Origin of the sequence: Gordonibacter faecis (assembly GCF_030077735.1) — a bacterium.
Classification (GTDB): domain Bacteria; phylum Actinomycetota; class Coriobacteriia; order Coriobacteriales; family Eggerthellaceae; genus Gordonibacter; species Gordonibacter faecis.
Genome location: NZ_JASJEU010000008.1, coordinates 115,344 through 168,462 on the forward strand (window position 1 = coordinate 115,344; position 53,119 = coordinate 168,462).

Annotated in this window: 40 protein-coding genes (1 of these 40 running past the window's edge); 29 read left to right on the forward strand and 11 right to left on the reverse strand. The window is 58.6% G+C overall.

Translation table 11 applies throughout. The features are described from left to right. The 9 genes from QNJ86_RS04820 to QNJ86_RS04860 all read left to right on the forward strand — a co-directional run. Positions 1–1,272, forward strand: partial view of a sensor histidine kinase gene (locus QNJ86_RS04820; RefSeq protein ID WP_283831460.1) — the 3' portion only. Its footprint begins 339 nt before the window's first position; 1,272 of the gene's 1,611 nt are visible here — the last part of the coding sequence; the start codon falls outside the window, past its left edge; its stop codon occupies positions 1,270–1,272. A 91-nt stretch (positions 1,273–1,363) separates the two neighbouring features. Continuing rightward, the gene (locus tag QNJ86_RS04825; protein WP_283831461.1) at positions 1,364–2,236 is read left to right on the forward strand and encodes a phosphoribosylaminoimidazolesuccinocarboxamide synthase; all 873 of its coding nucleotides are present in this window, start codon (positions 1,364–1,366) and stop codon (positions 2,234–2,236) included. A 126-nt stretch (positions 2,237–2,362) separates the two neighbouring features. After that, positions 2,363–3,118 (forward strand): EMC3/TMCO1 family protein, encoded by a 756-nt coding sequence (locus QNJ86_RS04830; RefSeq protein WP_283831462.1) that lies wholly within the window; start codon positions 2,363–2,365, stop codon positions 3,116–3,118. A gap of 26 nt (positions 3,119–3,144) precedes the next feature. After that, positions 3,145–6,963, forward strand: a complete 3,819-nt coding sequence (locus QNJ86_RS04835; protein ID WP_283831463.1) for a phosphoribosylformylglycinamidine synthase — start codon at positions 3,145–3,147, stop codon at positions 6,961–6,963. A 97-nt stretch (positions 6,964–7,060) separates the two neighbouring features. Beyond that, positions 7,061–7,306, forward strand: a complete 246-nt coding sequence (locus tag QNJ86_RS04840; protein WP_283831464.1) for an SHOCT domain-containing protein — start codon at positions 7,061–7,063, stop codon at positions 7,304–7,306. Positions 7,307–7,314: 8 nt separating this feature from the next. Beyond that, positions 7,315–7,536, forward strand: coding sequence for a zinc ribbon domain-containing protein (locus QNJ86_RS04845; protein WP_283831465.1), 222 nt, complete (start codon positions 7,315–7,317; stop codon positions 7,534–7,536). 281 nt (positions 7,537–7,817) lie between these two features. After that, complete coding sequence (locus tag QNJ86_RS04850) at positions 7,818–8,474, forward strand: DUF6323 family protein (RefSeq protein ID WP_283831466.1); 657 nt, start codon at positions 7,818–7,820, stop codon at positions 8,472–8,474. A 40-nt stretch (positions 8,475–8,514) separates the two neighbouring features. After that, on the forward strand, positions 8,515–9,354 hold the full coding sequence (locus tag QNJ86_RS04855; protein WP_283831467.1) for a DUF6179 domain-containing protein: 840 nt from the start codon (positions 8,515–8,517) through the stop codon (positions 9,352–9,354). Positions 9,355–9,655: 301 nt separating this feature from the next. After that, positions 9,656–12,010, forward strand: a complete 2,355-nt coding sequence (locus tag QNJ86_RS04860; RefSeq protein WP_283831468.1) for an S-layer homology domain-containing protein — start codon at positions 9,656–9,658, stop codon at positions 12,008–12,010. Positions 12,011–12,125: 115 nt separating this feature from the next. On the opposite strand, the gene QNJ86_RS04865 is transcribed toward QNJ86_RS04860, so the two are convergent. The 6 genes from QNJ86_RS04865 to QNJ86_RS04890 all read right to left on the reverse strand — a co-directional run bounded on the left by QNJ86_RS04865 (position 12,126) and on the right by QNJ86_RS04890 (position 16,999). Beyond that, a complete protein-coding gene (locus QNJ86_RS04865) occupies positions 12,126–13,301 on the reverse strand; it encodes an Mbeg1-like protein (RefSeq protein WP_283831469.1) in 1,176 nt (391 codons plus the stop codon). 227 nt (positions 13,302–13,528) lie between these two features. Then, the gene (locus tag QNJ86_RS04870; protein ID WP_283831470.1) at positions 13,529–14,056 is read right to left on the reverse strand and encodes an Asp23/Gls24 family envelope stress response protein; all 528 of its coding nucleotides are present in this window, start codon (positions 14,054–14,056) and stop codon (positions 13,529–13,531) included. A gap of 132 nt (positions 14,057–14,188) precedes the next feature. Further along, complete coding sequence (locus QNJ86_RS04875) at positions 14,189–14,554, reverse strand: DUF2273 domain-containing protein (protein ID WP_283831471.1); 366 nt, start codon at positions 14,552–14,554, stop codon at positions 14,189–14,191. Positions 14,555–14,567: 13 nt separating this feature from the next. Beyond that, on the reverse strand, positions 14,568–15,191 hold the full coding sequence (amaP, locus tag QNJ86_RS04880; protein ID WP_283831472.1) for an alkaline shock response membrane anchor protein AmaP: 624 nt from the start codon (positions 15,189–15,191) through the stop codon (positions 14,568–14,570). A gap of 226 nt (positions 15,192–15,417) precedes the next feature. Then, on the reverse strand, positions 15,418–16,482 hold the full coding sequence (locus tag QNJ86_RS04885; protein ID WP_283831473.1) for a hypothetical protein: 1,065 nt from the start codon (positions 16,480–16,482) through the stop codon (positions 15,418–15,420). After that, a complete protein-coding gene (locus QNJ86_RS04890) occupies positions 16,466–16,999 on the reverse strand; it encodes an RNA polymerase sigma factor (RefSeq protein ID WP_283831474.1) in 534 nt (177 codons plus the stop codon). Before QNJ86_RS04890 ends, QNJ86_RS04885 begins: the two co-directional genes overlap by 17 nt. Before the next feature lie 197 nt (positions 17,000–17,196). Between QNJ86_RS04890 and QNJ86_RS04895 the strand changes: the two genes are divergently transcribed. Continuing rightward, on the forward strand, positions 17,197–17,466 hold the full coding sequence (locus QNJ86_RS04895) for an ACT domain-containing protein (RefSeq protein WP_283831475.1): 270 nt from the start codon (positions 17,197–17,199) through the stop codon (positions 17,464–17,466). A gap of 815 nt (positions 17,467–18,281) precedes the next feature. On the opposite strand, the gene QNJ86_RS04900 is transcribed toward QNJ86_RS04895, so the two are convergent. Both QNJ86_RS04900 and QNJ86_RS04905 read right to left on the reverse strand, forming a co-directional pair. Continuing rightward, positions 18,282–18,548: a helix-turn-helix domain-containing protein gene (locus QNJ86_RS04900; protein ID WP_283831476.1), complete on the reverse strand. Its 267-nt coding sequence runs from the start codon at positions 18,546–18,548 to the stop codon at positions 18,282–18,284. Positions 18,549–18,629: 81 nt separating this feature from the next. Then, positions 18,630–20,303 (reverse strand): amidohydrolase, encoded by a 1,674-nt coding sequence (locus QNJ86_RS04905; RefSeq protein WP_283831477.1) that lies wholly within the window; start codon positions 20,301–20,303, stop codon positions 18,630–18,632. Positions 20,304–20,698: 395 nt separating this feature from the next. Between QNJ86_RS04905 and QNJ86_RS04910 the strand changes: the two genes are divergently transcribed. Next, positions 20,699–21,931, forward strand: a complete 1,233-nt coding sequence (locus tag QNJ86_RS04910; RefSeq protein ID WP_283831479.1) for a hypothetical protein — start codon at positions 20,699–20,701, stop codon at positions 21,929–21,931. 167 nt (positions 21,932–22,098) lie between these two features. On the opposite strand, the gene QNJ86_RS04915 is transcribed toward QNJ86_RS04910, so the two are convergent. Then, positions 22,099–22,590, reverse strand: coding sequence for a response regulator transcription factor (locus QNJ86_RS04915; RefSeq protein WP_283831480.1), 492 nt, complete (start codon positions 22,588–22,590; stop codon positions 22,099–22,101). Positions 22,591–22,983: 393 nt separating this feature from the next. Here QNJ86_RS04915 and QNJ86_RS04920 point away from each other — a divergent pair, with 393 nt between their 5' ends. The 4 genes from QNJ86_RS04920 to menD all read left to right on the forward strand — a co-directional run bounded on the left by QNJ86_RS04920 (position 22,984) and on the right by menD (position 27,655). Next, complete coding sequence (locus tag QNJ86_RS04920) at positions 22,984–24,252, forward strand: hypothetical protein (RefSeq protein ID WP_283831481.1); 1,269 nt, start codon at positions 22,984–22,986, stop codon at positions 24,250–24,252. A 20-nt stretch (positions 24,253–24,272) separates the two neighbouring features. Then, entirely contained in the window at positions 24,273–24,467 is a 195-nt protein-coding gene (locus QNJ86_RS04925) for a helix-turn-helix transcriptional regulator (RefSeq protein ID WP_283831482.1), read from the forward strand. A 90-nt stretch (positions 24,468–24,557) separates the two neighbouring features. Next, on the forward strand, positions 24,558–25,862 hold the full coding sequence (locus QNJ86_RS04930) for an isochorismate synthase (RefSeq protein WP_283831483.1): 1,305 nt from the start codon (positions 24,558–24,560) through the stop codon (positions 25,860–25,862). Then, the gene (gene menD / locus QNJ86_RS04935; protein ID WP_283831484.1) at positions 25,859–27,655 is read left to right on the forward strand and encodes a 2-succinyl-5-enolpyruvyl-6-hydroxy-3-cyclohexene-1-carboxylic-acid synthase; all 1,797 of its coding nucleotides are present in this window, start codon (positions 25,859–25,861) and stop codon (positions 27,653–27,655) included. Before QNJ86_RS04930 ends, menD begins: the two co-directional genes overlap by 4 nt. A 487-nt stretch (positions 27,656–28,142) precedes the next feature. Here menD and QNJ86_RS04940 read toward each other — a convergent pair whose 3' ends face one another. Further along, a complete protein-coding gene (locus tag QNJ86_RS04940) occupies positions 28,143–29,393 on the reverse strand; it encodes an Nramp family divalent metal transporter (RefSeq protein WP_283831485.1) in 1,251 nt (416 codons plus the stop codon). Positions 29,394–29,793: 400 nt separating this feature from the next. Between QNJ86_RS04940 and QNJ86_RS04945 the strand changes: the two genes are divergently transcribed. Together QNJ86_RS04945 and QNJ86_RS04950 are read left to right on the forward strand one after the other, a co-directional pair. After that, positions 29,794–31,548, forward strand: coding sequence for a DUF6020 family protein (locus QNJ86_RS04945; RefSeq protein ID WP_283831486.1), 1,755 nt, complete (start codon positions 29,794–29,796; stop codon positions 31,546–31,548). A 137-nt stretch (positions 31,549–31,685) separates the two neighbouring features. Then, positions 31,686–33,146 (forward strand): sodium-dependent transporter, encoded by a 1,461-nt coding sequence (locus QNJ86_RS04950; protein WP_420052778.1) that lies wholly within the window; start codon positions 31,686–31,688, stop codon positions 33,144–33,146. A gap of 54 nt (positions 33,147–33,200) precedes the next feature. Here the strand turns inward: QNJ86_RS04950 and QNJ86_RS04955 are convergent, their stop codons facing one another. Next, positions 33,201–33,620: a DUF302 domain-containing protein gene (locus tag QNJ86_RS04955; RefSeq protein ID WP_283831487.1), complete on the reverse strand. Its 420-nt coding sequence runs from the start codon at positions 33,618–33,620 to the stop codon at positions 33,201–33,203. Positions 33,621–33,899: 279 nt separating this feature from the next. Here QNJ86_RS04955 and rarD point away from each other — a divergent pair, with 279 nt between their 5' ends. From rarD to QNJ86_RS05015, 12 genes are all read left to right on the forward strand, one after another. Then, complete coding sequence (gene rarD / locus QNJ86_RS04960; RefSeq protein ID WP_283831488.1) at positions 33,900–34,883, forward strand: EamA family transporter RarD; 984 nt, start codon at positions 33,900–33,902, stop codon at positions 34,881–34,883. Between the two features lie 358 nt (positions 34,884–35,241). Further along, a complete protein-coding gene (locus QNJ86_RS04965; RefSeq protein WP_283831489.1) occupies positions 35,242–36,549 on the forward strand; it encodes an MFS transporter in 1,308 nt (435 codons plus the stop codon). 105 nt (positions 36,550–36,654) lie between these two features. Further along, entirely contained in the window at positions 36,655–39,264 is a 2,610-nt protein-coding gene (locus tag QNJ86_RS04970; RefSeq protein ID WP_283831490.1) for a molybdopterin-dependent oxidoreductase, read from the forward strand. Positions 39,265–39,269: 5 nt separating this feature from the next. Beyond that, the gene (locus QNJ86_RS04975) at positions 39,270–40,091 is read left to right on the forward strand and encodes a 4Fe-4S dicluster domain-containing protein (RefSeq protein ID WP_283831491.1); all 822 of its coding nucleotides are present in this window, start codon (positions 39,270–39,272) and stop codon (positions 40,089–40,091) included. Then, the gene (locus QNJ86_RS04980; protein WP_283831492.1) at positions 40,088–41,500 is read left to right on the forward strand and encodes an SLC13 family permease; all 1,413 of its coding nucleotides are present in this window, start codon (positions 40,088–40,090) and stop codon (positions 41,498–41,500) included. The genes QNJ86_RS04975 and QNJ86_RS04980 overlap by 4 nt, the downstream gene beginning before the upstream one ends. Positions 41,501–41,614: 114 nt before the next feature. Then, on the forward strand, positions 41,615–42,883 hold the full coding sequence (locus tag QNJ86_RS04985; RefSeq protein ID WP_283831493.1) for a LuxR C-terminal-related transcriptional regulator: 1,269 nt from the start codon (positions 41,615–41,617) through the stop codon (positions 42,881–42,883). Positions 42,884–42,980: 97 nt separating this feature from the next. Beyond that, positions 42,981–43,886, forward strand: coding sequence for an SGNH/GDSL hydrolase family protein (locus QNJ86_RS04990; protein ID WP_283831494.1), 906 nt, complete (start codon positions 42,981–42,983; stop codon positions 43,884–43,886). A 370-nt stretch (positions 43,887–44,256) separates the two neighbouring features. Continuing rightward, positions 44,257–44,529, forward strand: coding sequence for a type II toxin-antitoxin system RelB/DinJ family antitoxin (locus tag QNJ86_RS04995; RefSeq protein WP_283831495.1), 273 nt, complete (start codon positions 44,257–44,259; stop codon positions 44,527–44,529). Then, complete coding sequence (locus tag QNJ86_RS05000; protein WP_283831496.1) at positions 44,486–44,785, forward strand: Txe/YoeB family addiction module toxin; 300 nt, start codon at positions 44,486–44,488, stop codon at positions 44,783–44,785. The genes QNJ86_RS04995 and QNJ86_RS05000 overlap by 44 nt, the downstream gene beginning before the upstream one ends. A 184-nt stretch (positions 44,786–44,969) precedes the next feature. Beyond that, entirely contained in the window at positions 44,970–46,895 is a 1,926-nt protein-coding gene (htpG, locus tag QNJ86_RS05005) for a molecular chaperone HtpG (protein WP_283831497.1), read from the forward strand. Between the two features lie 1,325 nt (positions 46,896–48,220). Next, a complete protein-coding gene (locus QNJ86_RS05010) occupies positions 48,221–51,055 on the forward strand; it encodes a leucine-rich repeat protein (protein ID WP_283831503.1) in 2,835 nt (944 codons plus the stop codon). Positions 51,056–51,169: 114 nt separating this feature from the next. Beyond that, complete coding sequence (locus tag QNJ86_RS05015; RefSeq protein ID WP_283831498.1) at positions 51,170–52,744, forward strand: InlB B-repeat-containing protein; 1,575 nt, start codon at positions 51,170–51,172, stop codon at positions 52,742–52,744. The last annotated feature ends 375 nt before the right edge of the window (positions 52,745–53,119 follow it).

The window sequence follows — 53,119 nt, forward strand, 5'->3', positions numbered from 1 at the left end:
CTGGTGATAGACTCCACGAACCCGGAGGCTAACCCACGCGGGCTGACCGTGTTCGACTCCACGCTCATCAATGATGACGAAGGCGGCGACGGCAAGGGCACGTCCACCGGCATCAGCAAGGATTTGTCGCTTGCGCCACAGAAGATGGACATGCAAAACGCCGCGCAAGCTCCCATTATTGTGCACGATAGGGCCGTGGGCTCCGTGCGCGTGTGGGTGCTGGGTTCCGACACGCTGCTGCGCTCCACCGACGAAGAATTCCGCAGCAAGTCCTACCAGGCCATGCTGTTCGCAGCCGCCATGGCCATCTTGCTGGCCTCGTGCATCGGCTTCCTGTTCGCGCGCAACCTGGTGAGTCCCATCAACCGCATGACGAAAACGGCGAAGGCCATCAAAGAAGGCGACCTGTCGGCGCGCACCGACCTCCATGGTGACGACGAGATAGCCCGCCTCGGCGAAACGTTTGACGAGATGGCCGACTCGGTAGAGAAGGACCGCGAACTTGAGCGGCGCCTGACTACCGACGTGGCGCACGAGCTGCGTACACCGCTTATGGCCATCCAGTCCACGGTGGAGGCTATGGTCGACGGCGTGTTCGAAGCCGACTCCGAGCACCTGGAAACGGTAAACTCCGAGGTGCAGCGCTTGAGCCGCCTGGTAGATTCGCTGTTGAAACTGTCACGTCTGGAAAACCGCGCCAACCCCATGAAGGAAGAGGTCGTGGACGTGGGGCAGCTGATCAGCGGCATTATTGCCACGCATGATGCGTTCGTTACCGACTCGGGCCTTTCGCTGGAATACGTTGCCGACGAAGGCGTGCGCGTGCTGGGCGACGCGGACATGATTCGCCAGGCCACGGCGAATCTCATCTCGAACGCCGTGCGCTACACGCCCGAGGGCGGCCACATCACCGTCAGCGTGAAGCGCGGCGACATTATGGCCTCCATCGCTGTGCGCGATACGGGCATCGGCCTCACGCCCGAGGAATGCAAGATGGTGTTCTCCCGCTTCTGGCGTGCCGACGCCGGGCGCAACCGCGAAAGCGGCGGTTTGGGCATTGGCCTGGCCGTTGTGAAGGAAATCGTCGACCGTCACGGCGGCTGGGTGCAGGTGGAAGGCCGCAAGGATGAAGGCGCCTGCTTCACCATTCATCTGCCGCTGTACGACGAGGGCCGGCAGCTCAAGCCGCGCCAGCAAAAGCAGTCGAAGGTGCCCAAGGGTTCAAAGGCCAAAGAAAAGCCGCAAAAGTCCCGAGCCAAGGGCAGAAAGTAGCCAAACTGCGCGATAATAAGCGCCGTGAACGAGCGCCGCGCTCCGGGGGCGGAGGCGTAGCGAGCATCTGATGAAAGGACACGTACCAACCATGACCGGAATCGACATCAAGCCCGACGCGCAAGGCAAAGTGCGCGATCTCTACGATCTGGGCGACAAGCTGCTGTTGGTGGCCACCGACCGCATCTCGGCGTTCGACTACATTTTGGAAGACGAGATCCCGCACAAGGGCGCCGTGCTGACGCAACTGTCGTGCTTCTGGTTTGAGCTGTTGGACGGCGTGGTGGAGAATCACCTGATCAGCGCCGACGAGGCCGACCTACCCGAGCAGTTCAAGCCTTACGCCGATTACCTGCGCGGTCGCTTCATGCTGGTGAAGAAGGCCGACATGTTCCCCGCCGAGTGCATCGTGCGCGGCTACCTGGCCGGCAGTGGCCTCAAGGAGTACCAGAAGCAGGGTACGGTGTGTGGCATTCAGCTGCCCGAGGGCCTGGAGAATTCCTCGAAGTTGCCGGAGCCCATCTTCACGCCGTCCACGAAGGCCGACATTGGCGACCACGACGAGAACATCAGCTTCGAGCGCTTGGTGGAAATCATCGGCGAAGACGACGCGACGCAGCTGCGTGACCTGGCACTGAAGGTGTACACCACGGCGCGCGACCACGCGGCCGAGCGCGGCGTGATTATTGCCGACACGAAGTTCGAGTTCGGGCGCATTGATGGCAAGATTATTCTGGCCGACGAAGTGCTGACGCCCGATTCGTCGCGCTTCTGGCCGGGCGACGAGTACGCGCCGGGCAAGGATCAGCCCAGCTTCGACAAGCAGTACGTGCGCGACTGGCTCACCGCCAACTGGGATCGTCAGGGCAACCCGCCCCGCCTGCCCCAGGACGTCATCGAGCGCACCAGCGAGAAGTACATTCAGGCGTACGAGAAGATTACGGGTAGGAAGTTCGCTTACTAGTAAGTGAGAGTGCGCAGGTTGACCGTAGGGCAAGGGTTCTCCCCTTGCCGCGAAAGTGCGGTTGACCTGCGTGCTTTTTGACAGACGACGGCAAGGACGGAACCCTTGCCCTACGGAGAGATCATTATGTCGCAACGCAATCCTATGAACGACCGCTATCAGACCGACGAGCGCCGCGGGCAAACCCGCAAGAGCGCCGCGGCCATGAAGCCTAAGACGAAGGCCGCCGCCACGGTGCGCGTGGCTCCGCCGCAAAAGACGAAGCAGCAGAAGAAGGCCGAGAAAAAGGTGGCCCGCGCCAAGCAAGCTGAACTCGACCGCAAGTATTACAACCCGCCGACGCCCCAGTACAAGCGTCTGCGCAAACTATGGTGGGGCCTGCTCATTGGTGCCATCGCGCTCACGGTGCTGTCCTGGTTCGGCCGTACGTTCCTACCCGAGGCCGCCACGTACGTCACGCTGGGCTTGGCCTACGCCTGCATCATCGGCGCCCTGTACGTCGACTTCTCCAAGATTCGCAAGGTGCGCCGCGCGTACCAGGAGGAAATGGAGAACCGCAAGTCCAAGGAGCAGCGCGCGCTGGAGAAGCAGCAGAAGGCCCAGCAGAAAAGCCTCAAAGAGCAGGAGGCTGACAAGGCTGAGGAAGCTGAGGCCGAAAAGCCCAAGAAGCGCAGCCTGTTCGGCAGCGGTTTCCGCCTGTCAAAGGCCGAGGAAGCCAAGGTGGAGAAGCAGGCTTCCAAGAAGGGCCAGGCAGATGGCGAGGGCGCGAGCGCTGATGCTGACGCAGGCGCGGACGAGGGCGAGTCTGCGTTCAAGCGCGCGAAAGCAGATGTCGCCAAGGCCGAGAAGGCCGCCAAGGAGCAATCCCAGCAAGCGAAGTAGGCGCGATAAAGGAGAGAGAGGGACTCATGGTTTCCCGTGTCTATGTGGAGAAGAAGCCCGGCTTCGACGGCGAAGCGCGCGCGCTCGCGCACGAGTTGCGTGACATCCTGGGCATAGAGCACCTTGAGGGATTGCGCCTGGTGAATCGCTATGACGTGGAGGGTATCTCCGACGAGTTGTTCTCGCAGTGCGTGCCCACGGTGTTCAGCGAGCCACAGTCTGACGTGGCCACGCTGGACATGCCCGACGCGCGCGGAGCGGCGGTGTTCGCGGTGGAGTATCTGCCGGGGCAGTTCGACCAGCGTGCGGACTCTGCCAGCGAGTGCATTCAGCTGATCAGCCAGGGCGAGCGGCCCGAGGTGCGCAGCGCGAAAGTGTATCTATTGGAAGGCGCCCTCACCGACGAGGACGTGGCCGCCATCAAGCGCTACGTGATCAACCCCATTGAGGCGCGTGAAGCGTCGCTTGAGCCGCGCGACACGCTACATATGGAACAGCCCGTGCCCGGCGCGGTGGAAATCATTAGCGGGTTCCTGGACTTGGACGAGGCGGGGCTCGCGGCGTTTCTGGACGAGCGCGGCCTTGCCATGGATCTGGCCGACCTCACATTCTGCCAGCAGTATTTCGCCGAGGAAGGGCGCTGTCCCACCATCACCGAAATCAAGATGATTGACACGTACTGGTCCGACCACTGCCGCCACACTACGTTCGGCACCGTGCTGGACGACGTGGTGATTGAGGACGAGGCCGTGCAGAGAGCGTTCGAGCGCTATTTGGAAATGCGTCACGATCTGGGCCGCGACGAGAAGCCGGTGTGCCTCATGGACATGGGCACCATCGGCGCGCGCTGGCTGAAGGCGCAGGGTACGCTGACCGGGCTCGACGAGTCCGAAGAAATCAACGCCTGCACCGTGAAGGTGAAGGTTGACGTGAACGGCGAGGAGCAGGATTGGCTCTACCTGTTCAAGAACGAGACGCACAACCACCCCACCGAGATTGAGCCGTTCGGCGGCGCGGCCACCTGCGTGGGCGGCGCCATTCGCGACCCCTTGAGCGGTCGCAGCTATGTGTATCAGGCTATGCGCGTGACGGGTGCGGCTGACCCGCTGGTTCCTGTGAGTGAGACGCTGCCCGGCAAGCTGCCGCAGCGCAAGCTGGTAACCACGGCCGCAGCGGGCTACTCGTCGTACGGCAACCAGATTGGTCTGGCAACAGGCCAGGTGAACGAGCTGTATCACCCGGGCTATGCCGCTAAGCGCATGGAAATTGGCGCGGTGGTGGGTGCCACGCCAGCCGACCACGTGCGTCGCGAAACGCCGGCGCCGGGCGACGTGATTGTGCTGTTGGGCGGACGCACCGGACGCGACGGCATCGGCGGTGCGACGGGTTCGTCGAAGGCGCACAAGATGGGCTCGCTTGAGAGTTGCGGCGCGGAGGTGCAGAAGGGTAACGCGCCTGTTGAGCGCAAGATTCAGCGCCTGTTCCGCCGCGGTGACGCGTGTCGTCTCATCAAGCGCTGCAACGATTTCGGCGCGGGCGGCGTATCCGTGGCCGTGGGCGAGTTGGCCGACGGCCTGCACATCGTGTTGGACCGCGTGCCGAAAAAGTACGATGGACTGGACGGCACCGAGCTGGCTATTTCTGAGAGCCAGGAGCGCATGGCCGTGGCGCTAGCGGCCGAGGACGTGGATACGTTCATTGGCTACGCGCATGAGGAAAACCTTGAGGCCACGCCCATTGCGACGGTTACCGAAGAGCCGCGCGTGCGCATGGAGTGGAACGGCGACACCATCGTGGATGTCAGTCGCGCCTTCCTCAACAGCAACGGCGCGCCGAAGCACCAGGTGGTGCGCGTGGTGCCGGGTGGTACCTACGAGCGCACGTGGGAGGGCGACACGCTGGCCGAGCGCATGGGCGCGCTGGTGAGCGACCTCAATGTGTGCTCGAACAAGGGTCTGTCCGAGCGCTTCGACTCCACCATTGGCGCGGCTACGGCGCTCATGCCGTTTGGCGGCTCGCGCCAGCTAACGCCCGCGCTGGCCATGGTGGCGAAGTTGCCCGTGTTTGGCGAAACCACCACTGTGAGTGGCATGGCCTGGGGTTTCAACCCCTACCTCACCGAGGCCGACCCGTTTGTGGGATCGTACGTGGCCGTGGTTGAGAGCGTGGCGAAGCTGGTGGCCGCGGGCTTTGCGCGCGAGGACATGTACCTCACATTCCAGGAATACTTCGAGAAGTTGCGCGACGAGCCCGAGCGCTGGGGCAAGCCGGCCGCGGCCGTGCTGGGCGCGCTGATGGCTCAGGTGGACTTGGGCGTGGGCGCTATCGGCGGCAAGGACTCCATGTCCGGCAGCTTCGAGCAGCTGGATGTGCCACCGACGCTGGTGTCGTTCGCGACGGCCGTGGGGTCGGTGGAGCGTGTGACGTCGCCCGAGTTCAAGCAGGCCGGCAGCCGCGTGGTGCGCATTGCGCCCGCGAGCTATAACGGCGTGTTGCCCGATGCCGCAGGGCTGTTGGAAGCGAGTGCGCTGGTGGAGCGCTTGATTAGCGATGAGTTGGCACTGGCTGTATCCACCCCAGGCTACGGCGGCACCGCCGAAGCCCTGTTCAAGATGTGCGTAGGCAACGGCATCGGCGTGCGTTTGACCGATGGCATGGAAGCCGACGACCTCTTCGCGCCCGCGTACGGCAGCTTCCTGATTGAGATGCCTGCGTGCGCTGAACTTCCTGAGTCGTCGGATGCCGTGCGCATTGACGAGCTGGGCGAGACAACCGAAGCCTACGAGTTTGTAGCCTGCGACGAAACCCTCAACCTGGCCGAACTGCAAGAAACATGGGAAGCCAAGCTTGAACCCGTGTTCCCGTATCGCTCGAAAGATACTCGTTCGGAAGCGAGCGCAAGCAACACCCCCTGTCATCCTGAGCGGAGCGAAGCGGAGTCGAAGGATCCCGTGCGGCGCCAGCCGTCTTCCTCGCCAGTGGAGCCGGTCGAACTCATCTCCCATCGCGACGCCATTCCGCTTACGTACAACGGCACCATCGCGCGTCCGCGCGTGGTCATCCCCGTGTTCCCGGGCAACAACTGCGAGTACGACAGCGCCCGCGCGTTCGAACAGGCCGGTGCTGTGGTGGAAACGCTCATCGTGAACAACCTCTCGCCCGAGAAGGTGGCCGAAAGCACCGAGGCGCTGGTCAAAGCCATCAATAACAGTCAGATCATCATGATCCCCGGCGGCTTCTCCGGCGGCGACGAGCCCGACGGCTCCGCGAAGTTCATCACAGCGTTCTTCCGCGCTCCTGCTGTCACCGAGGCGGTGCGCGACCTCTTGCAGAATCGCGACGGCCTCATGCTGGGCATCTGCAACGGCTTCCAAGCGCTCGTGAAGTTGGGTCTCGTGCCGTTCGGCGACATTCGCCCGATGGATGAGGATTGCCCGACGCTCACGTTCAACGAAATCGGCCGTCACCAGAGCCGCCTCGTGCGCACGCGTGTGGCGTCGAATCTGTCCCCGTGGCTCGCCCGCTGCGAGGTGGGCGACATCCATACGGTGCCAGTGAGCCACGGCGAGGGTCGCTTCGTTGCTAGCCCCGAGGTGCTGGCCCAGCTGCAAGCGAACGGCCAAATTGCCACGCAGTACGTGGATGCCAACGGTATGCCGTCGATGGACCTTGACGTGAACCCGAACAGCTCCGTGCTTGCCATTGAGTCCGTGACCAGCCCCGACGGCCGCATCCTCGGCAAAATGGGCCACAGCGAGCGCCGCGGCAACGGCCTCTACCAAAACGTCCCCGGCAACCAATGGCAACCCCTCTTCGAAAGCGGCATCAGCTACTTCACCGACTAGGCTGCCAGCATTTCAAACCTTTCAAGGGCGGCGCATCCTATGGGTGTGCCGCCCTTGGTATACTGGGGGTATGCGGCCCGCGAGAGAGGTGGTTGGGATGAAGATCCTGGGTATGGGTGTACCTGAATTGGTATTTATCTTCTTTAGCTTTCTGCTTCCTGTTGGAGTGATACTGTTCATTGTGTGGCTTGTTTTGAAGCGCCGTAGCACCGTCGATGAAAAGCAGCGGGCGAGCGCAGCGGCATATCAGCGACTGGCGCAGCTTGATGATTTGCGCAAGCGCGGTGCCCTCACCGAAGAAGAGTTCGCCCAGAAGAAGCAGCAGATCATGAATGAGTTGTAGGAGGCGCTATGGGCTTTCTGGAATCGTTCAATCGCGGACTTTCGGGCGACGATCAGTACGAAATTGCCGGCCGCATTGTGGCGTGCTCCCACTGTGGTGGCGAGGAATTTGACGAACGCTCGGCGCAACTCAACACGGCGGGCTTATCGTTCCTTGACCTCGATTGGGCCAACCGCAGCGCCACGGTCCTTGTCTGCAAACACTGCGGCCACCTGGAGTGGTTTCTCTAAAACAAGTGTGACGCGCCTCGCGCTAACGAAGAACCTTCCACTTCTGCAGTTCTCGCTGAAGGGGAATGATGAAGCGCGCCGTGGTTCATCTTGTCTCTGGGCATGAAAAAGGGGCTTGACATTTAATTATCTTGCCCCTGATCTGGGGTTATATTATTACAAAACCACCTAAAAGTCCAGTCGTGTGTTCTTTTGGAATACGCGGTATATATACGTGCATGCTTTTCACGGGTTCGCTTTCGGCGTGAAAGTGGGCAAAACGGGCGCGAAGGGGACGGGTGATGTGGTTGGGTGGAATCAGCTTGGCAAGGGCACTGCTGGGCACGTCGGTGCGCGACGAGTTGGCGGCGTGCAACGCGGCAACGGTGGCGCATGGTCTCAGCTTGACCGAAGAGCAAGCCGCGGGCCTCACCGCGCGACGGCGCGAGGCGCTGGCGGCAACGGGGCGTGTTGAATTCGGCCGCGGTGTGTTGCGCGACATCGCGCAGGGGTTCTGCGATTCTCCCCACGTGCGGCAAGAAAACTACGAGGAAACGCTTGCGGCTGTGCAAGACACGTTCTACCGGCGCAAAGAGGAAGCCGAAGCCTGCGGCGGCATGGCAGACGACGAGCTGATAGAGGCCTTGCGAGCGGCGTTCGACGGTCAGGCAAACGGGTCGCTCGATGCGCTGGACGACATTTCGTTGCCAGCGCTACAGCAGTGGGCGAAGCAGAAGCAGGCAGGCGACTACGATGAAACTACGCAGCGCGAGGCGGAAGAGGAGCAAGACTTTGACGAATACGAACCCCTGCGCGACGAACTCGACCGCGTCTACGAAACGGGGCGCGACCAGCGTCCCAGCAACGAATTCGCGGCCAGCTACTACGATGGCTACAACGAACTCTATCGCGTTGGGTTCGACGCGAACAGTCGCATCGGGGGCTCGTCGCTCTCCTGACGAAGCGCTGGCAGCATTCCAGGAACAGCTATGGGCCCTGATGGCGAAGCAGGTAAGCCTGTTCACGTTGGGGGAAAGCACCTCGCTTCCCGAATACGACGCGCACCGCCTGCTGGCGTCTACCTGTTTTGTGCTGGGCATTGATCCGGACGACCCCGACGAAGAGGCTGTATGTGCGGTGGTAGAACAGGGTGCAGAAGCGGTGTTCGCGCGCAATCTGGCGTACCTTGAGGCCGAGACGCGACGCGCGGGCGAACTCTGGAAAGAGACGTGCTTGGCCGTGCCGCTTTTGGAAAGCATCGCGCTGAAGGACACGCTTGAGAGCCTGCGCGCTTTTCCCGCGCGCTACCAGCCGCGGTTTTTCGCACATGAGATTCCCGCAGACATCGACTATCCCTTGTCCTGCCCCGTGCCGGAAAGCACGAAGGGCGTGAACTATGTGACCGCCTATCTGGAACAACTGAAGGCCGAATGCCTCTTCATGCAGGTGTTTGACCGCGCTCGGTGCCACGCGGTGCTTCGGGCGGTGCATCCGCAGTATGGCGAACTCATCCTCAATCTCTTTGAGCCGGTGGTGGCCACCGCGGTGGGTTGTGCGCTGGCCGGGTGCTCGGTGCGAAACCTCACGCTGAGCGATGACGACCGGGCGCGCATAAAATCCCTGCTCAGAGAAGCTTCGCCGCGACACATGAAGAACTTTCTAGATGAAGCGGCCCTTACGGCTTGTGACCAACTTGGATTCCATGCAGCCCCCGCGAATAGTCCTGACGTCACCAACAACCGCATCCGAAACGCCGTCCGTCAGGTAGCCATCAACCTTATCCCTCGCCTCCGCGCAGCCCTCCACCACGACACGCTCAACGGAGTTTTCCCCAGCTGAAACAAAGACTGTCAGCGCTACCACGGGATAAAAGCGTGACGCGCTTCGCGCTGGCTATTACACCAAAAGATGTTTCCTCTTCCAATCAGTATGGCGAGGACATATTGCGAATCCTTCGAAGAGCGCCTCTTCGAAGGATTCCTGCGTGCCCAAGTGGGCTTCCGTTTGTAGCAGGGGGAGTTGCGGGTTTGAGTGTCTAGCGCGTATAGTGAGGTTCAACGATACGCTGAATCACCGGGTGGTTGAATCGGCGGGTCGTAGCGGCGGCGCGGCCGTCGATTCCTCTTGAAAGGAGCTCGTCATGAAGTTGAGACCTGCCCCGTCCCTTGTTGTCCGCTGCGTAATTGCATTGTCCCTGGTGGCGGGTCTTGCGCCTTCGCTTGCGCTGGCCGACGAAACGCCGTCGGGTGGCAATCAGCTGGTGAATAACATCGCGCAAAACACACGCGCATCCCTTGAGCGTGTGCGCGCAACGGGAAGCGCCGCCGCTTACGCCGACCCGGCTACGTACGCGTTCGTCGACGATGGCGACGTGGCCCCGCTCACCTCCTACCCAATGAACGAAAAGTTCGACTTGCGCGACCGCAACGTGGTCACGCCTGTAAAGCTCCAAAACCCGTGGGGCACGTGTTGGGGGTTCGGCGCTATTGCTGCGTCGGAGACCAGCATTCTCTCTGAGTTGGGCTGGGGTGCCGATGACCTCGATTTGTCCGAACTCCACCTGGCCTGGTTCTCGCACACGCCGCTACCGTTGGATGACGAAAGTGGCCAGGGCGGCGAGGGCTACTATACCGCCAGCAACGGTGCAAACGACCGGTTGGATACGGGTGGGTTCGGCTTCACGGCCACCTCGGTATTTTCTTCTGGCATTGGTCCTGTTCTGGAAAGCGACGTGCCGTACCGCAACAAAGAAGGCATAACGGAGAATAACTCAAGCGGCACGCCGGTCTATTACTCGCGGGAGGGTAACTGGTCGGTCGACGAAAGCCTGCGCTTCGTGCAGGCGGTGGAACTGCAAGAGAGTTCCGTCCTGCCCAGTCCGGCGGCCAAGAATGTCAACGGTGAGTATGAGTACAACGCTTCCGCGACGGCGGCCTTGAAGGGCGAGCTGTTGGACGGCCGGGCAATCAGTGTTGCGTTCTGCGCAGACACGTCGCGCCCCGGCCAGGAAACACCTGCTCAGTACATCAATTTGGACACGTACGCGCACTACACCTACGACGATGCGTACGCCAACCATGTGGTCACCATTGTGGGTTGGGATGACACATATTCTAAGAGCAACTTCCTGGAGGGCCACCAGCCGCCGGCCGACGGCGCGTGGATAGCGAAAAACAGCTGGGGCTCCAGCGACGAAGAATTCCCGAACAAGAATAAGTGGGGCATCAATGACAGCGGCTACTTCTACCTGTCCTATTACGACCGCAGTCTGGCGGATTTAGAGACGTTTGATTACGACACCACGGAACTTGCGACGGGCGATGCGGCCGAAAGCTACTACCTTAACCAGTACGATTACCTGCCTTCCGATGGTGTGACCGCGCATCACGAAGCAACGCCGGTGAGCATGGCAAACGTGTTCGAATCCAACGAGGATCAGATTGTGCGCGCGCTGTCCTGTGAAACGGCCACGCCGGGTACGGAAGTGACCTACGAGGTGTACCTGCTAAAAGACGGGTTCGCAAATCCGCGAGACGGTGAACTGCTGACGACGGTGAACATGAGGTATGCCTACGGAGGGTTCCACCGCATTGACTTGAAGGACAAATGCTACATTCCTGCCGACCAGAAGTTCTCGGTGGTGGTGACCGAGAAGGTGGGTGACCAGTACGCGTTTTTGGTTGACTCCGCCATCAACAAAAATGGCTATGACCAGTTGACCAGTCAGGGCATTGAGCTGACCCACTACAACGTAGGCGTGGTGAATCCGGGCGAGAGTTTCGTGTACACCGATGGCGAATGGATCGACTGGCACGACGCCATCACCGACATCAAAGCCGCGACGGGCAACGAGGCAGACTTCGACAACTTCCCGCTGAAGGCGTACTCGGACCCTATTGGTCTTCCGCCGTCGGGCTTTTCCGACGTACACGAGCGCGAATGGTACTCCGGCGTAGTTGATTACGTGGTGAGCAACGACATCATGCACGGCTACGCGGGCACGGACTTGTTTGGGCCGAATGACACGTTGAAACGTCAAGATTTGGCGTGCCTATTGTTCAACTACCTGGCGCCGGAGGAAGCGGCTCTGTGGCAGGGCGAGGCGTGGAAGGATGCGACGTGCGAAACGCCGTTTGTGGATGCGCAGGAACCGGCCTACTATATCCCGGCGCTGAACTGGGCCTACAAGGCGGGCGTGCTTGCGGGGTATGATGATGGCTCCGGGCGCTTCGGCGTGGGGGATACCACCAGCCGCGAGCAGCTGGCCGTGGTGCTGATGCGCGCTGCGCAGCTTAACGGCGTGGGGCTGCTGGCCGCGCTTGATGACTTCCCTGACGCGGGCGAGGTGAGCCCCTGGGCCCGTGAGTCAATAGCGTGGTGCGTGGATAACGGCCTCATCACCGGCAGTGACGGCCACCTGCTTCCCGCCAAGGAAGCCACCCGCGCCGAAACCGCAAAGATGATCAGCGTGTTCGACCAGCTGCGCAAAGGTTAAGTTCATAGGGCAAGGGCTCTGCCCTTGTCCGGTCAGCAAACACAAACTTGTCAGGTCAATTGTAGTTGACGGCAAGGGCTCTGCCCTTGCCCTATGGTCAACCTGGCAGGTGAGGCTAGGCCGAGGCTTTTGGCTTTGGCGTGAAGCGCTGCACCAACCCTTGCGTTGCTTCGCGCGCCGCCGTTTCCGCAAGGGAGCCCAGCGCGTTTACCAGCACGTCGCGGGCGCCCTCGTCCAGGTTCTTTGCCGCCTCGCCCAGCAGCGCGATGGACTTCGTGCCGCCCGAGAGCACCTCGGTGGCGTCGCGTGCGCCCGAGGCCTCGAACGCCCGGAACAGGGCGTCCACCACCACGGCCGCTTCCTCGTCCGAGAACCGCGCGAGCCACTGGGTTATCACCGCGTCGGTGAAACGCGCGCTGTCGGTGAGCCCGTGCACGTACACGAAGTCGTCGCCTTCCACGTCCCACGTGAACACGCTGTGCTGCTGCACGCCCTTGTCCGAGCTGTGCACCACCTTTAAGTCCAGGTCAGCGGGCGAATCCATAAGCATGCCCACCACGGAATCCTGCGGCACCGTCTTGTGCACGCGGTCGCGAATGGCGGCGTATTCGGCGTCGGTTACCATGCCGGCCTTGAAGCCGGGGCCGTCGTGCGTGAACACGCGCTCGATGCGGCTTTGCACCTCCGGCTTCGCGCGCAGCGCTGCGTACAGCGCAAGGTTGCCGCCCTTGGAGTGACCGCCCACGAACAGGCGCTTCGGCAGTCGCGGCGCCACGGCCTCCAGGTAGCGAACGGCCTGTTCCTGCGCGGGAACAGGCGCGTCGTACACCATGTTGAAGTTCTCGCGCCACCCGGTGAACGAGGTGTCCGTGCCGCGAAAGCCGATGTAGGCGAACTCCTTTTTGTACACGAACGTCATTGCCGCGAACTGCGTCTGGCGTTCGGTGTCGAAGAGGCTCAGGTAGTCGCGCACCGCCATGGTGCGGAAGCGCGGGCTAGCGGCCAAGGCGAACAGGTTTTGTTTCACTTGCTCGGGCGCCAGGCCAGTGAACATATCGGCGAAGAGTTCGGTGCGCAACGCGTCGACGAAATGCACCGCGCGCGAGGTGGGAGACAGCAGGTTCTCCACGATAATGCCCAGGTCAAGGAACGATTTGCGCTCGCGCAGCGCCGGCACAATGCCCTCGGCCCGCACCATGCAAAACTGCGACAGCGCCGCCGAGTCCACCGGATTAAACGGCTTCTCATCAAACGAGGCAAACTCAGTTCCCAAATACTCCAACAGGTTCATAGGCGTCCTTCCCGAGGCGGGTAGTTCCATTGTACGCCAAGGAAAAAGCGCGACGCGCTCACGAGTTGGCTATTGCATGCAAAGGGACTGACCCCGCGGAATCAGGTCAGCCCCTTGTGGCCCACTTCGGGCCGGCCCCCGCGAGGGGGGATATGTAGCCCGTGAAGTGGGCCTATGCCGCGTGCGGACGGGGCGCGCGCGGACAACACGACGCGCGGGTGCCTCGCTTACTGGTTCATCGAGGAGCCGCTCTGCCCGTCGTCGGTGTTGTTGCCATTCTTCTGGTCGTACTCGTCCTGCGTCATGACGTCCACCACGTTCACGGTCATCTCGACCACGTTCAGGCCGGTCATGTCCTTGATGTCCTTGCTCACAACGTCCTTGATCTGGTCGAACACGTCGGAGGCGGACTTGCCATACTCCAGGATGATGTCCAGGTCAACCTTGGCGTTCTGGTCGTCCACCACGTCGGCGTCCACGCCCTTGGTCTTGTCGCTGCCGCCCAGGCCTTCTTGGATGCGGGACAGCACGTTGCCGCGCATGTCAATGATGCCGTCAATCTTCTGCGCGGCCTTGGAGGACACCTTCTCCACAACGGCCTCGTCAATTACTAGCTTGTACTGCGGCTCGGCTTTCACGTCGTCGGCGCCGGACGCGCTCATGTTCTCCATCGAGTCGAAGTCCATCGACGCGTACGGATCGTAGCTGCTGGTGGAATTGGAGGTAGAGGGCTGGGTCATAGTTGCTTGGCTCATGGTAGTTCCTTTCTTTCATCGTGCGATTTACCTGCGGAAACGGAATGTGCGGAACGTGCGGCGCCGCCTCTCGACGGCGACCCCGCCACACGACAGAAGGTCGCGCGCCGGGGGCGGGGCGGCACGGAGTCGCTAGTTGAAACGGTCAAGGAGGTTTCTCATCTGCTCACGCGTTGCGCGGTCGCCGTCACGGTACCTGCCAATGACAACGCCCACAGCTGCGAACACGGCCAACAGTACGGTCGGCCAGAAACCCACAATAAGAATGAGGGCCGCCGCCACAAAACCGATGATGCCGTACACCACCGCATGGGTGTTGTTCTGCACATACGGCGAGACAGCGCGCTTGAAGCTTGCGTACACGCCGCGGTCCTTCGCCTCGGATGCCGTGTTGGCAACCACGTCGGAGGGCGTGTTCGCCGGCCGCTGTTGCTGCTGGCCGCCGCGTGAGGCGGCTTTGGCGTTCCCGCCATTCATCTTCATTGCCGATTGGGTCATTTTTGCCACCTCCTTACTTGGTCACGGCGTGCGCCGGCACCGGCTGAGTGTGGTGCTGACGATTCGTGTCCTCGGAGTACTTCGTGGCCTGCTGCGTGAAGGCCGGGGTTACCACGTCGGCGTCGCCAGCGAACGTGATGCGCACGGAGTCAACGGGGTAGCCGGTGAAGGCCTCCAGCGTTGCGGCGATCTCGTCCTGCAGCTTCGCGCCCAGTTCGCCCAGCTCAGCGTTGCGGCCGGGGTCAATCTTGGCGTGGATGGCCATGCGCGGGTCGTGCTTGTTGGTGATGTCCACCTTCACGTTCTTGGTGGCCAGGCCATGATGCGAATCCACCACGTGCTTCACCGTTGACTGGATGGCGTTCTGCGTGATAGCCACGCTGCCGTTGTCGCGCTCAAGTTCCAGCTGCGCGTTCTTGCCGGGGGCCGTGAGGGCGCGAATGAGCACCACCAGAAGGCCAACCGCCGTGATGCCCAGGAGCACCGCTTCCACCACATAGAACCACGGCATGGACATGAGCCACGCAATGGCGGGGAACAGCGGCTCCCACGCAAACCACAAGGCCGCGAGCACGCCGATGCCAAGCACTGCGGCAACGACGAACACGATCATGCAGAAGCGTTTGAACTTTCCCATATGTGCCGCCTTTCTTTCTCGTGCGCGCAACGCAGTGTGCGGCGCGCCATCGGATAGAGTGCGACCACTCTAGAAGAAAGGATTGGCAGGGGTAACTGGTTGTACGGAAGTGCGGCCGGGCTATTGCCTTCACGTTAGCCACTCGGTAAGTAGGCTATTCGGGAGGCCAGTGAGTGCGCGAATGGTCCCACTGGCGGCGGCTGGGCTGCGTGTGTTGGTGTGGCGGTTAGAGAAGTTCGGTGAGTGTGAAGAGTTGAGGCTGGGGGATGGGCTCGGGCGGGACCTCGTGGAATTCGAAGGGCTCGTTCGCACGGGCGCGTATGGCGGCGTTGAACGCGAGTTCAGCTTCTTCGAGGTTCTCAACAGGTGCTATAACGTAGGTCTTCATCTCGGTGGAGCCATCTTTATAGGTGGCGCTGAGGTGAAGGCGCGCTTGTGCCAGCATATCTGCGTATATGCGCAGAAGGCGAATGTGAAGGGTGTCTTGTAGCTCGACGTTCCGGTTGCGGGTGTAGCTGTAGAATTCGGCTCTCTCTGCGTCGTACAGTTCGGCCAGTTCACCTTCCAGCGGGAACGAAACGCGGAGGGCGCGCCAGGTGTGCACGCTGTCGAAGTGCTGGTCATCGTAGGGTACGGTAAAACTTTTAGCTCGGTCTATAATGGAAGAGGGGCCCTCCTGGTTCGAACCAAATTCAGTGCTGCGCGTGTAAAAAAGTATCCGATCGCCTTCCACCTCATACGTGAGCGAAGCAATGTTTGTACCGACGCAGGTCAGGTTGAACTCGTAGGCTACTGACAGGTAGCGTCGACCCTCGTCGGGTGCTTCGTCGGCATGATTGGGATCAATTTCCGGGTCGCTATGCCATACCTTTAATGCGCAGTGGTGACCGAAGTCATCCAAGCTGAGCGTGACGGTTTTCCCTGGCGTCCCCTCCGGGTTTTCGCTTGCGTAGGCGGCGAGGGCGAACATGTTAGCTGGCGCGGGGGCCGGGTTTGCGCTCGTGCTTGTTGCGTCGCCGTTGGGCCTCGCAAACAGGGAAAACGCTGCGGTGCCGCCAAGCGCAACGGCGCACGTTGCCACGAAGGCTCCCGCGACGAAGCGCCGACGGGAGACGGGCTGCGCGGTGCGCTGGTGGGCTCCCCGCTGGGTGCGGCGCTGCTGGGAGCGAACGCGCGCTTCCGCAGCGCGCACCTGCCGCACTTCATCTCGCACGGCTTGGTGCACCCGCTCCGGCATCTCGATATCGTCCATAAGCGTGCGGTAGTCGAGGCCACTATTCGCGTGTTTCATGAGAAGCCTCCTTCTCCAACAAGCCCTTGAGCTGCGTCCGCGCACGTCGCAGGCGCGAGCGCACCGTGCCGGGCAAACAGCGCACCATGCGCGCAATCTCTTCGGTCGCGTACCCTTCGTAGTAATACAGATGAACAATCAGCCGCGTGGAGACGGGAAGCTTGGCCAGCGCGAGCCCCACTTCACTCTCGCGGAAGGCGCGCACGCTTTCGCTTTCTTCGACCGCCTCCTCAAACTGCGTGTCCCGGAAGGTGTCCGTCAGGTTGTTGTGTCGCTTCCAGGCAGATCGGTGCAGGTCGCGACCGCAATTGATGGTGGTGCGGATGAGCCACGCCTTCAAGTGCTCGTCGTCAACAAACGCCGTCGAGTCCTTTAGCAGGCGGACGAACACCTCTTGGCAAAGGTCGTCCGCGTCGTGCGGCGATTGCGTCTGGCTGAGCGCAAGGCGCCAGACCGTGCTTCCCCATAAGCGCATGGCGCGCTCTATGAAGTCGTCCGATCTAAGGTGTGATTGCATGCGGTTTCTTAAGCCTCCTTGACACCAACACGAAACGCGCGAGCAGAATGTGCCGGGAACCAAGAATTATCTTACGCGCCCCGCCGAACCTTCCCGTTTTTCTGGGGAACGGGCCGGTCGGCCGGGGCGGCATGCTATCATGCTGTGAAGTAAAAGGTAGGCGCTGTTCGGCGAACCATGGAGGAAGGAACCACCCTATGAAGTGCGTTATTTCGGTTTTGGGCAAGGATCGCAGCGGTATCGTGGCCGCCGTGTCGACGGCGCTGGCAGAATGCGGCGCGAACATCGACGACATCAGCCAAACCATTCTGGACGACATCTTCTCCATGACCATGCTCACCACGCTGAACCCGTCCGTGGCCGATTTTAACACCGTCCAAGAACGCCTCGAAAAAGAAGGCGAATCCCTCGGCGTCCAAATAATCATCCAACGCGAAGACGTCTTCCAATATATGTACAAAATATAGAGGGCGAACGCAGGGAGGCCCCGCTAAGCGGGGATGAGGGATCCGCGCGGCGTCAGCTGTAAGTCTCTCGGTTGGCACCACCCGGGATTCTTCTTTTTCGGCGTTGACCGAAGGTGCTCAGGACGAGGGGTATGTCAATCCTGGCCTAACAGAGAGGGCGGGAGAAATTGGCACAGATCGCCCTTTATGTACATGTTGAGCGGCCAGGTACGGCTTCCAAAAAATGGCGAACAGGCGTTTCTTTATTGACGTCAAAAAGACCGCGGTTCCGAGAGGTGCAAATCCGTACATAAACGGCCGTTTGTGCCAATAAGAGGCAATGTGGATGTCGAAGATAGCGACCGGTATTGCCCATCTTCCGCTTCGCGCGTGCAAATAATGTGACGCGCTTGCGCGCTACTAATTACGCCAGAAACACCCCATATCCCTCGCTTTATGACGCGGGCTGACTGGCCTGATGGTTCAATTGATAGGCAGGTTGGCCGAAGGGACTGTAACAAAAGCCCTCGATCTGCTAGGTTTGATATTTGCTGAACGGCAAGGGCAGAGCCCTTGCCCAAAGGAATACCTGCGAATTAGACTTTGCCGCAACCCCGTTCGCGCAAAGTGCGAAAACCCAGATCACGAGTGTGTTCTCCGCCTGCGGCGGAGATGGCGATTCAAGAATTGTCCCGGAATGCGGAGACTCCCAGACAAGTGTTGATGACTACACTAAAATGCCCTCGTAATAATGTTAGGGAGCAGTATGTCCTTTGGCGTAATAGCTAGCGCGTAAGCGCGTCACACTTTGCGTTCGCTTCGCTAGAGTGACAAGCTTAGAAGTCAATCAAGTCGCTAACCTTCACGTTGAGTGCATCGGCAATTTTAATAATTAGTTCGAAGCTAACCCGAACTTTCCCTTGCTCGATTCGGTACACATAAGAGTGTGAGCTGGTGTGGCCTATCATGCCGGCAAGTTGGCGCTGTGTGAGGCCTTCCTCCGCGCGCTTCTTCGCAATAGCCTCGCCCAATCGGGCATATCTGCTGTCTAACGCTTCTTCCATGATTTGGAATATAGTAATCCATTTCTTACTGGATGGCATACAAATACATGCGCCCCGGCCTTTCGGTTGGGGCGCATGCTTCTTGCGGGTGTTGCTAACTACTAGTGTTCGCTAACCTTCTTATGCCTCGTACACAACCTTGCCGCCGAGGATGGTCTTTTCTACCTTGGCGTCGCGGATGTCGGTCGGGTCGGCGGAGGCGAAGCAGTCGCGGTCGAGGATGGCGAAGTCGGCGAAGTTGCCTACCTCAACCGAGCCCATCTTGTCGTCGTCATGGCTGAAGAACGCAGAGTTCTTCGTCCACATGATGAGGGCCTGGATGGGGGTAACCTTGGACTCGTCGCCCTTGGACAGCGTCTTGCCCGTGGTTTCGTCCAAGCGCGTGACGGCGTAGTACATGCCAAGCATCGGGCTGGGCGACACAACCGGGCTGTCGGAGCTGCCGCCGGCCAGAATGCCGTTGGCGAACATCAAACCAGGCGACTGGAAGCGCTCAACCTGCTCAGGCCAGAACAGCGGCTCTTCGCCCATCTGGGAGACGAGCGTCGGCTGCAGGCACACGCCCACGCCGAGTTCCTTCATGATGGGCCACTGATCCTCGTAGGGAAGCTGGTAGTGAATCAGGTAGTGACGCAGTTCCTTCACCGGGCGAATCTTATTGGCTTCCTGGAACGCATGCAGCGCACGGTCCTCGGAAAGGTCGCCGATGGTGTGAATGCCGAACTGCCAGCCAAGCTCGGTTGCCTTGCACACCAGCGCATCGATCTCTTCCTGGGAGTAAATGGTGTCACCGTAGAAGCCGGGGCGCTGACGGTACTCGCGACGCTTCATAGCGGCCGTGAAGGCAGCGGTGATACCGTCCAGCGTAACCTTGCAGCCGTTCAGCTTCAGCATGTCATCGCCAAAGCCGGTGACACAGTCCATTTCCTCAAGGCGCTGCATATTCTCTTCAAACGAACCAAACTGCGGATCGAGATAGAACATGCAGTTGGCGCGATAGGTGAGAAGACCCTGCCTGTGAGCTTCGTTGTAGATATGCATCTGCTTGTAGTTAAGGTTAGCGTCGATGGCGCTGGTAATGCCAAAGGAGTTGAGGCGCTTACCAATAAGTACGAGGCTTTCAAGATGCTCTTCGTCCGTCAGCGGAGGCTTGGTGGCAAGCATGGGCTGCAGGGCGCCGTTCTCATATAGCACGCCGTCGAGTTCGCCGTCGTCGTAATGGCCAATTTCGGCGCCTTCAGGCTGCGGCGTATCCTTCGTGTAACCGCACGCTTCGAGTGCCATCGAGTTCGCGATAAGGGTGTGAACGGACATGTGAAGCAGCAGAACGGGGTTGTTCGGCGCAATTGCATCGAGGTCGCGGCGCGTAATGAGTTCCTGGCTGTCTTCCCAAATAAGCTCGTTCCAGCCGTCGCCTTCAATCCACACGCCATCAGGAGTGTTCGCAGCCTTCTCGGCCACCGCATCAAGGATGGCCTGGCGGCTGGTCACGCCATTGAAGTCAAGGTTGAGCATGCTTTCGCCGGTCCACTTGCAGTGCATGTGGCACTCAACGAAACCAGGGGTGAGAATCTTGCCGGACGCGTCGATGATCTCGGTGTGCTCGCCAACATACTGATCCATGTCGGCGGCCGTTCCCACGGCGATAACCTTGCCGTCCTTGGCGGCCACGCCACCGTCTTCAATGATGGGGAAGTCGGTCTTGCCTTCCTTCACCTCGTCGCACGTGATGGCGACGGTGTAGATCTTGGGATGCTTAATTACCAGGTCGGCCTCGGGATACCACGTTTTCATAGTGCCTCCTCTTCGTTGTTTGGTGATCGCAAAAGTGAAGAAGCAATTTGCCTGGCGCACAAACTCACAACCCGTGCTTCGCAGGCAAAAACTGAAACTATGGTGTAACCCCCTGCGACACAGAATACGGGATGCGAATAGCAACCCGCCATCGATCTAAAGCATGATATATCTGAGCCAATTATCATACTTTCGAACGATTTCCAACCGCCCAAAGCCTTGGGTATGATGGCTCCAATCCTTCCTCGGATTATCGTTTTTTTATAACCGCACCGGCGGCGAGCGACCCGATGTCCTCGTCCGCAGGGGAGCGACAACACCCTGATAGCAGGTAGTTTTTGGTGTGTTGCGTTCGGTGCGTTTCTATCCTATGGATTCGAGAGAAGGTGTCATCAATGGAGAACACCCTTAACGATACGGAAGCCGTCGTCGAGACGTCATCAGCTGCTGAAACGCCGTCGACGGCGTGCTCCCGCAAAGAGATTCTGCCCGCGTTTTGTATTACCGTTGTTGCGGCTGTCGCGCTGTATGTTTTGATGATGTATCTGCAGCCCATGCTCATGAACAACAACTTCATCTACGATTTCGGTACGATGATGTCGGGCTGCATGGAAGGCTCAATTGAGTACTACGTTGCTTGGTTCTTCGCCGACCTGACCGAGGGTTCGTTCATCGCGGCGCTCCCGGCTTCTATCGGCATGATTATCATGGGCTTTGTGGCGGCTGCTCTTGAGCGCAAGAAGTCCAAGCACGCCGGCACGGGCGTTGCGGGCAACGGCCACATTTTCCTAGCTATGTTCCTCACCACGTGCGCTGCCCTCATCCTGGGCCAGGTTATTTACGGTAGCCTGTTCTCCAGTGGTTGGATCCCGACGTTCGCCGTCGTGCTGACCGTGCAGGTGTTTGTGATTTTCTATGGCGTGAACTGGAAGAAGATTCTCACGTCGCTCATCGTGGGTACCATTATTACGTTCCCGGTATGCTACTGGCTGCTGTATGGCATCGTGTCGCCGCTTGGCTTGCCGCTGTTCATCGCCGTGTCTGTGGGCGTTGCCATCGTGGTGCCTCTGTGCTCGCTCATTTTCCGCCTCATGCCGTGGATGGACATTCCGGCACCGGCTCCGGGTTCGAACCCCACCGATCAGAACAAGAGCAAGTTCTTCGTGCATCAGATCCTCGGCGACATCGGTCAGCTGACCATCTGGGGCAGCTCCTGGGCTACTGTTGGTATGTACATTGGCGGCATCATCGGTTGGGTCATGAACCCGCTGCATCCCGCGTACGGCTCCGGCAACTTCCCGCTGCTCATTATGGTGCAGGTTGTGACGGGCGCGCTGGCCATCCTCATTTGGTATCCCAAGTGGAAGAAGAACGGCATGGCCTTCACGTTTGCGGGCATTGTGTTTGCATCCGCTATCGTGAGTACCTATCCGCCTAGCTGGGCCATTGTTATTCCTACCATTATCATCGGCGCTGTGGTGTTCGCACCGTTGGTCGATTGGGTACTGAAGGTGTTCCGCTTCAAGGGCACGTACCATCCTATCTGCCTGATCCAGCTGTCCATCTTCACGGTGTGCGCCGCTTGGTCGTTTGCAGTGATGTACCTGATTATGCCGATGCTCGCCTAAACGGCGATCCTCACTTTGGCTTAAAGCGTTTCGCATCTGCGTTGCGCTTTGAGTAGGGCTGAAGAGCCCATTCCCCAATAGGGCCCCCGCTGCACATACCCCCGCAGCGGGGGCTTCTGTTTGGTGGGGGGCTGGGGAAGGTGCTGGTGGGGCGCGTGTGGGCGCGGCTAGAGAGCCGTGTTGTACAGGCGAGCTACCAGCGCTGTGCGCGTGGAGATGTCCATCTTGGTAAAAATATTGCGAACGTGCGATTTCACCGTGGAAAGACTGATACACAGCATCTCAGCAATTTCAGCGTTTGTGTGCCCCTTGGCAACCAGCAGCGCCACGTCGCGCTCGCGCGCGGTGAGGCCGGGAAGCTGAGGGGTATTGTTTGTTGTGTGTTCGCTCGGATTGGTGGAAGCGCCCGCGACAGCCGCCGCGCTCGCAGCGCCACCTTCGCCAGCAGGAGCGCTGGCGAGCTTGCTGGAACTCAGAGGAACAGAGGGGCTTTCCTCAGCGGTGTTGCTATCCAGCCCGCGGTAAAGCGGGGTCACCCGCAACGTGAACGACTCAGGGTCGGAGGGGTCGTCTTCCACGCGGATGCGAAAGCACACTCCCCGCGCATCTTCGAAGTCCAAATACCGGTCGGGCCCTTGGGCGGGCGTGGAACACGTCATGGTGGACAACGCCTCCTTCGTAGAAAAAATATGCCCCTGCTCCGGTAGCGACCCGGGACAGGGGCTGGGGTTACACCACGATTCTCGCTTTTGCGCACTTGCCTAGAACCTTGGTGCATTCGCGCCGTTGCCCGTCCCCTGTTCACCTCCTTGGTAAGAAACCTTCCTCGGATAAACCGGGCGGCGCACGTGCTGCTGTTATAATGCGACCTGAGAGGTTAGGATGCTATCCACCAACCGAGGTGGTTTAGAACGGGTGAGGCAACTCACCCCACAAGGATTAGAAGATTAGGTCGTGGCGTACGTTATAATCACGCCATTGACGAGGGGAAACGAAGCGCGACACGCGACGGGCTTTGGGGGCACTCATCCCGCCATCTGAGGAGGCTTAATATGGAAGCCTACGCCGGTTACCACGGCGGCATACGCAAGGTACTCCACGATGCGCGGAGTCACCCTTGGCTACTCGTGACGTTGACGGCCTACCGCACCTTCGCGGTTCTTTTGTTTGTTGAAGGGTTCTTCTTCGCCGATTCGTTTATGGTGGCGGGCTTCGAGTTTCCGCTTCTTGCGGCGTTTCTGTTTTTATGCGCGGGCGTGTGTTTGCTCTGCGCGTGCACCTTCAAGAAGATAAAAGTGTTCAGCAAAGACGAGTATCTGTGGTTCCTGGTGTCGTGCATGTTGCTGGGCGTGTTCTTCCTGTTTATGAAGGCGCATGCTGGCATGACGAACGACATGCTGGGCATGGTGACACTGGTGTTGGGCATGCTGCTGCTGGCGGTGGGCGTTATGGGTACGCACATTGAGCTGGGGCGGATTTTCGGCATGCTGGGCATGCTACCCACGCTGACGTACGGCATTGGGTCGGCGCTGGCGACGGCGGTGCTCACCCTACTCATCACGCTGTTTTTGGACGAGGTCATAAAGTGGGCGGTGACGTTTCTGCTTCCGGTCATTATTATCATGGCCTTTTACCTTGCGAAGGAAGACGTATTTCCTGACCAGCGCGACCTGTACCGCGAGCCCACGAGTGAACTCTTTATTCCGTACCGGTTCATGGCCACTTCCATTGTGCAGGGATTTGCCTTGGGCGTGCCGCTGGGGTTCCTGGCGTTCTCGGGATTTTTCGTTCAGGTGCTGAACTCTGCGGGCTATTTGTGCGCCGCGCTGCTTGCGCTTTTAGTGGTGCTGGTGTTGCAGAAAGACTTCAACCGCGCTGTGTACCAGGTGGGATTCTCTCTTGCGGGGTTGGGGTTGCTGGCTATGGGGGTGCTGGGGCCCACGTCGGCTTTGGCGGGCGTGCTGCAACTGACGGGATTTCTCTATCTTGACCTGGTGTTGTGGGGGTTGGGATCCTACCTTATTAAGAACTGTGATCAGCCGGCCATGTGGGTGGTCTCGTGCCCGTGCATGGCGCTCATGACGGGGCGTGCGCTCGGCGTGGTAGTGGGCTGCCTTGGTTTGGAAATTGCCGGGGGGGGGGGGGGGCTCACCAGCCTCTTTTCTTCTGTGTGCTGGCATTTTTGGTGGTGCTTGCGGCGCTCTTTCTATCCAGCAACGCGAATATGCGCACCGGATGGGGCTTTGTGCGTCCGGGCGAACCCGATGCAACCAAAGGCGAAAGTCGTATCTGCGAAATTATTGGCCAGGAGTATGGCCTAACGCTGCGCGAGCGTGAGATCATGCAGTGCATCGTGGGCGGAAAATCGCGCAAGGAGATTGCGGAGGAGTTGTTTATCACCTCCAACACTATTAAGACGCACTTGCACAATTTGTATGGCAAGCTGGATATTCATTCCGAAAGCGAATTGAAGAAGTTTGTAGCGCGTCGTGAGAAGATGCTTTCGACTGCCGACGACCCCGCGCTGGTGTCGTAGGCGAGGACGCGGGCGTTGGAGGGGCCGCTGGCGAGGGGGCGGTGTTGGGGGCGCTTGAGTCGTGCTAGAATTCCTGGCGAATGAAGTTGCTTGCGGTTGCGCGTTCCGGGCGAGCGCGCAGATGGGGGCATGATGACCAGGATATTCTCGCACACGCGGCCGATTGCAGCCGACGTGGTTGATGCGTTTTGCACGTTGCAGAAGGGCTTCACCGACCAGTTCGTCTATTACGACAAACAGCGCGCCTGCCGCTACTTGGGGCTGGGGCGTTGTATCGCGCTGCCCACGCTCGACGACGCCGAAAGCGAGCTGGAGGGCCCGGTGGCGCAGCCACCCATCTTTTTCTCGTTCAATCGCTTTGACGCGGAGAACCCCGCGCCCACCGATGAGCTGTTCGAGGCGTTCCCACGGCTGAAGTTTATGCTGCCGGAGATTGTGCTCATCGAGAACGAGCGCGGCACGCTTCTGCAGGTGAACTCGCTCGGCCCGGTGTACGCCGGGCGCATCGAGCGGTTCGAGCGCCAGGCGCTGGCCGCGCCGCCGCGTCAGCGCACGTCGATTCCCTATCGGTTGGAAGTTGACTCGCGCGAGGCGTGGCGCGATGCTGTGGGGGCAGGGCTTGCGGCCATCGACGAGGGGCGCGTGGACAAGGTGGTGCTATCGCGGCGCCAGAAACTGGTGGCTGAGCACCCCTTTTCGTCGAAAGATTTGCTGGTGAACCTTATTGACGGCCCGGCGCGCGGCACGGTGCTGCTGTATCGCTATGCCGACGTGTTCTTCTGCGGCTGCACGCCCGAGTTGCTGGTACGCAAGCAAGGCACGCAGCTGGAGAGCATGTGTCTAGCGGGCACGTGCCCCGCGGGCGGCTCGTCGGAGGAAGGCGAGCGCCTGGCGGCCGAACTCATGGCCGATGCGAAAAACCGCGCCGAGCACGACTATGTGGTGCAGTTCATCCGCGAGGTGTTCCGCCGCACGTGTTACGACGTGGAAGTGCCCGCTGAGCCGGGTATTCTGCCGCTCACGCACGTGCAGCACCTGTGCACGCCCGCGCGCGCCCGTGTGCTGGAGGGCGTGGATTTGTGGGAGATGAAGGGCGACCTGCACCCGACGCCCGCCGTGGCCGGCACGCCGGTGGGCGAGGCGAAGATGCTCATTCGCGGCATTGAGACGTACAACCGCGGTTTCTTTGCGGGCGCGTGCGGCTACGTGGACGGCGACGGCGACGGCGAGTTCTCAGTGGCGCTGCGCACGGGCGTGTTCGACGGCGAGATCGGCTGGGTTTACGCCGGTTGCGGCATCGTGGCCGGCAGCGTCGCCGATGACGAATACGACGAAATCTCCGCCAAACTCCGCACCATCCTGAGCGCTTTCGACGGAGAAGGTGACGCACGATGAGCGCCGCTGATCCGGCGACGACTGCCCTCTTCCTGGGCGCGTTTTTTGACGAGTTGACGCGGTGGGGCGTGTACGATGTGGTGGTGAGTCCGGGGTCGCGGTCGACGCCGCTAGCCATGACAGCTTACGAGTTGTCGCGCCGTGCGCCCGAGCGGTTGCGCCTGTTCGTGGACGTGGACGAGCGCGGCGCGGCGTTTTTCGCGCTGGGGATGGCGAAGGCGAGTGGTCGACCGGCGGCCGTGATCTGCACGTCGGGGACGGCCGTGGCGAACTACTATCCGGCGGTGATGGAGGCGAAGTCCTCGCGTGTGCCTCTGGTGGTGCTGACGGGCGACCGCCCGCCACGGCTGCAAGAGTTGGGTGCGCCGCAGACCTGTGACCAGTTGAAAGCCTTTGGCGATCACGTGCGTGCGTTTCGCCAGATGCCGCTGCCGACGGCTGACGCTGCGGCGCTCGCGTTTGCGCGCCAGGCTGCGCGGGAAGCGGTGATTGCTGCTGGTGGTGGGGCTGCTGAGGCGGCTGAGTCGCGCATCGCGGGTGCGTGCCTTGGCGGGCCCGTGCACCTCAATTTTCCGTTTGATGAACCGTTGAAGCCCGATTTTTCAGTGGAAGGCCTGTTCGAGGCGGGGCGTCGGCCGAATGTTTCACGTGAAACATTCGTTCCTGTTTCGCAGCAGCTGGCGCCGGATGCGATTGCGCGTGTGGCTGAACTGCTTGCGGGCCGTCGCGCGCTCGCGCTGGCGGGGGAAGGCACGTGTGCGACCGATGCTGAGGCGCGTGACGTACTGGCGTGGGCACACGCGTTCAACCTACCGCTTCTGGCTGACCCGCTTTCGGGCCTGCGTCGCTTCGACGACGCGCTTGTTATCGACAATTACGACAGCTTGCTGAGTGTGGGCGGCGAGGCTCCAGACGAGTTAATACCCGAGGTCATTGTGCGGTTCGGCCGCTATCCGGTGTCGAAGAAGGCTACGCAGTTCACCGCCGCCTGTGGGGCGTTGCAGGTGGTGGTAGATCCGCTGGAAACGCGCGACTGCAATGCGGCTACCGACGTGTACGTTCCGTGCGAACCGGTCGCGTTCGCGCGCTCGCTGTGCGCGGCAGCGCCAGCGGAGGCATCAATCTCCTGTGAATTCGCCGATACCTGGACAGCTGCCAACGATGCCGCGCGCGAGCGCATCGTCGCGGCAGGCAACCAGGAAGAAGGTTTCGAGGGCTCGTTTGTCCGCCGCATCCTTGAGCTCGCGCCTGAAGAGTCGTGCCTGTTCGCGGCCAACTCTATGAGCATTCGCGCGCTCGACACGTTCTATCTGAAAGGCGAGAAGCGCCTGACTGTGCTCTGCAACCGCGGGCTCAACGGCATCGACGGTACCACGTCCACGGCGCTTGGCGCGGCGCAGTCATTCGCGCAAACCACTTTCCTCACCGGCGACCTCACGCTGCTGCACGACCTGAACGCCCTCGCGCTCCAGCGCGAACTGCGCGTGCAGCGCGCCGCAGGTGGCAGCGCTCCCAGCATCATTATTGTGCTGCTGAACAATAACGGCGGTGCCATTTTCGACATGCTGCCCCAGAAGTCGGAAGACGCCTACTTCGAGCGCCTGTTCCTCACCCCGCAAGACGTGAACTTCGAAGCTGCGGCCCAGGCGTTCGCTGTGCGGTACCAGCGCACCAGGTCACTCGCCGAGTTCGACGCCGCCTACAAAAACGCACTGGGCACCCCCGGCATCACCCTCATAGAAGTCCCCATCCCCCTCCAAGGCCTCAAATCCCGCTACGCCCCCTGCTGGTAGGGGGCAGGCACGCCTCGAACATAAAGTGTGACGCGCTTCGCGCTGCCGATTACGCCAAGTGTTTCTCGCGTCCCTTGCTTTATGACGCGGGCTGACCGACGTGAAAGCAAGACCTTACAAAAGGCATAACCTCCGTAGGGGTGCTCTCCAGAGCACCCGTTCGCGCAAAGCGCGAAAACGCAGGTCACGGTTGGATTCTCCGCCTTCGGCGGAGCGGGTGCTTCCCTAAAGGGACTAGGCGCTACGCGCCGTCGCTGAGAGCACCCCTACGGAGATGGCCAAACAAGTACGTTAACCATGGGAGAGCATGCCCTCGTCATAGTGGTGGGGAGGCGCATAACATCCTGGCGTATTAGCCAGCGCGAAGCGCGTCACTCTATTGCGTAGCGGGAGTTGCAGCCCTCCCAACGAGCAACAAGTGTTGCAACAAAAAAGGGCCCCGCGTGGCAGGGCCCTTCGACATACTTTGAACAACCAAAAGCCAGACTTACATCCCCAGCAGCCCTTGCAGCGACGTGATAAAGCTGGACATGTTGCGGTAGCACATGAATAGCGTGATGATGATAATCACGACGCCCGCGCAGTTCGCGAAGATGTGGTTGCGCCATTTGCCCAGGTCTTTGCCGTTCGCGCAGTAGATCACGAAGAACGCCATGATGGGCAGCAGGATGGCGTTGGCCGCCTGCGCCACCAGGATGAGTTCGGTCGGGCTCTTCCCCAGCGCGATAGCCATGATGCAGCCCGCCAGAAGCACGATGATCCAGATCAGCTTGAAGCGCAGATCCTTCGTCGTCTTCTTCCAGCCTAGCACGCCGTTCACCGCATACGCAGCCGAGAACGACGCCGTGATGGCGCTTGAGAAGCCGGCGCACAGAAGGCCCAGGCCAATCATCCACGTGGCCCACGAACCCAGCAGCGGCTGCAGCGCCAGCGCCATGTCTTTGCCGTTTGTCACCACGGTGTCGGTGCCGTAAATGTTGGCGGCGGCGCACACGAGGATGGCCATGGAAATGATGCCGCCCAGGCCAATGCTGAGGATGGTGTCGAAGCGCGCGTCGGACACCTGCTCGGGGTCCTTGAAGCGCTCGGACGCGCCGGATGCGTGCAGGAACAGGTTATATGGCACGATGGTGGTACCAATGAGGCCCACCGCCGTCAGGATGCCCTTCGAACCTTCCTCGGGCAGCGTGGGCACAAACAGGCCGGTAGCGATGGCACCCCAGTCCGGGCTCGACGCGATGGCGGTCACGAAGAACACCACGCCCATGAACACGACGATGGCCGTCAAAATGACTTCCACCACCTTGTACGAGCCAATCCACATGGCGATGAAGGCCAGCACGCCCAGCACAATAACAATGGGAATCAGCGGCATATCAGGCATAACAGCCTGAATACCCAGAATACCGCCCGTGATGTTGCCCGTTTCGTACGCGATGTTGCCCACAAAAATGGCGATGATAACAATCACGATAGCAATCCACATGAGTGCCTTGTTGGGAATACGATCGCGAATGTTTTCACCCAGTCCCTTGCCCGAGACAATGCCCACGCGCGACGCCATCTCTTGGAAAATGATGGTGGCAACGGTGGCGAACAGAAGCGCCCATAGCATGGTGTAGCCGTAGCTGGCGCCTGAGACCGTGCAGGTGGTAACGGTGCCGGGGCCAATAAAACCAGCGGCCACGAGCGCGCCCGGGCCCACGTTTTTGAACTTCTGAGCCAGTGTGCTGCTCATACCCTCTCCTCTCTTTCGTTTCTTGAAGCGGTTGGTGCGACGATTTCTCCGTTCCGGGCGCCGCTCGGTTGTCTTCCCCCCTGCGGTATTTTCAACGCGCTGGCGCGCCGAAAAAGCGAGGGCGACCCGGTGAGATGCACCTACTTTATCAGAATAAAGACCACACGTACACGACGAACCGGCGGCCGCGCCCGTTCGAGTGGACTCGCGGGAAAGCGGCAGGGGGGCGGTTGACGCGGGTTCGTGGCCTTGGCTTGGGGCGACTCCGTGGAAAATGGCGGGAGGGGGTGCGCGAAAGCGCGTTTTAGGGGAAACTAGACGCACCATGAACGAGAGCCCTGCGAAACATACCCGCGTTGCCGCGCACCGCGCACCTGCCCCTAAGGGGAAAGGGTGGCGCGTGCTGCCGTCGGCCGTGGTAGTGGGATGTTTCTTCGCGCTGTGTATGCTGGTGGGACAGAGCTTTGCGGAAGTGGGCGACTTCTCGCAGATCATCGGCGGCTGGGGGCGCATGGGCGTCTCCGTGGCGAAGTTCGTGCTGTACGCGCTGGTGTTTGGCGTGGTGGCGAATGTGCTGTTTGAGTGTTTGGACCGGCGTGCGGCGCGGCGTGCGCGGGCTTACGCTGACGGTGGCGTGCGGTCGCCCAGCGCTGGCGCGGCGCGCCAAGTGCACCTGCCAACTCGCAACCCTGCTGTGGCGTTCCTCGATAAGCACCTATTCGGCTGCGTGCTGGCGCTGCTGCTGGTTTCGTGGGGCGTGTACCTGGTGGTATTCGCGCCGGGCTCGCTCACGTACGACGGCGCGCGCAGCCTCAACCAGTTCACCACCGACACGCGCCTGGAGAACCACCACCCGGTGCTCATGAACCTGCTGTATGGCGGCATCATGAATGCCGCGCGGATGGTGGGGCCTGACAACTTGGGGCTGTTCCTTATTGTGGTGCTGCAAACGCTGGCTTTGGCCTGGGCGTATGCCGCCATCATCAAGCAGGCGCGCACGCTGGGTTTGCCGCTGGCTGTGGCCGTGGTAGCCGCTTTGTACTTCGCCCTGTTCCCTGCGTGGGGCGTGCTTGTGCAGGATGTCATCAAGGACACTTTGTTCTGCGCCGTGTTGGCGCTGTTCGCGCTTGCCCTTACGCGTGTGATAATTGCGTCGTCGCAGCAGCCTGCTACCGTGTGGCAGTGGGCACTGCTGGGGGTGGCCGCCGCGCTGGTGGCGCTCACGCGCAACAACGGTATATATATAGTAGCCCCCACGCTTCTGGCTCTGGCTGTGCTGCTTGCCGTGCGAGGCCGTCATGCGCGTGTGCCGCGTGCACCACGCGCGCCACGCCCGGTGTGGCCGCGCGCCGCAGCCGTGCTGGCGGGCGTTGCTCTTGTGTATGTGGCGCTGACCAGCTTCATCTATCCCGCCGCCGGGGTGGACATGCGCGAGGAAAAAGAGATGCTGTCTATCCCCTTCCAGCAGACGGCGCGCTGCCTGCTGGAGCATCCGGACGACGTGACCCCCGAAGAGCGCCAGGCTATCGATGCCGTGCTACCCTTCGACCAGTTGCCGCAGCTGTACGACCCTCATCTGTCCGACCCGGTGAAGGAAACGTACAAGTTGCACAACAGCAAGGTGGAAGGCAGCTTCGACTACGCCGAGCAGCATCCCGACGCGCTCAAAACCTACCTTGTGGCCTGGGCGTCCATGGGGCTGCGCCACCCGCTCACCTACGTCGAGGCCACGGTGGCGAATACGTACGCCTACTTCTATCCGGGCGAAATCATCGACTGCGAGGGCACGCGCCCCGTGCTGCTGCTTGAGCAGATTGGCGAGCCTATCAACCTCACTTACGACGTGTCCTACCTCATGCCCGCGTCGGTGGTGGACGCCGCATCAGCCGCCGTACAGGGTACGCTGGAAACCCCCGTGCTGGCATTCCTCTACTCGCCGGCACCTTACGTGTGGCTGTTTGTGCTGCTGGTGGCCTACCTAGCGCACGCGCGCCGATGGGAGGGCCTCGTGGTGTGCCTCCCCGCAGCCATGCTGCTGCTCACCGTTTTGGCTGGCCCGCTGAACGGCCACCTGCGCTACCTCATGCCCCTCATCGGCCTCCTACCCCTCATGTGGGCCTTCGCCTTCGCAACAAGAAATCATCGGGAGCGATAACAAGTACCTCGCGGCCGCAGGCAGGTCAACTGCCTTTCGTGCCACATTAAGCGTTTTCGTGCCACGTTACTTGGTATACAATTGCAACGTTTTGCCAACGGCAATTTTGTACAAGACATAACGGGGAAGGCATGGTAATGGCGAAGGTGGAGCCAGGAACAAGTGCGGGCGCAATGGAGGGCGCGCCAAGCGGCGCGAAGCGCGAGCGGTTTGGATCGCGGCTGGGGTTCATCCTGATTTCGGCCGGCTGCGCCATTGGCCTTGGGAACGTCTGGCGCTTTCCCTATATCACTGGCGAGTATGGCGGTGCGGCGTTTGTGCTGATGTACCTGGTGTTTCTCGTTATTTTGGGCCTGCCCGTGATGGTGATGGAGTTCGCTGTGGGCCGCGCCAGCCAGAAAAGCGCGGCGCAGGCGTTCGACACGCTGCAGCCGTCGCGGAAGTGGCACTGGTTCTCGTGGTGGGGCTATATTGGGTGCATGGTGCTCATGATGTTCTACACCACGGTTGGTGGCTGGATGCTGTCGTTCGTGGTGAAGATGGCCACCGGCGCGTTCAACGGCCTGGATAGTGCCGGCGTGGGCGCGGTGTTTAACGACATGCTGGCGAACCCCACTGAACTGGTGGGTTGGATGCTCGTGGTGATTGTGCTGGGCTTTCTGGTGTGCAGCCTGGGCCTGCAAAAGGGCGTCGAGCGCATTACCAAAGTGATGATGGTGTGCCTGTTGGGCATTATGTTGGTGCTGGTGGTGCGCGCAGTTACGCTGCCGGGCGGCATGGCGGGCCTCGAGTTCTATCTCATCCCCGACTTTGGCAAGCTGTTCGCGGGCGCGACGCCCGCCGAGCAGTGGGCAACGTTTGGCGATGCCGTGTTCGCGGCCATGGGTCAGGCATTCTTCACGCTGTCGCTGGGCATTTCGGCCATGGAAATTTTCGGCAGCTACATTGGCAAGGAGCGCTCGCTCACGGGCGAGGCGCTGCGCATCTGCGGGCTGGACACGGCGGTGGCGCTTATGGCGGGCCTCATCATTTTCCCGGCGTGCTTCGCGTTCGCCGTGGAACCCGGCAGCGGTCCGGGGCTCGTGTTCGTCACGCTGCCGAGCGTGTTTGCGCAGATGCCGCTGGGGCAGCTGTGGGGCGCGCTGTTCTTCGTGTTCATGAGTTTCGCCGCGCTGTCCACCATCATCGCGGTGTTCGAGAACCTTATTAGCTGGTCAATGGATAAGTGGGGCTGGTCGCGCCGCACGGCCGTGGCGCGCACCGCCCTCATAGTGACCGTGCTTAGCCTGCCGTGCGCGCTTGGGTTTAACGTGCTGGCGGGCGTGCAGATTCCTGCCATCGGCGACATTCAGTCCATCGAGGATTTCATCGTGTCGAACAACCTGCTACCGCTGGGCAGCCTGCTGTACGTGCTGTTCTGCGTGACGAAGAGCGGCTGGGGCTGGGACAACTTCCTCGCCGAAGCTGACACCGGCACCGGCGCGCGCTTCCCCGCCTGGGCAAAGCCATGGCTGAAGTTCGGCATCCCGGTGCTGATCCTGGTGATTTTCGTCATGGGTTATGTGCCGAAATTCGCCGTCTGGCTGGGCATGGCGTAGCGGCGCGCATCAGCGTGACGTGTGCGGGCATGCGGGCTCGCTACGCTGCTCGGTTTACTGGGTGCCCGCCGCTTCGGTCGCTAGGGCTTCCAGCAGCGCTTGCATCTTGGGAATGGCGGGCAGGCTGTCTAGGTCGTAGCGGGCCGCCAAGGCTTGCATGTTGGTGAAGGCGATCTGCGTGCGGCCAGCTTCGTCTTCCCATACCGCTATGCGCAAGGGCAGTTCAATCGCGATGCGCTGATCGGCCTGCATGAGGGCGGTGCCCACCGCGGGCGCGCCGAACACTACAACCGTTGTGGGCCGCAGGTCGAGGCCGGCTTCCGTGGCGTTTGCGGCGTGGTTGAACGTGGCGAATACGGGGATAGAGCGCGCCGCCAGCGCGGCTTTGAGGCGGCTGACCGTCTCAGCAACGGGCAGGTGTCCTTCGATCACGTGCAGGGTGGCGTTGGCTTTGTTGGCTTTTGGCTGGTTCACGAGGACTCCTCTCCGCGTTGCCGCAGATCGATGCGGCGATGATGCACCCACGATACCGCGTTTTCACGCGTGGGGCTCAGGTTGTTTCGCAATGGTCGCCCGGGTGCCGCCGACGGCAGTGGTACCCGGCACAGGTGGCACCGTCCGTACCAGCCACCAGCTACGGCGCGACCTCCGTGGCCGTTCGCGCGCCTCGGCGCGGGGTGATGCGCTAGAATACGCGGGAAACATTTCGCGATCGAACGACCCTCCTATCCTCTGAAAGCGGCGAACCGAACGATGAGCACGAACGAACTTCAGCAAACCGAGACTGCAACCGACCGCACCGGGTTCCTCCAAGGACTCGGTTGCTATTTGCTATGGGGCGTCATGCCCGTGTATTGGAAGCTGCTGTCTGCGGTGCCGGCGCTGGAGGTGTTGGCGTGGCGCATGGTGTGGTCGTGTGTGGCTGTGGTAGCGCTCTGCGTGGTGGTGAAACGCACGCGGTTTCTGTACCTGTTCCGCGACCGGCGCGCCGTGCGGACGTTTCTGGCATCCGGCCTCATTGTGACCTGCAACTGGGGCGTGTACGTGTGGGCCGCCAACAGCGGGCATTTGCTGGAAACGAGCATCGGCTACTACCTGTGTCCGCTCTGCAACATTGCTCTCGGGCTGCTGGTGTTCAAGGAGCGCCTCACGCCTATGCAGAAACTGGCAACGGTGCTGGCCGCAGTGGGGGTGGGGCATTTCATGGTGGTGCACGGCGGCGACATTTGGATTGCGTTCGCCCTGGCGCTCACCTTCAGCGTGTACGGCGCGGTGAAGAAAAAGGGCGGCTATCCGGCGCTGCCCGGCATGGCGTTCGAGTCGCTGCTCACGGGCATGCTGGGTATTGCGGCCCTGGCCGTGGGCGCAGTGGCCCCGTGGATCTGGCAGCTCACACCTGCCACGCCCGACGCTATTGCCGTGCTGTCGCCGGCGGGCGACTTTGCTCTGCTGATAGGTTGCGGCATTTTGACCGCCATTCCGCTTTTGCTGTACTCGGCCGCGGCGAACCGTATTTCCATGACCGTGCTCGGGTTCATTCAATACGTGAGCCCCACTATTGCGTTGGTGCTAGCTGTGGCCTTCTTCGGCGAACAATTCACGGTAGCCCACGGTGTCTGCTTCGCCCTCATCTGGGCCGGCATTGCCGCGGTGGGAGTGGAAGCGCTGCTAACAAGCAAACGCACGCGGGCGGCTGGGGAAACTATTCCTGCTGCAGCGGCGACCACCGAAAAGTAGCGAAGAATTCATACTGCTTGAGCGTGCGCACTCTGTTTTGCGTACCATTTTCTCGCTGTCTAGAGTGCCAATTCAGTTTCGGCTATAGCCGAAACAGATGGCATTTTACCAGATCAAAAGCCTACTCACAAACAGTCTCATACGCTGCTTATCCGCAGAGTATGAGACTGAAACAGATGCTTAAACTCCAGCGTAATCCTTGTTTATGGCTTTGACCTTCGTCCTCTGACACCATGGTAATGCGCGATTGAAGGGTTAGCCAGCGTATCCATGGTGGTCGCTAGCAATTGCTTCAGCGGGGGCTGTTGCGATTTCGATCCCAATCCGCAGGGGAGTGATATGCGAAGAGGAGGGGTGTATGGTTTCTTCGATTGCAAAATTTGGGGTTCAGGATCGGCAGCTGAGTTCAGTAGAGCGGTGGACGTGTTTTGCCGCATTATTCTTTCTCGGTTTCACGGCTACCTTTAACCAGTTCAAAGCTGCGCCAGCTATCCAGTTTATCGGCTCAGATCTGGGTATGTCAGTTGATATGCTGAGTCAGATAATGGGCGTTTACTCCATTGCTGGCATGATTCTGGCGTATCCCGGCATGCTCATTATGCAGCGGTTCGGTGTGAAATTCTCTATTGTAGTTACCTCTGTGCTCCAACTTCTTGGGTCGCTCGTGTGCGTGTTCGCGACGGATACCACGTTGTTCCTTATCGGACGCACCCTTGAGGGCATTGCCTATGGACTCATCTGTGTTATTGGCCCTAATATCATGCCGCGCTTATTCCCACTCAAGAATCAAGGCCTCTGCATGGGAATCTGGTCCCAGTGGACTCCCGTTGGAGTGGTAATTGCATTCTTTACCGCACCGATGATCTTTGAAGCGGCGGGTGGCGCAGCCGTCGCATTCTCTTGGCATCCTATTTGGTTCGTTTCTATTGCCATGGAAGTTGTGTCGATCGCCTGGTTGCTGGTCAGTTGTAAGATGCCGGCGATTCCGGAAAATGAACTCTTAGATGGCGACCCCTCTCGTCGCAAGCGCGCGGGTAAAAACTTCCTGTTGGCAGGCATCGTTGTGTGTGCGTTCTTCTTTGTGTGGGTGTTTGATTACGTTGCCAACATCAATACGCTGTACCCGACATTCCTGCAGAACGTTAAGGGTTTAAGCGTCTTTGATTCGTCGATGCTACCCAACTGGACGGCCATCATTTCCATTCCCTTGGGTATTGCTTTCGGGGTGGTAGCTGACAAACTCAACTTCCGTAAATGGATGATCGTTGTTGGATACTTGCTGGTAGCCGTATGCATGGGCTTCTTCTACTTCACGCCTGGTACGGACATGACTGGTCCTTGGACGGCCAGCGTCATCATGGGTTTGTGTGGTGCGCTGGTTCCTACTGGTACTCGCGCAATTACGCCGGTGCTTGTTCCTGAACCGAAAAAGACTGACTTTGCCCTGGCTACCATGGCGTTCGCGACTGGCGTGGCGCAAGTTGTAGGCGGGTATGTGGTATCGCCCACTATTGCCGCTGTCGGATGGCAAGCGAACGCCCAGTTCATCCTTGCTCCCCTTGCTGTTCTTGCCGCTATTGCTGTGATCTTGTTTGTGAAATCTGATCGCAAGGTACATGAGGTGCGCCTGGCTGAACGCGCTGCTCAAGAAGCTGATGGGGTATAACAGCGCATTTAGTGGATGGGTGCCGCTGGATAGCTTGCTCATATCAGTCAGTTTCGAGTACTGATCCGATGTTTATAGCAAACCCCAAAAACGAGAGGAAGTAGTATGAAGAGTGCGGACACAACTGTCTTCCACAACCTAGGTCTTGAGGCCTGCGGGGGAGGTGCGAACCTAGTTGCTGCCGATGTAAAGGATGGCAAACTCGTTCGCATTCGTCCCGTGCACTTTGACGAGCATTACACCAAGGAAGACCTGAACTATTGGACGTTGGAAGGACGCAACGGCACGACGTTCGAGCCGGGTATGAAAACGTACACACCGCCCTTCCCACTGGTGTACAAGCGGCGCACGTATTCTAAAAACCGTGTGCCTTATCCAATGAAGCGTATCGACTGGGATCCTCAGGGCGAGCGTCATCCTGAAACGCGCGGTACGAGCAAGTATGTGCGCATCTCGTGGGACGAGGCAACTCAAATCATTGCTGCCGAGATCAAGCGGGTGCACGATGAATACGGCCCCTATTCAATCTTGTGTCAGGCCGACGGCCACGGAGAGAGTAAGGCTATTCATGCGCCCCATGGATGCATGACTCGTCTGCTAGAGCTTTGTGGTGGCTACACCGTTCAGGCGCGTAACCCTGACAGTTGGGAGGGCTGGTACTGGGGTGCGAAGCACGCCTGGGGTATGGATCCGGTGGGACAAAACACCCATTCCACAAATACGGCTCAAGATATCGCGCAAAACTGCGATGCCATGTTGTATTGGGGCTGCGACCTGGAAACTACGACGTCGGCGTGGGGCGGTCAGCTGGCATCAAAGTTGGCGTATTGGTTCGACGACTGTGGTATCAAGCACATTGCTATTGCGCCCGATTGTAACTATACGGCTGTGGTGCACGCCGACAAATGGTTCCCTGTTTACCCCAACACCGATGCAGCCTTGCAGTTGGCTATCGCCTATGTGTGGATAACCGAAGGAACCTACGACAAAGAGTATATCGAGACACACGCAATAGGCTTTGATTGGCTTGAATACTATGTGTTAGGTTCGGAGGACGGTGAGGCGAAGACCCCCGAGTGGGCCGAACCGATCTGTGGTATTCCGGCGTATCGCATTAAGGCGCTGGCGCGTTATTGGGCAAAGCACAACGTTTCCATCGCCCATTGCAACGGTGGATCATATATTCGCGCAGCTTTTGCAACTGAACCAGCACGTCTTGAGGTGTATCTGCTGGGCATGCAGGGTGTGGGCAAGCCGGGGCGTATTTCCATGAAGTTCATCGAGTGGACCTTGTTCGGAATGACCTCATGCAGCCCTATTCCGCCGTCGAAACTAGCGCCAAGCACTGCGGCTGCCTATAACGGTTGGATTATCGGCAGCAATGCCGATCACATGATAGCGAAATGCCACGTGCACAAGGCGTTGCGCGGTGAGTCATTCAGCTGGTATGGCCATGGGACGGCAGCGAACGATCGACCGGACCAGTTCATCAAGCTTGATTTCCCGACTGACGGCAATGCGGGTATTAAGATGCTCTGGTCGGACAATCCTGCGTTCACCACAAGCCTGAACGGCGGTTACGAGTACCAGGATGCTCTGCGTAGCGACAACCTGGAATTCTATTTAGTGCAGGCACCTTGGTTTGAAGATGACGCCCGTTTCGCCGACATTGTGCTTCCCATTTGTACGAAGTTTGAAACAAGCGACTTTGGTACCGACTGTGATAGTGGTCAATGGAATGCGGTCATTTATGAAAAGGCTGCCATTGAGCCAGTAGGCGAAGCGAAGTCTGACTGGGAAGCTGTACAGGCAGTAGCCGAGAAGTTGGAACGCTATGGTGACGTCTATGAAAACGTTAAGCATCGCATGACCAAAGGCAAAACTGTTGAGCAGCAGATCAAGGAAGGGTACGAGGCGTGCGGTATACCGGCTGAAGAGCAAGACTTCGAAAAGTTTGAGAAAAACCAGTATCAGCTTATTCCTACCGTTGAAAACTGGCAGGATATGATGACTGGTCTGTCTGGTTTCGCGCAGAACCCCGACTTGTTTCCCTTGGAGACACCTTCCGGCAAGATAGAGTACTACTCGCCTTCGCTTGCTGAGCACTTCCCAGATGATCAAGTGCGTGGCCCGGTAGCGCACTGGATCGAATCCGGTGATGGACACGACGACCGGCGTACAAGTGAACGGGCAAAGGCATATCCTTTCCTGGTGGAGTCCAACCATCCACGTTGGCGCGTCCATGCGGAATTCGACGATGTTGAGTGGTTCCGCGAAATCGAAACATGCAAAGTTATTGGGCCAGATGGGTATGCCTACGAACCGGTTTGGCTTAACCCTCTTGATGCCGCGTCGCTTGGTATCGAGAAAGGTGACGTGGTTAAGGTGTTTAACGAGCGCGGTGCAGTTCTTGGTGGAGCTCGCGTGACTGAACGCGTTCGGACCGGTGTGGTGTATATGGATCATGGTGCTAACAGCGATGTCATCGTGCCAGGGATTGGTGGACTGGACCGCGGTGGCGACATCAACCTTATTTGTCCTACGCATACCACTTCAAAAAATGCCAGCGGCGAAGTGACGTCGGGCTATTTGGCTGGCGTTGAGAAGGTGGACGTGTTCGCGCTCGCCGCACAATACCCCGCTGAGTTCGGCCGGAATCATTACAAGCCTGAATACGGCGCCGATGTCCGCGACTACCTTATTGAGGAGGCCTAAGGGAAATGAAAGCCCTCGTAGTAGATTTGAACAGGTGCAATGGTTGCTTCAATTGTCAGCTTGCTTGCAAGGATGAGCACTGCGACAACGATTGGAGTCCCTACGCGAAACCACAGCCGACTACTGGTCAGTTTTGGTGTCGAGTAGATCAGCAAGAACGCGGTCGCGTTCCCGTGGTTCGCGTGAACTACACTCCCGTGTTTTGCGGCATGTGTGATGACGCCGCCTGCCTCAAGGTGGCAGAGAATGGCGCGGTCTATCGTCGTGAAGATGGACTGGTTATTATCGACCCCGAAAAAGCAAAGGGGCAGCGGCAGATCGCCGAGGCATGTCCACTCGGGTTGGTGTATTGGAACGAGAGCCTGAATATACCGCAGAAGTGTACGGGCTGCGCCCATCTGCTCGATGATGGTTGGAGCGAGCCGCGTTGCGTTGATGTGTGTGCAACGGGGGCCCTGCGCTATGGCGAACTTGACGACTTTAAGGATGAACTCGATGTCGCAACGGTGGCTGAGGAATTGGCGGGGAGTGGGTCGCACGTCTATTACCTGAATCGCCCGAAGCGCTGGATTGCTGGAACAGTGGCTGATCGCTCGCAAAATGAGGTAATTATCGGCGCAAGCGTAAGCATTCTCGACGGAAATGGGACGTGTGTTGCCCGTCTCGAGACCGACGAATTCGGCGACTTCAAATATGACGACTGTGAGAAGCAGTGTTACCGGGTGCTTATTGAGGCGGCCGGGTACGCACCTATTGAACTTGACGCCGACTGCACCAATCAAGACGTTGTTTTTGATGACATATTCGTGGATGGGGGTGCGCGATGAGCAAGAAAACGCCGATGATTCGCTTTGCGATCATCCTTGTTGGCATTGCGGCGTTAGTTGCTGTTGGCTTGACTCCGAACCCCGAGGGGCTGACATTCGGCGGCAAGATGTCACTGGTCATCTTTGTGGTTGCCATTGTGTTTTGGGTGACCGAGGTTATGCCTATTGCTGTGACAGGATGGGCCATGGTAGGCCTTATCCCACTGCTTGGGATTATGGATGCCGCCAGTGCGTGGACAGCATCCATTAACAACGCGATCGTCTTTTACTTATGCTGCTTCGCATTCGCCTGCTTTATTGCGCGTTCAACCTTGGCCGTCCGTTTGACAGGCTTCATTCTGAGGTGGGCAGGTACTAGTTCTTCGCGTGTGTTAATTGGTTTCATGGTGGGTACGGCGCTCATTTCCACACTCATGGACAACCTGCCACTCTGCGCTGTTATGTTGCCAATAGCTTATTCCGTATTGGATGCTAATAAGACACCTATGGGCCGCAAGTCAGGTTTCGCAAAATGTATTGCCATTGGTATTCCATGGGCAGCTGCCATTGGTGGTGCTATGACTCCGTCTGGTTGTATTATCAACGTGTTGGCCATGACGCTCATTCAACAGAACTTCGGTGTATCCATTAGCTTTGTGGAATGGTTTGCCATGGGCTTCCCCATGGCACTTATCACCATTCCTGCTGGTTGGTTTGCGCTGGTGAAGATATTTAAGCCCGAACCGCTTACCCAGGAAGCTGTTGACGCTGGTATTGAGCGTGCGTCGTCGTTGGGCAAAATCCCCCGGCACGAAATAGCTGGCCTCGCCGTTATGCTTGTCACCATGGTAGTTTGGATTCTTAGTTCGTGGATTCCTGGTATCGACATCACCGTGGTCAGCCTGATTGCTCTTGGCTTCATGTTCTTCCCAGGCATTGACGCCATTCAGTTCAATGACTTTTTGGAGGACAGTCCCTGGGGCATGATGCTTCTTATGATGGCTGTGAACGTGTTGGTAGCAGCCCTTATGGGCACGGGTGCCACGCAGTGGCTGGTCACTGTAGTTATGTCGCCTATGACGGCATGGCCGCTTATTGCGACGATGACGGCTCTCTCCATCATCGCTTGTTTGCTGCACAATGTCATTCCCGCTGGTCCTGCCTGCGCTGGACTGATTGCCGTACCCTTCGCCACCATCATCTCCAGTATGGGTGGCAGTATCGCTGCCACCTGCGTTATGGTGGCCTGGTGGTCGGCTATTGCTCTTATGCTTCCGCTCGACGGTGTGCCGCTGCTGTCATACTCCAGCAACAGGAAGTACTTTTCGTTTGGCGATATGGCGAAGGCAGGCTGGGTGCCAAGCTTAGTAATGGTGGTTATTTCAGTAACGCTAACGCCGCTCATTGCGGGATTCTTGGGGCTGCCATAGTCAGGTGCGGAGCTTTGAGTGCGTGCTATTATGGCGCGTGATGTGGTCTCGTTTGAGGCGATGAGGTCCGGGCGCAGATACGCGTCCGGACGAGCGCAAGGAACGGTGCGGACAATGCAGACCAACTACTTAAAATATTTTGTTGATGTGGCCAAATTGGGTTCGATATCAGCGGCTTCAAACGAGGATTTCATCACTCCACAAGGCATGAGTAGATCCTTGTCTGTATTGGAGACGACCCTTGGGTGTCAATTGCTGCAGAAACATCAAGGGCGAAACGTCTTAACAAAATACGGCGAGGCCTTGTTGGATGATGCGAAGGAGATACTGCGTATTCAGCAACGCATGATTGATCGGGTGGCTGAAATTCGCTCGAGCGAGGCTGGCATGTCGGACAAAACGGTTCTTGTGTATCTCAACAATGTTGCGTTCGATATGGCCCTGTTTAGTCCGCTCATCGACAGCTTCGAGCAGATATTTGCAAATGCGCGGTATTACCAATGTGACAATCAGGAAGTTGTGGACAATCTTCTAGAGAAGACTGAGGACGACGATTGCGTTGCCCTCGGTCTTCTTTGTCTGTTCAGCCCAGATGACGAACGTAACGCTTTGCTTGTTGATAAGCTCCGCCAAAATGGTTTCGAATATCAACCATATCTTCTATCGTATGACCAGGTGCTGGTTTCGCGAAAATCAGAGTTAGCGGCTAAGCGTTCGCTTAGCCACGCCGATATTCTCTCCCGTCCTATCGTGTCGTCGGATGGAGATATTAAGCGCGTTGCGGAAAAGCTGTTTGGAAAGAATGCTATCTACATGACAACGAAAGACAGTTCGTTTCGGTTTCGCGTTGTGGCAAACGATGAGGCTATTACCTTCGTGCCTGCGTTTCACCAGATCATGGGTCCAATAAATGATTCTACTGTAGCGGTTCAGATGAAAGACCCGTATTATCTAGAGGTAGGCTTTGCGGCGAAACGAGAAGTGCTTGACAGTCCGTATATCAAAAGCCTGATAGCGAATTTGAACGCCTACTATTTTCGCTATGTTGATTCGCCCTATCTTTCTCTTATACCGAGTGACATCACGTCGTTTCGATTCTCTGAGGCTGATAGGCTCTGCTGCGAGGAAAAGAACCTTAAAGTTCTGGAAGAGCGCTATGGCATTACGTCACGGGAGTCAGAGGTGCTGGCCCTTCTGCTTGAAGGCCTAACGGCGCGGTCGATCGCCGACAAGTTGTTTGTTTCTGTGCCTACGGCGAAAAGCCACATCTATCGCATCTACAAGAAGATGGGCATTCACTCTCAAGAAGAGCTAATGGTGCTGGCTGAAGAGGAATCTCTCGCTGCTAACAGGTGCGAGGGATCGGTACGATCCGGCAAGTAGGATTGCTGGTTGGTGTTTTTCTTCAGGTAGAATGGGGGGCGTTTGATAACGACGGGCGCGCGGCGTGCGCCTGTGACGAAGGGTAGAGGTGTTGGTCATGGCAAAGCGACTCGTGTCGGTGCTGGGGGATTCCATCAGCACGTTTGAGGGGTGCAACCCCGAGGGGTTTCAGGTGTTCTACGAGGGTGAGCGCCGCTTGACCACGGGTGTGCGTGCGCCGGGCGATACCTGGTGGGCTCAGGTGATTGAGGCGCTTGACGGTGAACTGCTGGCGAATGGGTCGTATTCCGGCAGTATGGTGGAGGGCGCTGGGTTCCCGGCGGGCGACAGCGCCGAGCGCATTGAGGCGCTTGCGCGCGATGGCCGGCAGCCCGATGTGGTGCTGGTGTTCATGGGTATCAACGACTATGGATGGGGCGGGGCGGACGCCCAGGCGGCCGGGCGCGGGAATGCGGTTCCGGAGTGCTTGGACCTGGCGGCTATCGAGCCGCGCGAACCTGGGCTGGCTGATGCCGGCGCCGCGGCGCGGTTCGGCGCGGCGTACGAGCACATGCTGGGGCGCATTCGCGCGGCGTATCCCCAGGCCGAGGTGTGGTGCTGCACGCTCTGCCCCGGTCGCATGGTCGGCAGCGAGCGCTCCACGTTCGCATACAACTTGCGTGGCGTGCACTTCGACCGCTATAACGATGCCATTCGTGCGGCTGCTGCGCACACCGGTTGCCACGTGGCCGACGTTGCCGCGCTCGGCTACGACTACGAGGGTCTGGAAGGCACGCATCCCACCGCCCGCGGCATGCGCCAGTTCGCCGCGCTGGTGCTGGGCGCGATGGCGAACGCGGGGGAGCAGCAGGTAGACCCCGCAGCAGCCGAAGCCGCCCTTGTTGCAACCGACGCCCCGCGCTCGCGACGCACCTGCGAGGCCCCCTGCGTCGGCTGCCCCGACGCCGGCGCCACCAACTCCCACTGGCTCTGCGTCTGCAACCGAGCCCCTCTGCCATCCTAAACACAGGCGCAGCCCCCGCAGCATATTCGGAAGGTTGTCACGGCGAAGGTAGGTAGTTTTTTATACCACCTGCCTGATCTGTGTATTTTCTCATTTGGCGATATATCACTTTCTCATTTGGCGCGTTTTTACTTTCTCATTTGGCAGCATTTTGTTTTCTCATTTGGCGACGATTTGGTTTGCTATTTGGCTGAGGTGGCGCGGCAACGACTCAATACTAGCGTCAGATAATCACTAGACTACGTTTGTAAGAGCATTACATTCTGTGATGCTCAAGCACTTAGGAGTCCGAAAAATATTACATTGTATGTACAAGTTGCATTAAAAATCATACGTGGTATATACTAATTGTGAAAGGAGCGTGAGGGCAATGGCGCAAACAACTTTGAGTGTTCGTATGGATGAAGAGGTCAAAAGAGGGTTAGAAGCATTTTGCGCAGACGTAGGAATGAACACCTCTGTCGCTATTAACATGTTTGCAAAAGCGGTTCTGCGGGAGCGTCGTCTACCGTTTGAAGTTGTTTCCTATAACCTGGATCCATTCTATAGCCCTGCCAACCAAGAGCGCCTGGTAAAGGCTAAAGAACGTATGGAGCGCAATGGCGGCACTGCTCATGAACTCATCGAGGATGAGAATGATTAAATCTTGGGATGATGACGCGTGGGCCGATTATGTGTACTGGCAAACGCAAGATCGCAAGACGTTGAAAAGGATTAATACGCTTATAAAAGACATTGATCGAAATGGTTATGAGGGCATTGGGAAACCAGAGCCGCTGAGAGAAAATCTTTCAGGATGGTGGAGCCGACGTATTGATGACAACAATCGTATTGTCTATCGAATCTATGAAGGTCGCATTGAAATTATCCAGTGCGGTTCGCACTATCGCGATAAATAAACGCAAGCTGCTCGGGTAGTGGGAGCCCGGGCAGCTTCTCTTTTTGCAAACGTTGTGCGGGTTGCTTGACAACGCTGGTGGGCGTACTAAAATCCTTGGTTAGCACTCACGGGCTGAGACTGCTAGCACTCCTGGCAGATCGGCCGCTATGAAGAAGGTACCCGAGAGAGGAAGCGACGCCACTATGCGCAAGTTTAAGACCGAGAGCAAAAAGTTGCTCGACCTCATGATCAACTCCATCTACACGAACCGCGAAATTTTCCTGCGCGAACTCATTTCGAACGCCTCGGACGCGGTGGACAAACTCTACTTCAAGAGTCTCACCGACAAGTCCATTGAACTTTCGAAGGATGAGCTGGCCATTCAGGTGAGCTTCGACAAAGACGCGCGCACCGTCACCGTGTCCGACAGCGGCATCGGCATGACGAAGGACGAGCTCGACCGCAACCTGGGCACCATCGCGCATTCCGATTCGCTGGCGTTCAAGATGGAAAACGGCGAGGCGCAGGGCGACGACGTGGATATCATCGGCCAGTTCGGCGTGGGTTTCTACAGTTCGTTCATGGTGGGCAAAAGCGTGCGCGTGGTGTCGAAGGCCTACGGCGCAGACGAGGCGTGGGTGTGGGAAAGCGACGGCGTGGAAGGCTACAGCATTGAGCCGGCCGAGCGCGCCGAGCACGGCACCGACGTCATCATCACGCTGAAGGACAACACCGACGAGGACAACTACGATACCTACCTGACCGAATACGGCCTGAAAGACCTGGTCAAGCGCTACAGCAACTACGTGCGCTACCCCATCCGCATGGAAGTGACGAAGTCGCGCGAGCTGCCCAAGCCCGATGACGCCGGCGACGACTACGTGCCGCAGTTCGAAAACTACACCGAACTGGACACGGTGAACTCCATGATCCCCATCTGGAAGCGTCGCAAGTCCGAGGTCAGCCAAGAGGAATACGACGAATTCTACAAGACCGACTTCCACGATTTCGCCGACCCGGCGCGCACCATCTCCGTGCACGCGGAGGGCGCGCTGTCCTACGACGCGCTGCTGTTCGTGCCCAGCCGCGCGCCGTTTGACCTGTACAGCAGAGATTATCAGAAGGGCCTCGCGCTGTACAGCTCCAACGTGCTCATCATGGAAAAGTGCGAAGAGCTGCTGCCCGACTACTTCAACTTCGTCCGCGGCGTGGTGGACAGCCAGGACTTGCAGCTGAACATCAGCCGCGAAACGCTGCAGCACAACAGCCAGCTGCGCGCCATCGCGAAGAAAATCGAGAAGAAAATCACGTCTGACCTGGAGGATATGCGCGACAACGACCGCGAAGGCTACGAGGCGTTCTTCGAGGACTTCGGCCGTGGCCTGAAGTACGGCATCTACGCCAGCTACGGCGCGCAGAAGGACTCGCTGGCCGACCTTTTGCTGTACTACTCCGCCAAGCAGGACAAACTGGTGACGCTGGCCGAGTACGTGGAAGCCATGCCCGCAGATCAGCCGGCCATTTACTACGCCGCAGGCGATTCCCTGGAGCGCCTGGGTAAGATGCCCATCGTGAAAACGGTGCTGGGTAAGGGCTACGACGTGCTGCTGTGCACGCAGGACGTGGACGAGTTCTGCTTCACCGCCATGCGCGACTACGGCGCGAACGAGGACGGCGAGGGCGCGAAGGAAATCAAGAACGTGGCGTCGGGCGACCTCGATTTTGCCACCGAGGACGAGAAGAAGGAAGCCGAAGAGGCCACTAAGGAGAACGAAAACCTGTTCAAGGCGCTGAAAGACGCGCTGGGTGATGCCGTGACGAAGGTGGAGGTGTCCGCTCGCCTGACCGACGCGCCGGCCTGCATCACCACCGAGGGCCCCGTGACGCTTGAGATGGAGCGCGTGCTGTCGAAGGGCCCGGACGGCGGCGAAGGTATCAAGTCCCAGCGCGTGTTGGAGCTGAACGCCAAGCACCCGGTATTCGAAACCCTGAAAACCGCCCAAGAGGCCGGCGACACCGACAAGGTGCGCCTGTATGCCGACCTGCTGTACAACCAAGCGCTCCTGGTAGAAGGCATGCCCATCGACGACCCAGTAGCGTTTGCGCAGAATATTTCGAAGCTGATGTAATTCAGGTTCCGGCGGCTGGCGGCCGCCGGAACTGCTTGACGTTGCAAAAGCTGACGCCTGCGCGCTGCAAAAAGTGACGCGCTTCGCGCTGCAAAAGGTGACGCGCTTCGCGCTACCAATTGCGCCACAGGATAAAGCCCTCCCAATCACCATGACGAGGGCTTTTTCCTGTATGCATATAGCTAACTAAAAAGGTGAACAATGAGGGGCGATTCACGAATCGCCCTTTCGCGCGAAGCGCGAAAACGCAGGTTGCGGATGGGTTTTCGCCTCGGGTGGAATGGATCATCCGTGAATCGCCCCACAAAAAGGTGACGCGCTTCGCGCTGCCTATTACGCCACGAGGTGACCAACTCCCTTGCTTTATGACGCGGGCTGACTAACTTGAAGGCGTGATCTTGCAAGAAGCATAACCCACGTAGGAATGCTCTCCAGAGCATTCGTTCGCGCGAAGCGCGAAAACGCAGGTTAGGATTGTGTTCTCCGCCTAGCGGCGGAGCGGATGCTCTGGAGAGCATCCCTACGTCCAACCAGCTCGTCATTGTGGGTTGGAATATTCATATCTTCTGCCGGACAGCCCGCGTCATAAAGCGAGGGTAGGTGAGGGTCTCCTGGTGAAATCAGTAGCGCGTAAGCGCGTCACATTATGTGGAGAAAGTGTGAATACGGGAAGTTTTCGAAAGGGCTGCTTGTCGCAGTGTGCGGAATATGTTCTACCTGCGGTAATGACCTCCTGAAGTCTTGATTCTCCCAGCGATAGGCAAGAACAGCCTCCCTTCACAAACTTCCAACGCGTGCTACTATGCCGAGCATATTCCGCAGGGACGCGGAATACGTGCATCGGGAAATGCACAGTGAGGAAGTAAAGGGACAAGGGAAATGAATAATCGTCGAGCTTTGCGGCTCGGCAGGGCTGCGTGCGCGCTAACGCTCGCGCTTACCCTGACGACCAACGCACTGCCTGCCTATGCGGGCGATGAAGCAACATCCGAAAACCTCCGGGGGGGGGGGGGCTTTCTGAGCCTCTAAACGTCGCGGAGGAAATTAACGCGATCACTGGTGCTAGTGAAACCAGTGGTGAAACTTCAAGCGCGAGCGATGCTCGCACCTTCAAGGTCGAAAGCGACCAGAACTCCAACAACTCAAACGAAAACTCAGCTGCGCAAGGTGCATCCCAAGTAGCAGGCACCGTCCCGCTGCCAATAGATGGCGCATCGAACTCTGTTGCCTCCATTGTCTCCGACGGCCTCGTCTTCAAAGTCCGCGAAGACAACACCGTAGAACTCATCGGCGCCGCAGCCACACCTCCTAAGGGCGACTTCTCGCTGCCGGCTAACGTCACCAGTGGCTCCACCACCTACGAGGTGGCTGCTCTCGCCAAGGACGCCTTCGCACACTGCTCGGAACTCGCTTCTATCTCGCTTCCGGCAACACTTCGCGAGGTAGACCCCGACGCACTCGCGGGCTGCACCTCTCTCAAATCACTCTCCATCAGCGCCAAGAGCGAAGCCTTTGCTTCCTCTGATGGCATGCTCTTTTCCAAAGACTATTCGAAACTCCTGCTCATTCCCGAGGGCAAGGAGGGTGCCGCCGTCATACCCGGCAAAACGTCTTCTGTCCCCACCTTGGCATTTTCCCGGTGTCAAGGTATCCCATCACTCATAGTCGGGGACGGCGGCACCGCACTCTCATCATATAATGGGATGCTATTCACCAAAGATATGAAAACCCTGATCGCCTGCACCCCAGCCGCTGGGACGGCTGTCGTACTGCCAACTGAAACCGAAGCTATCGGCGAGTACGCCTTCGCCGGTTGCAAGGACCTTGCGTCAATCACCGCACTTGGGAATGTGCGCACCATTGACTCCGCCGCATTCCCTGACGAAGCCAAGACCTCCGCTGTCGTAGCTCTTCCAACAGGGGAGAACTACGAAGCTCGCAAGGCCGTCTGGGAAGCAGCCGGCTTCGAACACTTCGCCGAGCCAGCGAAGCCTGGCGCAACTGCGCGTCCTGAGTCCGGACAAGAAGCAATGAGCGGCCTCACCTACACGCTGCTCGATGACTACACCCTCGCAGCCTCCTGGGAGGGTAAAGACGATCCAGCCGCTGAACTCGAAATCCCTGCATCCGCCGAGATCAACGGCGTACCTTACCGCGTAAGCACCATAGCCGAAAACGCCTTCGCAAATCGTGGCTCGCTCACGAGCGTAAAGCTTCCCACAAGCATCACCTCCATCAACACTGCCGCCTTCGCTGGTTGTGCCAACCTCGCGACTATCGAGTTTCCCAACACCCTGCGCACCATCGGCGAGCGAGCCTTCGAGGCTACCTCAATCAAAGACGTGTGGCTCCCGGCCAGCATCGAAACAATCGGCTCCAAAGCTTTCGCCGCCTGCGAGTCGCTTGAGCGTGTCGTCGCTCTCGGCACCCCCGAGGCTGCAAGCGACGCCCTCGCCGGCTGCACCAACACCTCGATCTACATTCCCTCCGGCTCCCAGGATTCCTGGAGCCCCGGTCTGCCTTCCGAGGGCAACCATCTCTTGCCTTACGGCGTGTCTCTTTCCCAAGAGCCCCTCGCCATCGAGGCCGGTCAAGAAGCCAACCTCCTCGAAGGCGGCAACCTCCAAGCTCCCGACCCGGTAGAAACCTCCTACTCCTACGCAGCAACACCTCTGTCAGTAGATGCTGGCCAAGTGAGCGCCAAGAAAGCAGGCACCTCTGACGTTGCTGCTGTGCTCACGTTGGACAATGTAGAACTCGCTCGCGCTAGCAGAACAGTAGAGGTCTCCCCTAACCCCGATGCTGAATCCGGTATCTCGCTCGCGAGTGCCGACATTCCTGCGGTCTATCTCACCGGCGACACCCAAATAAATGTAACCGCTCCCATGCAAGTATTTCTCGGAGATGGAAATGGTTACGACGTAGCGACAAAACCCGAATGCGCTACCGGCACTGCTATCTTCAAGAACAACTCTTCAGGTCAAGCTGTGCAGCTTGCCAGTGTTAGCTGTACAACAAACCTTGGCGTGGAGAAGCACATTCAAACACTCGATAGCTCAAGAAATCTCAATACCCAAAGAATATTTAGTCTCTATCCCCAAGGCAACGAAGGTGCGGCTGCCAGCTTTGGTTACGGGACAGGTGTGAATAGTGCTGTACCCACCGACAAAGCAGCTTTCGGCATTGCGCCTGGTGGTTCAGTTCCCTATACCTTCCGTCTGAATCTGACAAACGATCCCTCCCTCGCAAACGCCGAAGTAAAGCAAGAGGCCGCAAGCACTGGTACCAATCCAGTTTCTGTATCACTCGCCACTGTTATGTGTACGTTTGAAGGGCTTACGTTTACTCCAACAGGCCATGGTAATCCGAACGATACTTTTTATTTGTGGGATACTTCAACGGAGCAATACTATTCTCTTGCTGATGTCAAAGTGCATGCCGTTGATATCTCTAACAAGGGGAAAGGCTCCCTATACTACAACATGTATGCAGCTTACGTTGCCGGTGACTCTAAGTATGTCTGTAAGTCAAAGTGGTCGGGCGCAACCTACGACCTGTGTATCATCGATGTTCTCCACGACGATAAAGCCTCCGGTGGTAAAGCGGGTCTCACCTTTCAATTCGACGGTCTGTTGGATAGCCCCGAATCTATAAACTCTTCAAGTACCAATGTCGGTGGCTGGGGCGCAAGTGGACTCCGCGCAAATATGAACCCCGACAACCTACCGAACGTGGGTGGTGTTAATAATGGCTCCGACGGAAATTATATTTGGAACCAAGTCCCTGTCGATCTGCAAAACGCCATCGAGGTAGTTAAGAAGAAATATCAGCCTACTTATAACGGCAGTACCTCCACTATCACTATCTCCAACGACAAACTCTTCATCGCAAGCTATTCCGAGTTAGTTGAGAGTAGCAAGTGGGGCAGCAATCATTGGACAGCCCAAGAGGGTACACAATACGCCTATTGGCATCAAAAAGTAACTGAAAACGACGGAGAGAATAGTTCACTTTCTGAGGGCGTTGACTGGTGGGAGCGTTCTGTCTCCCCTGGTTCCAGTGAAGATTTCTTAAATGTGAACTCGTTTGGCGATCCAAGCCTCCTAACCTATGCGGACGACTCTGACTACGTGTATGTGCGTCCCTGCTTCTGTCTCTAATCCTGTACTCGTAAATCTGCCGGGGCTGCGCCCCCCGGTAGACGTTGCGACGAGCGTCAAGCCTTTTGCGACAAACCTCACTCGGGTTGATTATCGGAAGGAATACCGACAAGCATGTCAAGCAGGAAAAACATATCAAATACTATACGGTTCACCCGGCGGGTTGTTGCGTTCGCTCTTGCCTGTGCGCTCGTGCTGACTGCTTTGGTGTCCGTACCTGCCTTGGCGGCAGATAATGGCAATGCTGGCACCACGCTTATGGGTTTGCGCATCACTGACTCGTCCAAAAACCAGTCAACAGGTACCGGTGGTCAGCCAGGTCAAATTACCATAGGTCTTCGCGTCATTAACTCCAACAGCACCGAACCTGTCAAAGTTCGCGTGACTTTCGAGGGCAATGGTGGTAAATGGAACACTGCCGATAACTACGGAGTTGATGTTCCACTTTTCGAGCCTACGCCAGCCCCTCCAGAACCAGTAAGGTCAGGCTACACCTTCAAAGGCTGGGCAACTTCTTCCACGGCCACCACTGCTGCAACCCTGCCCACTTCAACTACAGGAAGTGCAATCTGGCATGCCGTGTGGGAGAAAGACACGTACACAATCGACTGCACACTAGCCGGTGGATCAGTTACCGGAAACCCCACAACCTATACGGTAGACACTGACACCATCACCCTCAAAAACCCCTCAAGGTCAGGCTATACCTTCAAGGGCTGGACAGGCTCAAACGGCACCACCCCACAAACGAATGTCACCATCCCAAAAGGCTCAACCGGCAACAAAGCCTACACGGCCAACTGGACCGCGAATAAATATCAGATTACGTTTGACAAGGACAATGGCTCTGGCGGAAGCGATAATGTGGAAGCTACCTACGACTCTGCGATGCAACAAGTGCAAGTTCCATCCAAGAAGGGTTATGCCTTCCAAGGCTATTATGGCTCCGATGGTACAACCCAGTATTACAAAGCCGATGGTACAAGTGCCAAGAGCTGGGACAAGACGGAGAATACTACCCTTAAAGCTCATTGGAAAGCGAAGACCTACACGGTTAAGTTTAACTTTGCTGACGGTGAGAATGGCAGCACCTCCGTTACTGCCACTTTCGACGCCGCTATGCCAGATATCACGATTCCGACAAAGGATGGCTACACGTTTGCTGGCTACTTCGATGATCAGAACACCCAGTACTACGACGAAAAAGGGAAGAGCAAAGCTAATTGGAATAAAGATGCTGATAATGTCACCCTTACTGCTCACTGGACCTTGCAGATTACCTTCTCTTTCCCCACTGCTGCTCTTATTGAAGTGGATGCTTCGGGGAATGTTTCGGGACCGAACCTTGAGTTTAAGTCCACCACGCCTGAAGACATTAAGGTAACTGCTGTTAAGAGTACGCGAAGCGAAAGTGCTGCCTCGCTCTTTGCTGACGACACAACCTTAAAGGGAGTGCGCATTCTGCTGAAGCCTACAACAGGTGGGGCAGATTCTGAGGTGAAGGTTCCCTTAACCGTGAATGAGACAAGTGAACCTGTCAACTGGACTATTGCCGCCAAGACCAAGCTCATAGTTGGATTCAGCCTATCTCTTCCCAGCGGTGCTCAGCTTAACTATCTCGCCAATGATGGTCAGGTTTCTATTGCCAATCTCTCCTATGAGGTGAGCGCGGCGAAGACTTCCGCGTAACACATCGTACACATTCGCGGCTGGGACCACCCGCTCCGCCGCATCACCCCACAGGCGCGCTTCCCCAACACGGGCGCGCCTGTTGTGGTTTGGTGCTTTGCACTCCCCGCGCGGAAAAGTGTGACGCGCTTCGTGCTGGCGATTACGTCGCGTGACATGCAAAGTGCTTCAAAATGGCAGAGATTGCCGTTTATGTACGGATTTTGTGCCTCTTGGAATCGCGATCTTTTCGCTATCATTAAAGAAACGCCTGTTCGCTATTTTTCATGCCGGGTTTTGAAGCCTTCAATCCGTACACAAAGGGCGTGCGGCAGAAAGTTGGACCGCCTTGAGGCGGTCCACGACCGATCGAGTGGCCCCGTAGGGGCCGCGAGG

Coding starts and splice junctions, on each gene's coding strand:
- QNJ86_RS04825 (WP_283831461.1), top strand. CDS start 1,364: ATGACCGGAATCGACATCAAGCCCGACGCGCAAGGCAAAGTGCGCGAT.
- QNJ86_RS04830 (WP_283831462.1), top strand. CDS start 2,363: ATGTCGCAACGCAATCCTATGAACGACCGCTATCAGACCGACGAGCGC.
- QNJ86_RS04835 (WP_283831463.1), top strand. CDS start 3,145: ATGGTTTCCCGTGTCTATGTGGAGAAGAAGCCCGGCTTCGACGGCGAA.
- QNJ86_RS04840 (WP_283831464.1), top strand. CDS start 7,061: ATGAAGATCCTGGGTATGGGTGTACCTGAATTGGTATTTATCTTCTTT.
- QNJ86_RS04845 (WP_283831465.1), top strand. CDS start 7,315: ATGGGCTTTCTGGAATCGTTCAATCGCGGACTTTCGGGCGACGATCAG.
- QNJ86_RS04850 (WP_283831466.1), top strand. CDS start 7,818: ATGTGGTTGGGTGGAATCAGCTTGGCAAGGGCACTGCTGGGCACGTCG.
- QNJ86_RS04855 (WP_283831467.1), top strand. CDS start 8,515: ATGGCGAAGCAGGTAAGCCTGTTCACGTTGGGGGAAAGCACCTCGCTT.
- QNJ86_RS04860 (WP_283831468.1), top strand. CDS start 9,656: ATGAAGTTGAGACCTGCCCCGTCCCTTGTTGTCCGCTGCGTAATTGCA.
- QNJ86_RS04865 (WP_283831469.1), bottom strand. CDS start 13,301: ATGAACCTGTTGGAGTATTTGGGAACTGAGTTTGCCTCGTTTGATGAG.
- QNJ86_RS04870 (WP_283831470.1), bottom strand. CDS start 14,056: ATGAGCCAAGCAACTATGACCCAGCCCTCTACCTCCAATTCCACCAGC.
- QNJ86_RS04875 (WP_283831471.1), bottom strand. CDS start 14,554: ATGACCCAATCGGCAATGAAGATGAATGGCGGGAACGCCAAAGCCGCC.
- amaP (WP_283831472.1), bottom strand. CDS start 15,191: ATGGGAAAGTTCAAACGCTTCTGCATGATCGTGTTCGTCGTTGCCGCA.
- QNJ86_RS04885 (WP_283831473.1), bottom strand. CDS start 16,482: ATGAAACACGCGAATAGTGGCCTCGACTACCGCACGCTTATGGACGAT.
- QNJ86_RS04890 (WP_283831474.1), bottom strand. CDS start 16,999: ATGCAATCACACCTTAGATCGGACGACTTCATAGAGCGCGCCATGCGC.
- QNJ86_RS04895 (WP_283831475.1), top strand. CDS start 17,197: ATGAAGTGCGTTATTTCGGTTTTGGGCAAGGATCGCAGCGGTATCGTG.
- QNJ86_RS04900 (WP_283831476.1), bottom strand. CDS start 18,548: ATGCCATCCAGTAAGAAATGGATTACTATATTCCAAATCATGGAAGAA.
- QNJ86_RS04905 (WP_283831477.1), bottom strand. CDS start 20,303: ATGAAAACGTGGTATCCCGAGGCCGACCTGGTAATTAAGCATCCCAAG.
- QNJ86_RS04910 (WP_283831479.1), top strand. CDS start 20,699: ATGGAGAACACCCTTAACGATACGGAAGCCGTCGTCGAGACGTCATCA.
- QNJ86_RS04915 (WP_283831480.1), bottom strand. CDS start 22,590: ATGACGTGTTCCACGCCCGCCCAAGGGCCCGACCGGTATTTGGACTTC.
- QNJ86_RS04920 (WP_283831481.1), top strand. CDS start 22,984: ATGGAAGCCTACGCCGGTTACCACGGCGGCATACGCAAGGTACTCCAC.
- QNJ86_RS04925 (WP_283831482.1), top strand. CDS start 24,273: ATGCAGTGCATCGTGGGCGGAAAATCGCGCAAGGAGATTGCGGAGGAG.
- menD (WP_283831484.1), top strand. CDS start 25,859: ATGAGCGCCGCTGATCCGGCGACGACTGCCCTCTTCCTGGGCGCGTTT.
- QNJ86_RS04940 (WP_283831485.1), bottom strand. CDS start 29,393: ATGAGCAGCACACTGGCTCAGAAGTTCAAAAACGTGGGCCCGGGCGCG.
- QNJ86_RS04950 (WP_420052778.1), top strand. CDS start 31,686: ATGGCGAAGGTGGAGCCAGGAACAAGTGCGGGCGCAATGGAGGGCGCG.
- rarD (WP_283831488.1), top strand. CDS start 33,900: ATGAGCACGAACGAACTTCAGCAAACCGAGACTGCAACCGACCGCACC.
- QNJ86_RS04965 (WP_283831489.1), top strand. CDS start 35,242: ATGGTTTCTTCGATTGCAAAATTTGGGGTTCAGGATCGGCAGCTGAGT.
- QNJ86_RS04970 (WP_283831490.1), top strand. CDS start 36,655: ATGAAGAGTGCGGACACAACTGTCTTCCACAACCTAGGTCTTGAGGCC.
- QNJ86_RS04975 (WP_283831491.1), top strand. CDS start 39,270: ATGAAAGCCCTCGTAGTAGATTTGAACAGGTGCAATGGTTGCTTCAAT.
- QNJ86_RS04980 (WP_283831492.1), top strand. CDS start 40,088: ATGAGCAAGAAAACGCCGATGATTCGCTTTGCGATCATCCTTGTTGGC.
- QNJ86_RS04985 (WP_283831493.1), top strand. CDS start 41,615: ATGCAGACCAACTACTTAAAATATTTTGTTGATGTGGCCAAATTGGGT.
- QNJ86_RS04990 (WP_283831494.1), top strand. CDS start 42,981: ATGGCAAAGCGACTCGTGTCGGTGCTGGGGGATTCCATCAGCACGTTT.
- QNJ86_RS04995 (WP_283831495.1), top strand. CDS start 44,257: ATGGCGCAAACAACTTTGAGTGTTCGTATGGATGAAGAGGTCAAAAGA.
- QNJ86_RS05000 (WP_283831496.1), top strand. CDS start 44,486: ATGGCGGCACTGCTCATGAACTCATCGAGGATGAGAATGATTAAATCT.
- htpG (WP_283831497.1), top strand. CDS start 44,970: ATGCGCAAGTTTAAGACCGAGAGCAAAAAGTTGCTCGACCTCATGATC.
- QNJ86_RS05015 (WP_283831498.1), top strand. CDS start 51,170: ATGTCAAGCAGGAAAAACATATCAAATACTATACGGTTCACCCGGCGG.